Origin of the sequence: Nisaea sp. (assembly GCF_017640745.1) — a bacterium.
In the GTDB taxonomy this organism is placed as follows: domain Bacteria; phylum Pseudomonadota; class Alphaproteobacteria; order Thalassobaculales; family Thalassobaculaceae; genus Nisaea.
Map to the genome: position 1 here is coordinate 57,672 of NZ_JAEPQA010000008.1, position 57,671 is coordinate 115,342.

Below are 57,671 nucleotides of genomic sequence, written 5' to 3' on the forward strand. Positions count from 1 at the left end.
GCATCTGCTGCACCTTCGCTGGCAGCAGTATCATCCATAGCTACCGCGGAAGCCGAATAAGCGCCTGCTGCATAAACAGCTGCTTCTATAGCGATTCCTGCGTCGTCATTTGATCGATGGATGGCCCCTATATTAAGGACGCCTTCCGATGCATCCTCTATATAGTCAATAATGCTTCGCTCTTTATCAGGTCGAAGACCACCCAAATAGGGCGGCGCAAGTCCCCGAAAAATCGGCAACATAAACTTCGCTGAGCGTGATGGCGGATCATCACCGATATAAACAGCGAGGGCCGGAATAAGTCTAAGTGCAGATCGAGTAAGTACCGTCAACGTCGATTCAACTGGTTGCTCCTCAAACCAACGCTGTAAGCCTTTTCGATTTCGAAGCTTAACCAAATCGGATCTCGATTAATGGGACTTCTTGCGAATCTCTACAATTTAAACGCTTCTCGCAACCGAACTTTTTCCCTGAATGCAGAAAATCTGCGTCTGCTGTAAATCCCTTACAACTCCAACCATTAATTAGTCTGGTTACTCCGCCGAGATCGCCAGCCCCGCCGCCGCGCTGTCGGCGAACTGCAGGTCCGCGAGATGCCTGTAGAGCGGGCTCGTCTCCAGCAGCTCGGCATGTTTGCCCTCGGCCACCAGACGGCCTTCTTCCAGCACCAGGATTCGGTCCGCCTTGAGAACCGTCGCGAGGCGGTGCGCTATGACCAGGGTCGTGCGGCCGGGCATGATCGCTTCCAGCGCCTTCTGCACCGCGCGCTCGCTCTCGGCGTCGAGCGCGCTGGTCGCCTCGTCCAGCAGCAGGATGGCCGGATCGCGAAGGATGGCGCGGGCGATGGCGATGCGCTGGCGCTGGCCGCCGGAGAGGCGGACGCCCTTCTCGCCGAGATGGGTGGCGTATCCGTCCGGCAGGGCTTCGATGAAGGTCTTCGCGTTGGCCGCCTCGGCCGCCTTGCGGACCTCGTCGTCCGTCGCGTCCGGACGGCCGTAGCGGATGTTCTCCATCGCATTGTCGGAGAAGATCACCGGCTCCTGCGGGACAAGGCCGATCAGCGCGCGGAAGGCGGCCGGATCGGCCTCGCGCAGATCGACGCCGTCGATCGTCACCCGGCCGGACTGCGGATCGTAGAAGCGCAGCAGGAGCTGGAAGATGGTCGACTTGCCGGCGCCGGACGGGCCGACGATGGCGACCCTTTCCCCAGGAGAGACTTTCGCGCTGAAACCGCTGAGGGACGGAATTTCGGGACGCGCAGGATAGCGGAACTCGACATCCTCGAAGGTCACGACGCCTTTGGCCGGGCTCGGCAGTGCGACGGGCTTCGACGGTGCGGAAACCTCGCTTTCGGCCTTCAGCAGGTCCATCAACCGCTCCATCGCGCCGGCGGCCCGCTGCAGGTCGCCGATCACCTCGGAGAGCGCACCGGTCGAGCCGGCGACGACGGCGGCGTAAAAGACGAAGGCGGAGAGCTCGCCGCCGCTGATCCGGCCCGCGAGCACGTCCCGCCCGCCGATCCAGAGGATCACCGCGACCGAGCCGAAGACCAGCGTGATGACGATCGCCGTCAGCGCCGCGCGGGCACGGATGCGGCGCAGCGAGGTGAAGAGCGCGTCCTCGACCCGGGCGCCGAAATTGCTCCGGTCCACCGGTTCGTGCGCGAAGGCCTGCACGGCGCGGATGCCGTAGAGCGTCTCCTCCGCATAGGAGCCGAGATCGGCGACCCGGTCCTGGGTCTCGCGCGACAGCTTCCGCACCTTGCGGCCGAAGACGATGATCGGCACCACGACAATGGGCACGACGAGGAAGACGTAGCCGGTCAGCTTGGCGCTTGTGACCAGCAGCATCACCATGGCGCCGAGGAAGAGCAGCGTGTTGCGCAGCGCGATCGAGACCGAGGAGCCGACCACGGTCTGCACCAGCGTGGTGTCGGTGGCGATGCGGGAGAGCAGCTCGCCCGTGCGCATGGTCTCGAAATAGCCGGGGCTGAGGGAGATCACGTGGTTGAAGACCGCCTTGCGGATATCCGCCACCACCCGCTCGCCGATCCAGGAGACGAGATAGAAGCGCGCGTAGCTCGCGCCCGCCAGCAGGATGACGACGCCGAGCAGGACGATCACCGCTTGGTCGAGCAGGTCCGGATCGCCGGCGGAAAAGCCGTTATCGACCAGATGTCGCAGGCCATTGCCCATGGCGAGCACCGTCACCGCCGCGACCACCAGCGCCACCATCGCGCCCGCGATCTGCAGCTTGTAGGACCGCACGAAGGGCATCAGGGCCTTCAGGGGGCCGAGGTCGCGCCGACTGTTCTCTTCACTCATACCGGATTCCCGCAAAAACAGGCCCCTTCGCCCTTGCGTTCGGGCCCTGTCTCCTTTATATCGTCGCGCTCTTGATCAGGATTTATACCCGCGCCCATGAACGCTCGGGGGCAGGAGTACGAGAAATGAAGGCTGATATCCATCCCGATTATCACGAAATCACTGTCGTGATGACCGACGGCACCGAATACAAGACCCAGTCGACCTGGGGCAAAGAGGGTGACGTGCTGCGGCTCGAAATCGATCCGAAGACCCACCCGGCCTGGACCGGTCAGCACCGGATCGTCGACAGCGGCGGCCAGGTGGCGCGCTTCAACAAGCGCTTCGCCAACCTCGGCATCTAATACCGGGTTTTCCGCGGGCTCCGGCCCGGTGGAGACGGAAACGGGCGTCCTTCGGGGCGCCCGTTTTTCTTTGCGCATTTCCCTCTTGAATCCGTTTTTCCCGTTTCCCAAATCTTCAGTCAGGCGCCGTTGCCACATTCGGGACGGGGCCTTTGGACACGCCACCCGGCCGATCCAGGCGGGTGACAGTTTGACGACCATGTTGCTTTGAAAGGATATGGACCCAATGCGTACGATCGACTTTTCCCCGATGTTCCGCAATTCCGTCGGTTTCGACCGGATGGCCCAGCTTGCCGATGCGGCGCTGCGCAGCCCGACGGCGAGCAATGCCCCCGCCTACCCGCCCTACAATATCGAGAAGGTGAGCGAGGACGATTACCGCATCACCATGGCCGTTGCCGGTTTCGCCGAGAAGGACATCGATGTCACGGTGAACCAGAACTCGCTGATCGTCACCGGCAAGGTGGAGAAGACCGAAGAGAGCGAAGGCCGTCAGTTCCTGCATCGCGGCATCGCCGAGCGCGCCTTCGAGCGCCGCTTCGAACTCGCCGACTTCATCAAGGTAACCGGCGCGGATCTGGAGAATGGCCTGCTCCATATCTCCCTCGTCCGCGAGATTCCGGAAGAGGCGAAGCCGCGCAAGATCCAGGTCCGCTCCAGCGTTCCCGCGATCGAGGGCAAGAAAGCGGCGTAACGCCTGACTTGATCTGACCTTCGAATGAAAGACGCCCGGGCCGCTTGGCCCGGGCGTTTTGTTTTTCAGAGAAACAATGTCATCCCGGCCACAGAGCCGGGACCTTGTCGAACGCAGGAGCACGCTGGTTTGAAAGGTCCCGGATCAAGTCCAGGATGACGCTAGGGATCGATCCCCAGCGTCTCCTCGCAACGGGCAACCCAGGCGCTGAGGTTCGGACGGGCGGAGAGATCGAACCCACCCTCTCCGGCGAGCCGCGTATAGGCCAGGAGCGAAATATCCGCGATGGTCAGCCGCGTGCCGACGAGGAACGTCCTGCCCGCGAGCTGGCGCTCCATGTGATCGAGCGCCGCTTCCGCTTTCGTCACGCGCCAGCCTTCGCGCTGGTCCGCGGACTTGCCCTCATAGACCATCTGGAAGCGGCAGACCGCGACATAGGGCTCGTGGCTGTACTGCTCCCAGAACAGCCATTCGAGCACCTTGGCGCGCTGGAACGCGTCGGCCGGCAAGAGAGAGCTGCCTTCCGCCAGATAGACCAGGACGGCGTTCGACTGGGCGAGCGTGCGCCCGCCGCCGAAATCCACCGCCGGGACCTGCCCCGCCGGATTGACCGCCAGGAATTCCGGCGTGCGGCTCTCGCCCTTCATGATGTCGATATCGACGAATCGATAGTCGAGATCGAGAAGATCGGCCGCATAGACGATCTTCAGGCAGTTCCCCGAGCGCCGGTCCCCGTAGAGCGTGAAAGCCCCGTCACTCAAGCGCGTTTTTCCCGGCTCGAATAGCTGAGCGGCTGCTGCAGGCGCGCGACCATTTCCTTCGGCACGACCTGCCAGAAGGTGCCGACCTCCTGGCTCCAGTTGATCAGCAGGCGCTCGGCGAAGCGGGACTGGGTCTGCTCCACGTGCTCCTGCACCAGACGCTTCAGGGCCGCTTCCCAGTAATCGGTCTCGATCCGCTGCCAGAGCACCGTTTCCGGGTTCACGTTCCGCTCGAAGCTGCCGTCGCTGTCATAGACGAAGGCCATGCCCCCGGTCATGCCGGCACCGAAATTCTCGCCGACCGGACCGAGCAGGACGGCGGTGCCGCCCGTCATGTACTCGCAGCCGTTGGAGCCGCAGCCCTCGACCACCGCCTCGGCCCCGGAGTTCCGGACCGCGAAGCGTTCGCCCGCCTGGCCGGCCGCGAAGAGCTGACCCGCGGTCGCGCCGTAGAGCACTGTGTTGCCGACGATGGTGTTCTCGTTGGACGGGAACTGCGCCGCCGTCATCTGGCGGATGACGATGGTGCCGCCGGAGAGACCCTTGCCGACATAGTCGTTGGCATCGCCGAACACTTCCAGCTTCAGGCCCTGCACCGCGAAGGCGCCGAGCGACTGGCCGGCGGAGCCGCGCAGGCGGACCGTGATATGGCCCGGCTGCAACCCGGTCATGCCGTACTTCCGGGTGATCCGGGAGCTCAGCTTGGTGCCGATGGCGCGCAGCGTGTTGGCGATGTTGTAGGTGAGCTGCATCTTCTCGCCGCCCTCGAGCGCCGGCTGCGCGTCCTTGATCATCTGCGCGTCCAGAGTCTCCGGCACCTCGTTGCGGCCCTCGACCGCATTCATCACCGGCAGCCCGCCGCTATCGGCGCGCACCAGGATCGGGTTGAGGTCGAGATCGTCGAGCGAGGGGTCGCCGCGGCTGACCTGATGCAGCAGGTCGGTCCGGCCGATCACTTCCTCAAGGCTCCGCACGCCGAGTTCCGCCAGGATCTCGCGCACTTCCTCGGCAATGAAGGAGAACAGGTTCACCACCTTTTCCGGCGTGCCGTCGAACTTGGCGCGCAGGCTCTGGTCCTGGGTGCAGACCCCGACCGGGCAGGTGTTGCTGTGGCACTGCCGCACCATGATGCAGCCCATCGCCACCAGCGAGGCGGTGCCGATGCCGAACTCCTCGGCCCCGAGAATGGCCGCGATGACCACGTCCCGGCCGGTGCGGAAGCCGCCGTCGACGCGGAGCGCCACCTTGTGCCGGAGCCGGTTAAGGGTCAGCACCTGATGCACCTCGGAGAGGCCCATTTCCCACGGGATACCGGCATATTTGATGCTGGTCTGCGGGCTGGCGCCGGTCCCGCCGCCATGGCCGGAGATCAGGATCGTGTCGGCCTTCGCCTTGGCAACGCCGGCCGCGATCGTGCCGATGCCGGAGGAGGCGACGAGCTTCACGCAGACCCGGGCGTCCGGGTTGATCTGCTTCAGGTCGTAGATCAGCTGCGCCAGATCCTCGATCGAGTAGATGTCGTGGTGCGGCGGCGGCGAGATCAGCGTCACGCCCTCGGTCGAGTGCCGGAGCTTGGCGATCATGGCATTGACCTTGATGCCCGGAAGCTGACCACCCTCGCCGGGCTTCGCCCCCTGGGCGACCTTGATCTCGAGTTCGCGGCAGTTGTTGAGGTATTCCGCCGTCACGCCGAAGCGGCCGGAGGCGACCTGCTTGATCGCCGAGCTCGGATTGTCGCCGTTCGCCCGCGGCTTGAAGCGCGCCGGATCCTCGCCGCCCTCGCCGCTGTCGGACTTGGCGCCGATACGGTTCATGGCAATGGAGAGGGTCTCGTGCGCTTCGGGGCTGAGGGCACCGAGGGAGATGCCAGGCGCCACCAGACGCTTGCGGATCTCGGTGATGGAGGAGACGTCCTCCAGCGCCACTTCCTCGCCCGTCGGCTTGAAGCCGAGCAGGTCGCGGAGGTTGATCGGCTTCTGGGCGTAAATCTCCGCCGCGTACTTCTTGTAGAGGTGATAGCTGTCGGTCGCGACCGCATGCTGCAGGGTGTGCATCATCGGGCCGTCGAACGCGTGCCGCTCACCCTGGCGGCGGAAGCGGTAGAGACCGCCGACCGGAAGCGTGACGACGGTGTCGTCGAAGGCCTTGCGGTGCTGCTCCAGGGCTTTCTTCTGGATACCGGCGAGACCGAGGCCGGAGATCCGCGAGGACATGCCCGGGAAGAAGCGCGCGACGAGGGAGCGGGAGAGGCCGACAGCCTCGAAGTTGTAGCCTCCGCGATAGGATGAGAGCACGGAGATGCCCATCTTGGACATCACCTTCAGGATGCCGTCCTGGATCGCCTTGCGGTAGGAGGCGACGCACTCATCCAGCGTCTTGTCGCCGAACAGACCGCGCGCATGGCGGTCGGCGATGGCTTCCTGCGCCAGATAGGCGTTGACCGTGGTCGCGCCGACGCCGATCAGGACGCAGAAATAATGTACGTCGAGGCACTCGCCCGTCCGCACGTTGACCGAGGTGAAGGTCCGGAGCTGCTGGCGCACGAGATAGGAGTGCACCGCGCCGGTGGCGAGGATCATCGGGATCGCCGCGCGCTTCGCCGAAATCTCCTTGTCGGAGAGGATGACGTGGGTGCAGCCGCCGCGGACCGCGTCCTCGGCCTCGCGCTGGATCCGGCTGATCGCCTCCGCGAGAGCGGATTCACCACCGTCGACGTCGAAGGTGCAGTCGATCTCTTGCGCCGTGTCGCCCATATAGTCGCGCATCGCCTGGAATTCGGCGTTCGAGAGCACGGGGGATTCGAGCAGCAGATGCTCGCACTGCTCCTCGGTCTCTTCGAGGATGTTACCGAGGTTGCCGAGGCGGGTGCGCAGGGTCATCACCCGGCGCTCGCGCAGAGAGTCGATCGGCGGGTTGGTGACCTGGCTGAAGTTCTGCCGGAAGAAATGATGCAGCCCGCGGTATTTCTCGGACAGCACCGCGAGCGGCGTGTCGTCGCCCATCGAGCCGATGGCTTCCTTGCCGCCTTCCGCCATGGGCTGCAGGATCAGTTCCATGTCCTCGAGCGACCAGCCGGAGACCACCTGGCGGCGGCGCAGCTCGTCGCGCTCCAGCCCGGCCTTCTCCTCGTGGTGGCTCTTGATCAGACGGTCGATCTTGACGCTCTTCTTGATCCACTTGCCGAAGGGCCGGGACTTGGCCAGATGCTCCTTCAGCTCGGTATCGTGGTAGAGCTTGCCGTTGACCAGGTCGACCGCGATCATCTCGCCCGGATCGAGCCGGCCCTTCTCGATGATGTTCTTGTCCTTGATGCGGACCATGCCGGTCTCGGAACCGGCGATCAGCAGGCCGTTGTCGGTCACGCTGTAGCGCATCGGGCGCAGACCGTTGCGGTCCATACCGCCGAGCACCCAGTGTCCGCCGAAGGCGGCGATCGCCGCCGGACCGTCCCACGGCTCCATGACCGCGTTGCAATAGGCATAGAGGTCGCGGAGCTCCTGGCTGAGGCTGCCGCCGTCCGCCACCGCTTCCGGGATCATCATGGTCTTGACCATCGGAAGCGATCGGCCGGCGCGGACCATCAGCTCGAACACCGCGTCCAGCGCAGCGCTGTCGGAGCTGCCGTCCTGGATCACCGGCTTGATATCCTCAATCTCGTCGCCGAAGCGGTCCGCGGCCATCCGCGTCTCGTGGCTGCGCATCCAGTTCCAGCAGCCCTTCAGCGTGTTGATCTCGCCGTTATGAGCCAGCACGCGGAACGGCTGCGCCGCGCGCCAGGCCGGGAAGGTGTTGGTCGAATAGCGCTGGTGATAGATCGCGAAATTCGAGATGAAACGCTCGTCCAGCAGGTCCGGGAAGAAGGCCGTCACCTGCTCGGCGAGGAACATGCCCTTGTAGATGATGGAGCGGCAGGACAGCGAGCAGATGTAGAAGTCGGTAATGTTCTCCGCCAGAACCGCACGCTCGATCCGGCGGCGGATGAGATAGAGATCGCGCTCGAACAGGATCTCGTCCGCGCCGGGCTCGCCGGAGACCATGATCTGCTCGATTTCCGGACGGGTCGCGTTCGCCTTCTCGCCGATCACTTCGACATTCACCGGCACCTGGCGCCAGCCGAAGATCTTGTACCCGCGCGAGAGGATCTCCTCTTCGACGATGCAGCGGCAGCGCTCCTGCGCCGCGAGGTCGGTGCGCGGCAGGAACACCATGCCGACCGCGATCAGGCCGTCATTGACCGGCTGTCCGGCGCGTTCGACATGCTCGCGGAAGAAATCCTGCGGGATCTGCAGATGGATGCCGGCGCCGTCGCCGGTCTTGCCGTCGGCATCGACCGCGCCGCGGTGCCAGATCGCCTGCAGCGCCTGGATGCCGGCTTCCACGACGTCGCGCCGCGGCGTGCCGTCGATCGAGGCGACGAAGCCGACGCCGCAGTTCTCGTGCTCGTCCGCCGGGTTGTAGGCATGCGCCTCGGTCAGACGGGAGAGGTTCTCGCGGTATTCGGCGACGAAACGCTCGCCGTCATTCATCGGAAGGCTCTTGTCCTGCTTCATGTCGGTCATCCCCGGCTTCAGGAGGCGAGATCGAGCGCGGCCGTGGCCTTCCGCTCGATAAAGGCATGGATCTGGTCGGCAACGTCGCGGCCGTCGCGCACCGCCCAGACGACGAGCGAGGCGCCGCGGACGATATCGCCGGCGGCGAAGACGCCGTCGAGACTGGTCATCATGGTGGTGAAATCGACCGAGAGCGTGCCCCAGCGAGAGACCTTGAGCTCCTTCTCGCCGAACATCTCCGGCAGATCCTCCGGATCGAACCCGAGCGCCAGGATCGCCATGTCGGCCGGGATCGTGAAGCTGCTGTCCTCGACCACCTGCGGCGCCTGCCGTCCGGTCGCGTCCGGCACGCCGAGATGGATGCGGTGGCAGCGCACGCCGTCGATCACCCCGTCGCCTGTGAAGGCTTCGGGCGCGGCCAGCCAGATGAACTCGACGCCTTCTTCCTCGGCGTTCTGCACCTCGCGCTGCGAGCCCGGCATATTGGCCTTGTCGCGGCGATAGACGCATTTCACCGACTTCGCGCCCTGGCGGATCGCGGTCCGCACGCAGTCCATCGCGGTGTCGCCGCCGCCGATCACGACGACGTCCTTGCCTTTGGCGTCGAGGCTGCCGTCCTCGAAGGCGGGGACCTTGTCGCCGAGCCCGACACGGTTGGACGCGGTCAGATAGTCGAGCGCCGCGTTGACATTGCCAAGACCGATGCCGGGGCACTTCATCTCGCGCGCCTTGTAGACGCCGGTCGCGATCAGCACCGCGTCGTGCTTCTCGCGCAGTTCGGCGACGGTCACGTCCTTGCCGACATCGACGCCGGTGTGGAAAGTGATGCCGCTGTCCTCAAGCACCTTCGAGCGGCGCTGCACGACGTCCTTCTCCAGCTTGAAGTTCGGAATGCCGTAGATCATCAGGCCGCCGATACGGTCGTATCGATCATAGACATGGACTTGGTAGCCGCGCTTGCGGAGCTGCTCCGCCGCCGCAAGGCCACCCGGGCCGCCGCCGATGATGCCGACGCTTTCCTTGCGTTCCTGTGCCGGCTTGACCGGCTTGACCCAGCCCTGCTCGAAAGCGGTCTCGGTGATGTATTTCTCGACGGAGCCGATGGTGACCGAGTCAAAACCCTTCTCGATCACGCAATTGCCCTCGCAGAGACGGTCCTGCGGGCAGATGCGGCCGCAGATCTCCGGGAAATTGTTGGTCGCGCTGGAGATCTCGTAGGCCTCCTCCAGGCGCCCTTCCGCGGTCAGCATGAGCCAGTCGGGAATGTTGTTGGAGAGCGGGCAATGCACCTGGCAATAGGGCACGCCGCACTGCGAGCAGCGTCCGGCCTGTTCCCGCGCCTGCTCGGTGGCGAACTCGTTATAGATCTCGCCGAAATCCTGGCGCCGCTCCTCCGCCTTGCGTTTGGCGGGCATCCGCTTCGCAGTATGGACGAATTTCAGCATGCGATCGGTGGTCATTCCACTCTCTCCCTCGGCCTCTCTGGACCTGTTCCGCTTCGGGTTTCGTCGCCGCCCGACTTCTCGTTATGACGGCACTCTACCTCATCGGGGAGCGCTTATCTACGGAAAGGAAGCGAAAAGGTCAATAGATAGGACTAATTTTTTATCCGGACCTCGCGCCCATTGCGCCGCACAACAGCGTGCGCGAAACGAAATGAATAAATAGTCCCATATCGGACCTTTAACATTGATTCTTTCCCAAGGGCACCAATGCTATAGTCACGGCGGCCATGTCGGGGAGGTCGGGGGGCTCCCGCCACGGCCGCCAGACAGATTCCCGCCGACACGATCTGACCGGAGTCCACGCGTGCCGATCCTCCATCTGGCCATCCTCGCTCTCGTGCAGGGGATCACCGAGTTCCTGCCTATTTCCTCAAGCGGACATCTGGTCCTCGTGCCCTACGTCATGAACTGGACCGATCAGGGCCTGCTGCTCGACGTGGCGGTCCATGTCGGAACCCTGCTCGCGGTCATGCTCTATGCCTGGCGCGAGATCTGGATGATGCTGGGCGGCCTCTGGCGTCTCGTCCGCGGCCGGATCGACCAGGGAACCCGGCTGATGCTGCAGGTCATCCTCGGCTCGATCCCCGTTGTTATCGCCGGCTACGCGATCGCCAAACATGCGGGCGGCATGCTGCGCAGCGTCGAGATCATCGGCTGGACCACGCTCGGCTTCGGTATCCTGCTCGGGCTTGCCGACCGGGCGGGCATGACGGTCCGCCGGCTCGAGCACATGGGATACGGCAGCGCGCTGGCGATCGGGCTCGCCCAGGTGCTCGCGCTCATTCCGGGAACCAGCCGCTCGGGCATCACCATGACCATGGCGCGCTTCCTCGGGTTCGAACGGGCGGATGCGGCGCGCTTCTCGCTGCTGCTCGCGATCCCGGCCATCGCCGGCGCGGGAACGCTTTCGGGTATCGAGCTCTGGCAGAGCGGCGACGTCCAGCTCACGCGTGACGCCTTTACAGCGGCAGGCCTTGCTTTCGTCTCCGCCCTGATCGCGATCGTGCTGATGATGGCCTGGCTGCGCCGCGCCGGCTTCATGCCGTTCGTCGTCTACCGCATCCTGCTCGGCGGGGTTCTGCTCTATCTGGTTTATGCCGCCTGACGGACGGCTCTCGTGCCGGATCGGCCATCGACCGTGAGCATCCGGGTTCTTAAAGTTCCGCCACCAATCATGTGTAATGCCGAAGGAGAGGCCGCATGCGGTTCGCATCATTCACCCTGAACGGCAAGGCGACCTGGGGCCTGGCAACCGACAAGGGACTGCACCCGGTGACGGCCGGTCTCGCCGCGCGCTTCCCGACGCTGCGGGCCGCGATCGCCGCCGACGCGCTCGCGGAGGTGAGCAGCGCGCTCGCGGGAACCACAGCCGCGGTCTCGCTCGACGATGCGGATTACCTTCCGCTCATTCCCGATCCCGACAAGATCCTCTGCATCGGGCTCAATTACGAGGCGCACCGGATCGAGGGCGGCTGGCCCGTGGTCGAGCACCCGACCATCTTCCTGCGTCTGCCCAACTCGCAGATCGGCCACAATCAGCCGATGATCCGGCCGAAAGTCTCCGAGACGCTGGATTTCGAGGCCGAGCTCGCGGTCGTCATCGGCCAGGGCGGCCGCTATATTTCCGAGGCGGACGCAATGGCGCATGTCGCCGGCTATGCCTGCTACAACGAGGGCAGCGTCCGTGAGTGGCAGCGCCACACCCAGCAGTTCACGCCGGGCAAGAACTTCATCGGCACCGGCGCCTTCGGCCCCTGCCTCGTCACGCCGGACGAGATCGACAATCTCGGTGATCTGGTGATGGAAGCCCGCCTCAACGGCGAGGTCGTGCAGCATACCAAGTTCGACGACCTGATCTTCCCGATCCCGCGCCTGATCAACTACATCAGCACCTTCACCGAGCTGGTTCCGGGCGACGTCATCGTCACCGGCACGCCGGGCGGCGTAGGCGGACGGCGCCAGCCGCCGCTCTGGATGAAGCCGGGCGATGAGATCGTCATCGATATCGAAAAGATCGGAAAGCTCGTCAATCCGGTGGTCGCGGAGAGCTGAGCCTTGACCACCGTCATCCCCTTCGACCGGAGCTTCGATCCGCCCTATGGCGTGGTCGAACGGCTCGGTCCGGGGCTTCGGCGTATCGTGGCACGCAATCCCGGCCCCTTCACTTTCCGGGGCACGGCGACCTTCATCGTCGGCGAGGGCGAGGTCGCCGTGATCGACCCGGGGCCGGATCTCGCGGGGCACATCCCGGCGCTGCTGGAGGGACTGGGGAACGAGAGGGTCAGCCATATTCTGGTGACCCACACCCATCTCGACCACTCCCCGGCCGCGGCCGAACTGAAGGCGCGGACAGGAGCGCCGACTTACGGCTACGGCCCGCATGGCAGCGGCCCCGGAGGGATCGAGGCCGGGGGCGATCCGGATTTCACCCCGGACGTGCGGATCGGCGACGGACAATTGATCGAGGGACAGGGCTGGCGCCTGGAGGCGCTGCACACGCCCGGCCATACCTCGAACCATCTCGCCTTCGCCTGGCCGGAGCGTTCCATCCTCTTTCCGGGCGATCTGGTCATGGGCTGGTCGACCAGCGTGATCTCGCCGCCGGACGGGCATATGGGCGATTATCTCGACAGCCTGCGGAAAGTGCTGGGGCGGGACGAAGCAACCTACTGGCCGACCCATGGCGGGCCGATCCGCGATCCGAGGCCGTTCGTCGAGGCTTTCATCGCGCATCGCCGGGACCGCGAGGAGGAAATCCTCGCCTGCCTCCGGGACGGGATCGAGACGATTTCGGACATGGTGCCAGTCATCTATGCCGACGTGCCGCCGGCCGTGCACGGCGCCGCCGCACGCTCGCTGCTTGCGGCGCTGATCTATCTGGTCGAGACCGGGCGGGTAATGACCGATGGCGCGCCGGACGAGGAAAGCCTCTACAGGCTTCCCTGAGCGTTTGGCCTAACTGTAGCGGATATAGGGCGATTCTGTCCGGTAGCTGAAGAACGGGTAGGTCTCGCGTGGCGCAAGGTTTTCCTCCGCCCGGCGCTTGACCTCGAGCAACATGAACTCGGTCACGTCGACGAGCGGAAGTTTGAGGGCTTCGTCCAGCGGGAAGAAATCCAGGTCGGAGAGTTCTCCGCTGCCGCCGAGCGTGCCGGACATGTGCTCCTCCCAGGCAAAGAAGAAGCGGGCATTGAAGCGGAACTTGCGCTTGGACGGCGTGATGGCATGCCCGACATAGCCGAGCTTCCCGAGCTCCGGGGCAAGCCCCTTACCGCCGATCTCGGACCATGAGGGATGGGAGGTTGGACCGAGATCGCCCTGGCCGGCCAGCAGCAGTCCGGTTTCCTCGAAAGCCTCGCGCACAGCGGCCATCGGGAACCCGCGGGCACGGTTCTCGTCCTTGGAAATGCGTTTGAGATCGTGCGGCTGGAGATCGCTCGCGAAACCGACCTTGCGGTCTGCGGCATCGACCTTTCCGCCGGGGAAGACATAGACGCCGCCGAAGACGGCTTTCTTGCCGCGCCGCCCCATCAGCACGTCGAGCCCGTCACCATTGCGGCGCAGGACGATCAGGCTGGCGGAATCTTTTGGGCGGACAGGCTTTTGCCCGGGCTCGACCAGTCCGGGCAAGGTATTCGGCGGGGCGCGTCTCATGGTTTCTCAAAGACTTGGCGTGAGATGATCGAGCCAGTCTAGGACGGTTGGAGGCATTCCTCCAAGCCCGAACGCGCCCCCCCCGCAGAGAGGCATTCGCCTTAGAGGTTGTTCATCGCACCGTAATAGGCGACGTAGGCGATCAGACCCAGAACGCCGGCACAGGCGAGAATGGTCTGCGGAATGCTGATGCGGTTCATGTCAGTGCTCCTTCCAGGGCAAATAACGACTTTCGCCTATCCATATAGGGCACGCCCCGCAGCGCAACATGCAGAGATAGTGCAATGCACAATTGCAAATACGTCATAAGTATCCAAACAGAAATGCTATTGCTGCCTGATCGCGATTAATCCGGCAATCCATTTAAACCGCCCGCCTCGTCCAACAGGAGGGTCAGACGGCGTGCAGCCGTGCGGGCGAGCGTCAGGGTCAGGGACTTGCGGCGCGCCGCATTTAGCCGCGCTTCTTCCGCCTCCCGCGCGATCACCGCTTCGTACTGGTCGGCCAGAATCAGCCCGCAGAGCGGATCGCCCGGCAAAAGCTCGCGCGGGAAATCGGGCGTGACCGCAAAATAGAAGCGGTCGCAGAAATCGAGATATTCGTGCCATTTCCGGTCCGCGAGATAGTCCGCCATGTCGGACTTCACCTCGACCACGACGATCCCGCCCGAAGGATCGAGCGCCATGACGTCGACTCGCCGTCCCGAGCGCAGCGGCATCTCGGTGACATGGCTCCAGTTGAGTTCGGTAAAGAGCCGCGAAACGCCGCGGGTCACCTGCTGCGTGATTTCCGGACGCGCCGCCATGGCCTCGCCTCTAGTCGTCGAGGACCATATTCGTCGCGCCCCGCGTATCGGCGTCGGACAGGTCCGCTCCCCGCAAGTCGGCGCCGGAGAAATCGGCGTCGCGCAAAACCGCGCCGCGGAGGTTGCAGTCCCGGAGATCGGCGCCGGCGAAGACCGCACCGCTCATCTCCGCCTGATGAAAATCGCCGCCACGCAAGATCGCGCGATCGAATCTCGCCCGGTCGAAATGAGCCGGCCAGCGCTGCGTCTTGGCCCCGACGATCTGCACCGGTCCCGCCTGTACCCCGGTCAGCCGCGCTTCCATCAGATTGGCGCGCCGCATTGTCACGCCGCGCAGATCCGCGTTCGAAAGATCCGCCGAGCGCATGTCGGACAGCGCCAGATCCGCCATCAGCAGGTTGATGCCCGACAGATCGCAACTGGTCAGAACGCTGCACTCCATATTGGCGGCGGCCAGGTTCAACCTGCTCAGGCTCTGCTTGCTGATGTCCCTGCGCGCGAGCGGCGCCCGGACACCCTGCTTGCCGTTACTTTTGATCCAGAGATCGTGCTGGATCATGATCTCCCGCATCTCCGGCCCGAGCGCGTCCAGCGCGCGTGGCATGCGCGCCAGTCGGAATTGCGGGTCGTCCGGGTTCATGTTCGAGAACACGGCGCCGGCGAGATCGGCACCGGTCAGATCCGTGCCGCTGAAGATCACGTTGTAGAGGATCGTGCCGTGCAGGATCGCACCGGTCAGCGTGGCCTCGGTCAGGTCCGCGCCTTCCAGATCGGCGCCGGTCAGGTTCGAGTGGCTGAGATCGGCTCGCACGAAACGGGTGTTGCGGAGCTTCGCGTCGGTCAGATCGGTCTGCACGATGAAGGCATTGGACAGCCGGGCGCCGCTCATATCCGCGCGTGTCGCGTTGGCCACCGCAAGATCGGCATCGACCGTATTGTAGGTGACGGCGACGAGATTGCCCCGCGCGTCCGGCTTCAGCAGCACGCCGTCCCGCAGATCGGCCTCCTGCATCGTCACGTCGCAGAGGTCCGCGCCGCGCATGCAGGCTCCGCGGAGGTCGGAGCGGGAAAGATTGGCGCCCTTCAGACGGGCCTCACGCATGTCGCAGGCGAAAAGATTCGCCGTCTTCAGGTTACAGTTCTCAAGATTGGCATTGCGGAGCGAGGATCCCGAGAGCTCGGCACCGGAGAGCTCGCGACCGCTCAGATCCTTGAACTTGAGGTCATAGCCCTGAAGATTGGCTCGGGCGCCGCCGGTCTGCCCGCGCAAGAACATCCCGTGCCGCTCGATTACGTCCTCGAGCTCGGCGAGCGAAATCTGCCTTAGAGGGATATCGTCGGCAGCGGGAGTGCCGAGATCCAGTCTGGCTTCCGACGATGCCCAGGCGACTTCTGCCGGGATGCCGGGGACAGTGTCAGTGTCGTCTTTACGTCCGGACAAGTCCTAGGCCTGCTTCCCAAACTCTGCGCGGGAACGCTTTGTGCACCCCGCCATCGCTTAAGTAGATCGTGTTCCGGCGCCGGAATGCAAAAAAATATTCGGGGGAAGCCGGGATCACATCCAGTCCTGGGCCTGCGGGAAATTGTAGGCGACGAACCTGTAGGTTGACTGCACCGCCTCGCGAATCCCCTTGGACCGGGTTGAAAGATCGATGTTCCAGGTCTCGATGACCTCGTCCCAGATCATGATCTTCTTGTGCAGTTCGTCACGCATCTCGCGAATGAAGTTGATCTGCTTGTCGTAGCTCTTCAGGACCGTGAGGATCTCGCCGGTCTGCGCGTCGACCTGATCGAAGATGAAGCTGAAATCGCGAATCGGCGGCTCCATCAGGGTCCGTACCCGCTGCACTTCGGCCGTGAACTGACGGTCGCCGCGATGCAGCGCAATGACCTGCACGAGCTTGGTCTGGATCGCGCTGGCATATGTGAAGCGGTCGCGAAGCGCCTCGATATAGGCAAGCTCACGACCAACCCGGTCGATGAGATCGAGGACTTCCTGCTTGCGCTCCTCGCCGAGACCGAGCTTCTGAGCGATCTCGGAGATACCCTTCTGGATCCGCTCCTTGGTCTCCGGCTTGTTTAGCTCCGCCTGGATTTCGGACTCGTCCGGCGTGTAAACCGCCGATCCCGCAACCCACTGCGCGATCTGGACCATCAGCCGGTTCTTCGCCCGCTCCCGGTGCTTTTCCTCGATCGACCAGCTGGCGGAGCCGTCCAGCAGTTCGCGCGGAATGGTGTCGCCCGGGCGGATATCCTTGACGTAGTTCAAGCCCTTGCGAACGGTATCGAGCAGCTTGCCGTCCTGGGACTCCTCGTCGATGCCGAACTCGGTGCAGAGTGAATCAAGCGGGATCGAGGCTTCAAGATCGCCGACACGCACGCGCAGCGCAGGGGTCCGGTCCTGCCCGGACAGCCGGAAATGCGCGCCGTTCACCTTGAAGATCTTGTGTTCAAATGCGAAGTGCGTCGACGGATCCAGAGACTCGTCTTTTTCTTGTTCAGCAGCGGTCATTCTCGCTCCACATTCGCAGGTTCGAAAACCTGCCTCCCCAACGTCTCGAGCTTTCTTACTTCAAGAGACTGAATGAATAGCTAACGCCGGCCTGGAAACCGAGGGTACCTCTTCACGCCACTCTTTGTAGAGAAAATTGATTAACGGAAAATTAGGACGGCGCCTCTATAGTGCCTTGAAGCGGGAACGCAAGACTCGGGTACAGTCCCATGTCGGCCCGCGAGCGTAACTATTGCCGAGGTCGCGTCGTGGGTGATGTAAAGGGAAGAATTTTCTCGGTCGAGCGCCGTGCGCAGCAGCGCAGCGGGTCCGGCGGGGCGACGCCCCCGAAAGCCATTGCTCCCGGCCTCTCCTCCAGCGCCTTCGAGGAAGCGCTGCTGGCGGAAATCTCGAGCCTGAGGACGGAGCTCTCCGAGATTCGCAAGGCCGTTGGAATGACCGGCATAGCGGCGCCGGTGGCCGAGGTTGCGGAAGACGCCGACATCAGCGAACACGACATCGACCACGATCTCAGGATCGAGATCGCCCAGATGGTCCGCTCAATCGGCCGTGCGAAGAGCCAGATTGCGGCGATCAAGCATCCGATGTCGACCGAAGACCAGATGCAGACTGCATCCCTGCAGCTCGACACGATCGTGCAGACGACCGAGACCGCGACCAACGAGATCATGTCCTCCGTCGATTCCATCGAGGGCACCCTGAAGCAGATTCACGGCTTTACGCTCGACGATCCCGAGGTGCAGCAGCTCATCGATCAGGCGTCCAACCAGCTGATCTCCATTATCGAGGCCTGCAGCTTCCAGGATCTCACCGGTCAGCGGATCAACCAGGTGGTCAAGACGCTCCGCTTCATCGAGAGCCGCATCCTCGCGATGATCGATATCTGGGGCGGCCTCGAGGCCTTCAAGGACCTGCCGATCCCGAAGGACGAGAGCGATGAAGGCGCCTCCGAAGAGGACGATCTGCTGAATGGCCCCGCGCTCGGCAGCGCCGGGCTCAGCCAGGACGATATCGACGCCCTGTTCGACTGATCCCACGGCAAGAGCCCCGGGCGGACCGACTTGCGAAGCTCGCGGCCGGTGACTTGATCCCGGCCGCCCGATCACCTACATGAGATAAGCGCGCGATCAATGAGGATGCGCGTATTGGGTGCCGCAAACGCGGGCTCGAAGATCGTCTCGCTCATGTATGAGGGGTTGGTCCCATGTCACGCATGTCCGTTTTCAATTCGCCGCTCCTGCTCGGATTCGACCACTTCGAACGGGCGCTGGACCGGATCTCGAAAACCACCTCCGACGGTTATCCGCCGTACAACATCGAGCAGACCGGCAAGGATGGTCTGCGCATCACGCTTGCCGTGGCGGGCTTCGCCTCCGAGGACCTCAGCGTTCAGATCGAGGATAACCAGCTGGTGATCCGCGGCCGCCAGAGCGACGATGACGACCGGATCTATCTGCACCGCGGTATTGCCGCGCGCCAGTTCCAGCGGACCTTTGTCCTCGCGGAGGGAATTGAAGTCGTCGCCGCGGATCTAGATAACGGCCTGCTTCACATCGAGCTTCACAGACCGTTGCCCGAAGTGAAGGTACAGACGATCGAGATCAACGGCGGCCGGAAGACCCCGAGGGTCACTTCCGAGAAGCTCGATATCGAGCACGCCGACTGATACCGCCCGACGGACGGATTCTATCAACCAGACGGACGCATCAGCCGGAAAGGAGATGCGTATGGATACGGATATGCCAGAACCAATCGATGTGCGCCGCATGAGCGCCAAGGATTTCGCAGCCCTGGGGCTGTTTGACATCGCGTTCGTGAAACCGGTGACGAGCGGCGGAGAGGCGAACTACGAAATTCACACCGCGGACGGGCAACTCGTCGCCGATGCGCCGAGCTGGGACGCGGCCGTTTCGCTGATCCAGGAAAACGAGATGGAGGCGGCTCGGATTCACTGATCCGGCCCCAGCCATTTCAAGCTTAGAGATCGCAGGCCGGCCACCGGCCTGCGTCATCGAGAAAACTCAGGCCGCGTTGCTGGCCGTCGCTTCCGTGAGCAGTGCGTAGATCGCGTCGACACTGTCAGCGCCGCGGATCTTGTCGCAGGTTCCCTTGTCGCGCAGCAGACGCGAGACGCGAGCAAGCGCCTTCAGATGGTCCGCTCCGGCGGACTCGGGCGCAAGCAGCAGGAAAATGATGTCGACCGGCTTGTCGTCGATGGCATCGAATTCGACGGCCCTGTCGGCACGCGCAAAGATACCGTACAGCCGGTCGAGTTCAGGCAGCTTGCCATGCGGAATCGCAATGCCTTCGCCCATCCCGGTCGTACCGAGACGCTCCCGCTCCAGCAACACGTCGAAGATCTCTCTTTGCCCGAGACCAGTCACGTCGGCGGCACGGCGGGACAGCTCCTGCAGCGCCTGTTTCTTCGACGTAACTTTCAGATGAGGAATGACGCCCTCGGGAATTAGGATTTCCGCGATTTCCATCGTGTCTACCCTGCTCTCGCTTCAAATAGGCACCGTGCGGGCCATCTCTGTCAAGCGAGCAGCCCTTTGACGATGCCGGTCCCGTTGCGGCCGGCTCAGCCTTGAGCCAGGCCCTTTGGATCGATCCAACCGATGTTCCCGTCGCCGCGGCGGTAGATCACGTTCAGTTCACCGTGCGACCGGTTCCGGAACATCACCACCGGAAGGTCGCCCAATTCCAGACGCATGACGGCCTCCTCCACCGAGAGATCCTCGATCGTGGTGGTCATCTCCGCGACAACCACGGCCTGCCACTCCTCCTCCGGAGAAGGTTGGGCCTCGGCATGATCGGCCGCGAGCACATACTGCTGAGCTGCAATATTTGCGCCACCGTTCCCGCGATGATGGTCACGGACCCGGCGCTTGAACCGGCGCAGGCGCTTGTCGATATGCTCGCCCGCCTTGTCGGCGGACTTGTAGGCATCGCCGTCGCTTCCCTGTCCGCGGACAAACATGTCCCGCCCGACATGAACCGCGATATCGGTCCGGAAATCGTTCCCCTCCTTGGAAACCGTCACGGTCCCTTCGAGCGGATCGCCAAAGTACTTCTCGGAAATGTCCGTCACCAGTCGCTCAACATGTTCCTTGAGCGCGTCGCTGATCTGGACCTGCTTACCGTTGATTGCTAGCTGCATGCGTCTTTCGCGGTCGATGACATTTTGGCCTTTCGGCGTCGGGACCCGGCTTTGAACTATCCGGAGAAAGTCTGCCCGCAACGTCGCCTCGGCGACGAAGGCGCGGAACTTATGCGCGCCTCATAGGAGAGTCAAGCGCTGCGGTTATGAGTTTTCTAAGTCCCCGGCATAAAGGTCAAATTCCCATCGATTTTTCGCGTCTCCTCTGTACGGACGACGGAATTCTCATCGCTTCGCGGTATTTCGCGATGGTCCGCCGTGCAATATCGACGCCCTCGCCCCGGAGGATTTCAACGATGCGGTCATCCGACAGCACCTTGTTCGGCGGCTCCTCATCGATCAGCTTCTTGATCTTAAACCGGACCGCCTCGGCGGAGAGGGCGTCACCACCCGCCGAGGATGCGATGGCACTCGTGAAGAAGTACTTAAGCTCGTAAATACCGCGCGGCGTCGCCATGAACTTGTTCGAGGTGACGCGGCTGACCGTACTTTCGTGCATCTCGATCGCCTCGGCGATATCGCGCAGAACCAGCGGGCGCAGATACTGGATGCCGTGCTGGAAGAAGGCGTCCTGCTGGCGGACGATCTCGCCCGAGACCTTGAGGATCGTCGTTGCGCGCTGATGAAGCGAGCGGACCAGCCAGTTGGCCGACTGGTGGCATTCGCTGAGATATTCCCGGTCGGCCTTGTTCTTCGGGGTTCGGCTGATCTGCGAGAGATAGGCGTTGTTCACCAGCACCCGGGGCAAGGTATCCGGATTGAGTTCGACCACCCAGCTGCCGTCGGGCGCGGCGCGCACCAGCACGTCCGGCACCACGGGCTCGCTGGTGTCCGGCTCGAAGGCGAGCCCCGGCTTCGGATTCAGCGACCGGATTTCCTCCACCATCTCGGTGAGATCCTCGGCATCCACGCCGCAGACCTTCAGCAGCGCCGGCATGTCGCGCTTGGCGAGCAGCGGCAGATTGTCGAGCAGGGCCTGGATCGCCGGATCGAGCCGGTTGCGGTCCTTCAGCTGCAGGGCGAGACATTCGGAGAGGCTGCGGGCGAAGATCCCCGGCGGGTCGAGCGCCTGGAGCTTGCCGAGGACCGTCTCGACCGCCTCGAGTTCCGCCCCGAGCCGGTCGGCAACCTCTTCCAGATCGCCGGTCAGGTAGCCGGCATCGTCGAGCTGGTCGAGCAGATCCGCGGCGATGATCCGCTCGTCGGGCCGGCTGATGTCGAGCGCGATCTGTTCCAGCAGATGCTCGCGCAACGTCTTCAGACCGCCGACGCTCTCCTCGATGCCCGGAAGATCGTCGCCGCCGCGGCCGGAGCCGGAACCGGCCGCTGCCTCCCAACTCCCGAGCGTGGGCGTCACGGACGGATCGGTTTCCTCGACGCCCGCGCTGCCCCAGTTGTTGTCGTAGTCGGAGTCGCCCGGATCCTCGGCGCCCGCGGGAAGCGATTCGGACGTCGTCCGGTCGACGATATCGGGGCCGTCCGGCGCATCGTCCCAGCCGCTGTCGCCCGCGCCTTCCGGCGCCGCGCCTTCTCCCTCGACAGCCTTGTCATAGGCCGCGAGATTGTCCGCTTCGAGCGCTTCCAGGGTCGCGGGCCCGTCGCCGTCGTCGCGCTCCAGCAGGGGATTCTGCTCAAGCTCGGCCTCGACGAATTCCGTCAGCTCAAGATTGTTGAACTGCAGCAGCTTGATGGCCTGCTGCAGCTGCGGCGTCATTACCAGGTTCTGGGACTGTCTGAGGTCCAGTCTGGCCGAAAGCGCCAAGGCCGGTCTCCCTAGAGCCTGAAGCGGTCGCCGAGATAAACCCGACGCACATCGGTATTGGCGACGATCTCGTCCGGCGCACCGTCCATGAGAACCATGCCGTCATGCAGGATGAAGGCGCGGTCGACAATATCCAGCGTCTCACGGACATTATGGTCCGTGATCAGCACGCCGATGCCGCGGTCTTTCAGATGCGAGATCAGATCGCGGATCTCCCCGACCGCGATCGGATCGATCCCCGCCAGTGGCTCGTCGAGCAGGATGAAGGCCGGATGCGAGGCAAGCGCACGGGCGATCTCGACCCGCCGGCGCTCTCCGCCCGAAAGCGCGATGGACGGCGTTCGGCGTAGATGGCTGATGGAGAACTCCGCCAGCAGGTCTTCCAGCAGCGCGTCGCGCCGTGCCGGGTTATCCTCGACCACTTCCAGCACCGCCCGGATATTCTGCTCGACCGTCAAACCGCGGAAAATGGACGCTTCCTGCGGCAGATAGCCGATGCCGAGGCGCGCCCGCCGGTACATCGGCAGTTCGGTGATGTCCGCCCCGTCCAGGTGGATCGAGCCATAGTCCGCCGAGATCAGTCCGGTGATGACGTAGAAGCAGGTCGTCTTGCCGGCGCCGTTGGGGCCAAGCAATCCCACCGCCTCGCCGCGCTGGACAGAAATGCTGACGTCGCGCAGAACCGGCCGCGACTTGTAGCGCTTGCCGAGATTGCGCGCGACCAGTCCGCGGTTGCTGGTGACCAGACGCGGTCCGTCCCCGCTTTTGGCAGAGGCGCCCGCCGCACCAAGACTAGTATCGTTCATCCCTTGCCTTTGCCCCGCTTCGCGGTCTGCCGTTTCCGTGCCGGTTCATTTGTTGTCCGACTTCGGATTGAACAATCCTCTGACCCGTTGTTTCGCTCCATCCGGTCCCGACAGCAGCTTGCTGATGCCGGTCTTGAGATTCACCTCGGCGCGCTCGCCGTTCAACTGGTTCTCACCCCGCGTGATCCGCACATTGCCCTGAAGGATCGCGGTCTCCGAATCGACATTGTAGATGCCTTCGTCGCCGCGCGCGACATCCTCGGCCGTGGTGATGACGACATTGCCGACCGCGTCCATCCGCGTGGCGACCAGCTTGCCCGCGCGATCCTCCTCGAAACGGGCGATCAGGGTATCGGCGCGGATCGTCCGGTCGTCCTTCTTCGCGACCGCGTTTCCGCGGGCGACCGCGATCTTGCGCTGCTCCCAGTATTCCAGGCTGTCCCGCGCCGTGATCGTCTCGGTCCCCGTCTCGAGCCGGGGCGGCGCCTGCTTGCCAAGCAGCACCGCGACCGCTTCGTCCAGATCGTAGACCGCGCGCTCGCCATAGCCGGTCTGCTTGTCTGAAGAGATTACGACCTTGCCGACCGCTTCCAGCCGGTAGATGTCGGTCGCGCCGTTTGCGTCCCGGTAGAGCGCCGTCAGGGTGTCGGCCCGCACCGTCACGCCGCCGCGCGAGGCCTTGGCGTTTCCGCGGGCGACATACATGCGCTGGTCGCGAACCCACTCGATTCCGTCATCGGCCTCGACGGTCACCGGACCTTCGTCGCCGGCCTGGCCCGGGACGCTCTGGGCCCGCACCTCCGCAATCGCCATCGTCCAGAAAAAGGCCGCCAGCAAAATGGCCCAACCGAAAACTGTCCGACGGCCGGGTCGGTCTACATGCATCACTTCGCTCTCCGGGTCTCGAGCCCACCGAGCTGAGCCGGATAAAGCACCACCTTGCTCTTGCCAACGAAAACGATGCGCTCGCCCCGGTCATAGATCCGGAATCCCTCACCGGTCGCGATGCCGCTCTGGCCGTGGGCGCTTACCGGATCGTCGCTGGTCGCCATGCCCTCGTCCAGCAGGACGCGGGCGCTTTCCGAGGTCACCGTGTAGCCACGGTCGTGAAACACCGTGACGCCGCCGCTGAGGTCGATCGTCTTCTGTTTCCGGTCGTAGATGCCGGCCGCTGCGGAAAGCGCGAGCCACTCCTCCTCGTTGACCGCGAGGTCGGCCTGCGGCGCGACGAGATCGAGACGGTCCGACTCGTGACTGTCCTGGCTCGCGCGCTCCGCGGTGATCTCATAGGGGCGCTGGGCGTCGTCCACCCCGACATAGCGCGGCTGGTCCATGCTCAGCCCGTCTGTCGCGACGGCAAGCAGGTTCTTCGCCTTGTCTCCGAGGCGGAATTTGGTGTGATCCGGAATCAGCTGCGGCCAGCTCACGATCAGCGCCACGATGGCAAGCGCCAGCGCCGGCAGGATCAGCTTCATCAGCACGACCATGCGGCTGGCGCGGAAATGCGCCGCCTCGCGCTTTCGAGGGGCGTCCGGCATGAACCGGCGCCCGCCGAAATCACCTCCGATGTTTGACGCTGTCTGTTCGGACATCCGTTCCTCTTAAGGTCCGCCAACAGTGCGGAATCACGAAACAGACCGCTTCGCCTCGGAGCGGGCCTCGTTCTGCGGACCAAATCTGGCCCGACAATTGCTTGTCATCTTGTCCGAAGTATGGCGAAGGACCGCCAAAGGGTCAATAAATCCCGATATTTCCGGCCTTAATGGGAGAAAATATCCTGGTCGTCATAGCCGATCAGGTCGAGCGATGCCCTGACAGGCAGATAGGCGAAGCTCGCCGCGGCATAGCCGTCGCGGCCCTCTCTCACGAGCCGCCGGTCCAGCTCTTCCTTCAGACGATGCAGGTAGAGCACATCGGATGCCGCGTAGTGCATCTGCTCCTCGGTCAGCGTATCGGCACCCCAGTCCGAGGATTGCTGCTGCTTCGAAAGCTCGACCCCGAGCAGTTCGCGGCAGAGATCCTTCAGACCATGCTTGTCGGTATAGGTGCGCACCAGCTTCGAGGCGATCTTCGTGCAATAGATCGGGGAGGTCACCACGCCGAGATAGGCCTGCATGATCGCCACATCGAAGCGGGCGAAGTGGAACAGCTTCAGCACTTTCGGATCGGTCAGCAGCCGGACGAGGTTCGGCGCGTTGTAGACCCCTTTGGCAAACTGCACGAGATGCGCGGTTCCGTCGCCGGAAGAGAGCTGCACCACGCAGAGCCGGTCGCGCTCGGGGCGCAGCCCCATGGTCTCGCTATCGATCGCGACCACCGGTCCGAGATCGAGCCCGTCGGGCAGATCGCCCTTGTGCAAGGTAATGGTCATCTGAGCCTCCCGCCCCGTCTCTTTCGGCAGCCGGACGGCCGCACCTCGTCGCCGGCCCGTCGCGAATTCGCAAGGGCAGACAAACACTTCCGGTCTCTTTTAAAGGAGGTTGGTGCCCAGGAGAAGACTCGAACTTCCACGGCCTTGCGGCCACTGGCACCTGAAGCCAGCGCGTCTACCAATTCCGCCACCTGGGCACAGCGGGCAGCACCAGTCCGCCGCTGAGGCCGCCGTAAATGCCAGCACGCGAAGCGTCTGTCAAAGGCTTTTTGCGGCCGGACGAAGTTCATGTGCGCTCCCGGATCGCCGCCGGGGATTTTTGATCGCCGCGGCTGCGCCGCTATATTATAAGCGCCCGTGAGGTAAAGGACTGCGCCGCCGGCTTGCTGGGCCCGGAAAGGCGCGCTGGGGAAGGACAATATCCATGTTCCAAGGCAAGCAGATCACCATTTTCGGAGGCTCCGGCTTCATCGGTCGGAACATCGTGCGCGAACTCGCGCAGAAGGGTGCCCGTATCGCGGTAGCCTGCCGGGATGTCGAAGCCGCGAAATTCCTCAAGGTCCAGGGCGTCGTCGGCCAGGTGACGCCGGTCCATGTCGACGTGACCGAGGGCCTGAGCGCGATCGCGCCCGCCGTCGAGGGCGCCGACATGGTGATCAATCTCTGCGGCATCCTTTTCGAGAGCGGCCGCAACCGTTTCGACGCGGTGCAGGGCACAGCGCCGGGCCTGATCGCGAGCGCGGCGGCGAAAGCGGGCGCCGGAAAGTTCCTTCATGTTTCGGCAATCGGTGCAGATGCGAATTCGGCCTCGCGCTATGCCCGCAGCAAGGCCGCCGGCGAGGATGCCGTGCGCGCCGCCTTCCCGTCCGCAACGATCCTCCGCCCGAGCGTCGTGTTCGGCCCGGACGACGATTTCTTCAACCGTTTCGGCGCGATGGCGGAGAGCTTCCCGTTCCTGCCGCTGATCGGCGGCGGCACGACCAAATTCCAGCCGGTCTATGTCGACGATGTCGCTGACGCCGCGCTCAAGGCCCTCGCAACGGACGAGGCCGCTGGCAAGACCTATGAACTCGGCGGTCCGAAGATCTACACCTTCCGGGAGCTGATGGAGATGGTCAACGCGCAGACCGGACGGGCGCGGCGGCTGGTCGATATCCCGTTCTGGGCCGCCTCCATCGAGGCGGCATTCCTGGAGTGGCTGCCGACGCCGCCGCTGACCCGCGATCAGGTGACGCTGCTGAAGAGCGACAATGTGGTCTCCGAAGGCGCGCTGACCCTCACGGATCTCGGCGTCACGCCGACGGCCTGCGAGGCGATCCTGCCGACCTATCTCGACCGTTTTCGCACCGGCGGCCGATACAACCGCTTTCGCGCGGCCTAGAACGAAGAGCCCTCGGGCGGCAGCAATCTGAGGCTCTCAGGCAGATACTGTTCGATCTGCGGAACGAAACGGCGCACTTCGATGGGCTTCGTGATATAGCCGTCGAATCCGGATCTCTCCACCTGCTCGGCGACGCCGTCTGCGACCAGTGCCGTGACGGCGACGAGCGGGATGTCCTTCAGGGACTCGTCCCCGCGTATCGCTTCGGCAACGCCGAAACCGTCGAGACCGTCCATCTGCAGATCGCACAGAACCATGTCCGGCCGCGTCTGACGGAGCGCGTTCAGTCCTGCCAACCCGTCGTGCGCTCCGTCGACTTTGTGGCCGAATGCCTCAAGTACGGCTCGAAGCAACTCCAGGTTCGCCGGAAGATCTTCGATGACCAGGATTCGCGCCGCCATATTCCGCTCCTTTCTGGTGCAGGGACAAAGTGAAAACGCTTCCCTTGCCGGGCTCCGACACAAAGCTGATCCGCCCGCCGAGACGCCCGGCCAGCTGCTGGCTTATGAAAAGTCCCAGCCCCGTTCCCTCGCGCTCCCGGTTCGAGCGATAGAACATCTCGAAAAGGCGCTTCTGAGCCTCGTGCGGAATGCCGATCCCGGTATCCCTCACCGTGAACTCGATCGTCGGCCCCCGGTTCGACTCCTGCCGCGAGACCGAAACCGTGACACCGCCTTTGTCGGTGTATTTCACGGCATTGCCGATCAGGTTGATGAGGATCTGGGTCAGGATACGGCGGTTGGTCAGCAGGACCGGAGCTTCGGCCTCGCAACGGAAAGAGAGAGCGAGCCCTTTCGCTGCGGCTTCCGGTTCGACCATCTTGCAGACAGAGACCGCGATCTCGCATCCGTCGGTCCGCTCGAGATTCCCGCTATCGGCGGCGAAATCAGGATTCTGCAGCGACAGGAGTTGATTGATCAGCGCAAGGAGGTGAGCCGCGCTTTCCTCGACGGTCGAAAGCTGGGTCCGCTGCTTCTCGTTGATCGGTCCCGCCAACTCCATCAGCAACGTGGCGGTGAACCCGCAGATCGCGTTCAACGGCGTCCGCAATTCGTGCGACAGGCTGAACAGAAACCGGTTCATGTTCTCGAGCTTTTCCAGCTCGACTTCCCGGACCCTGGCCTTGCGTTCGCGCTCAAGGCGATCCGTCACGTCGCGGATCGCACTCGATATGAGGATACCGTTCGAAGAGGGTATGGGGCTGAGGCTTATCTCGACCGGAAACTGCTCGCCGGATCGGCGTACCCCCTTGAGCTCGAGATTCGCCGCCATGTCGCGCGCCCGCGGTTCGCGGACATATCCTTCGCGAAACGCAATATGCCGCTTGCGATGCGCTTCCGGCATGAGCATCTCGACGGGCTGGCCCGCGAGTTCGGCCCGCGAATATCCGAAAAGCTCCTCCATCCTGCCATTGGCGAGAACGATCATCCCTTCGGCATCCACGATCAGCATCGCGTCCGGCACCGACTCCAGAAACAGCTCCAGGTTTTCAGACAGAGGCATGCGCAGACCATCCCCACCTATTCCGGTGCTGGTGACAGACAGCCGGTCCCGACACGTCCTTGGTCGGGATGAGTGTAATCAGCTATTTTGATTAAAATCAAATTTTAGCGGTTGCATTGATTGAACCGCCACCAATCGTAAGCTGCAGAGCGCCGGCGACAGGCCCGGAAGGACAGATACGATGGGAAACGACGCCTCAAATGGGAGCCCGAAAATGGACGAAGCCCGCAGGTTTCCCTGCGGGCTTCGGTGGTGGAGCCAAGGAGGATCGAACTCCTGACCTCTACAATGCCATTGTAGCGCTCTCCCAGCTGAGCTATGGCCCCTTAACGCTCCCGACCGGTTGGGTTCCGGCGCGGTGGGCCGCCTATGTAGCGACCCCGGCGCCCCGGATCAAGAGCTTTTTGTCATCCGTTCGAAACGGATGACAGCCTAGCGATCGTCTTCGTCGTCATCGTCTCCGATCACGCCGACATCGTCGTCGTCATCCAGGTCGTCTGTGTCTTCGAGCAGCGCATCGTCATCGTCGCTGTCGTCGTCGTCCGTGTCGAGATCGGGGATCAGCTCGTCATCGTCATCACTGTCGTCGTCGGCATCGGCGTCATCGTCGTCGTCGAGCACGTCATCGTCGTCGTCGGACTCGAGCTCGTCGATCTCGTCTTCCTCGTCCTCGATCTCGTTGTCCGCGTCCTCGGCCTCTTTCGGCTTTTTCTTCTTTTCGTCCGCCAGAGGCACAGCCCGCGCGCGCCGGCTCTTCAACACCGCTTCCGGATCGAATTCGGTCTCGCACTTCGGACAAACGATTGGAGACTTCATCAGGTCGTAGAAGCGCGTGCCACAAGATTGGCAGGTACGCTTGATGCCCCATTCCGGCTTTGCCACGTCATTCCTCCGAGAACAGCCCACTTCGGATCGCAATCCAACGAGGCGCCGAATAGCGATCATATTTCCGTCTGTCAAAGCGAAAATGCGCATTGCGGAAGCCGGATTCCGGCGGGCGCCGCGGATTTCCTCCAGACAGTGTGCAAGCCTCTGTGATAGAGAGCCTGCGGTCAACGCGAATTCGCCCTCAGAGAAGCCCAATGACATCCCTCAGCGCATCGAAGAGCTCCGCCCTGACCGGGACCCTGAAAGTGCCCGGCGACAAGTCGATTTCCCATCGCTCCCTGATCCTCGGCGGTCTCGCGGTCGGACGCACGACGGTCTCCGGTCTGCTGGAGGGCGAGGATGTGCTCGCGACCGCCGCCGCCATGCGGGCGCTGGGCGCCACGGTAAAGCGGCACGAGGACGGAACCTGGGAAATCCACGGACGCGGCATCGGCACGCTCGACGAGCCCGACGACGTGCTCGATCTCGGCAATTCCGGTACCGCGGCGCGGTTGCTGATGGGGCTTGTCGCCGGGCATCCGATCTCGGCCATCTTCACCGGCGATGCCTCGCTCCGCCGCCGCCCCATGGCCCGGGTGATCACGCCGCTGAGCCGGATCGGCGCCGCCTTCCACGGCCGCGCCGGCGGAAAGCTGCCGCTCTGCGTCGAAGGCGCGCGCGACCCGCTGCCGATCCGCTATACGCTACCCGTCGCCTCCGCCCAGGTGAAATCCGCGATCCTGCTCGCCGGCCTCAACACGCCGGGCGAGACCACGGTGATCGAACCGGAAAAGACCCGCGATCACACCGAGACCATGTTCCGCCATTTCGGCGCCGAGGTCCGCGTCGAGGACCTGCCGGAGGGCCGCGTGATTACCCTCACCGGCCAGCCCGAATTCCATGGTCGAGACATCGTCGTCCCTGCCGATCCCTCCTCCGCCGCCTTTCCCGCTGTCGCCGCCCTGATCACCCCGGGCTCCGACATCACACTGCCTGCGGTCGGCCTCAATCCGCTGCGCTTCGGCGTTTTCGAGACGCTGCTCGAGATGGGTGCCGATATCGAGATCACCAACCGGCGCGAGGAAGCAGGCGAGCCGGTCGGCGACATCAGGGTGCGCCACAGCGAGCTGAAGGGCATCGAGGTTCCGGCCGAACGGGCGCCGAGCATGATCGACGAATATCCGATCCTTTCCGTCGCCGCCGCGTTCGCCGAGGGCGCAACCGTGATGCGCGGCGTCGGCGAGCTCCGGGTCAAGGAAAGCGACCGCCTCGGCGCCATGGCGCGCGGCCTCGCCAAGGCCGGCGTCCGGGTCGAGGAAGGCGAGGATACGCTCGCGGTCAGCGGCTCCTCGAACGGCGTCGCTGGAAACGCGCTGATCGAGGCCGATCTCGACCACCGCATCGCGATGTCCTTCCTGGTGCTCGGCATGGGCGCCGAGAGCCCGGTCGCGATCGACGACGCGCGCACCATCGACACCAGCTTCCCCGGCTTCGCCGATCTGATGCGCGGCGCAGGCGCGAAGATCCAGAACAAGGCCTGACCCATGATCATCGCCATCGACGGACCGGCTGCCGCGGGCAAGGGAACCCTCGCGCGCCGTCTCGCGGACGAGCTCGGCTTCGCCTATCTCGATACAGGATCTCTCTACCGCGCCGTCGGGGTGATGGTGCTGCGCGCGGGCGACGATCCCGAGGACAAGGCGGCCGCGGCGGACGCGGCGCGCAATCTCGACCGGAGCATTCTCGGCAGCCCCGAGCTGCGGACCGGCGAGGCCGGCGCCGCCGCCTCGAAAGTCGCAGCCGTCCCGGAGGTCCGGGCCGCGCTGAAGGACTTCCAGCGCAACTTCGCGACCAATCCGCCGGGCGGCGCGAAAGGCGCGATCCTGGACGGGCGGGACATCGGCACGGTCATCTGCCCCGACGCCGACCGCAAGCTCTTCGTCACCGCCTCGGTCGAAGCCCGGGCCGAGCGGCGATTCAAAGAGTTGCAGGAGCGGGGCGAGGCCGCTATATATGCGCGCGTTTTGCAGGACATGCGGGAACGCGATGCCCGTGACGCCGGCCGGAGCGACGCTCCGATGGTGCAGGCGGACGACGCGGTTCTGATCGACACATCGTCGATGACCCCGGATGAGGCCTTCGCGGCCGCCCTCGAGGTGATCAAAGGCACGGACTGATCGCCGCGTCCTGGAAAACGAACTGAGAGATGCCGGTCACACAGGTCCGATGACCGGCTTTGGCAACCCAACGGTGGCTGACAGGCTCAGCCGCGTTCCAACCCACGGACCGGGTGGAACGGCCCCGCGGAGCGGGGTGCAGATACTCAATTTGCACAGCCACCAAGACACTGCTGCCGGTGAACCGCGGTTCTCCGGCAAGACCCTTTGAGGAGCTTACATGGCTAATTCAGCCGCTGCGGTTCAAGAACCGGATTTCAATGAGAATTTTGCTGCCCTGCTCGACGAGTCGTTCGGCGACGTCACGAGCATCGAAGGCAGCGTGGTCAAGGGCACGGTCGTTTCCATCGAAGGCGACAGCGCCCTGATCGATGTCGGCCTCAAGTCCGAAGGCCGGGTGGCGCTGAAGGAATTCGCGGGCCCGGGCCAGAAGGCCGACCTGAAGCCCGGCGACACCGTCGAGGTGTATGTCGAGCGCATGGAAGACCGTAACGGCGAAGCCATGCTGAGCCGCGAGAAGGCCCGCCGCGAGGAAGCCTGGGCAGTTCTCGAAGGCGCCTTCGAAAAGAGCGAGCGCGTCACCGGCACCATCTTCGGCCGGGTCAAGGGCGGCTTCACCGTCGATCTCTCCGGCGCCGTGGCATTCCTGCCGGGCAGCCAGGTCGACATCCGTCCGGTCCGCGACATCGGCCCGCTTCTGGGCACGCCGCAGCCGTTCCAGATCCTGAAAATGGACCGCCGCCGGGGCAACATCGTCGTTTCCCGCCGTGCCGTTCTTGAAGAGTCCCGCGCCGAAGCCCGTTCCGAGCTGGTCGCGAACCTCCAGGAAGGCCAGGTCCTGCAGGGTGTGGTCAAGAACATCACCGACTACGGCGCGTTCGTGGATCTCGGCGGTGTCGACGGCCTGCTGCACGTCACCGACATCGCGTGGCGCCGCATCAACCACCCGAGCGAAGCGCTGCAGATCGGCTCCACCGTCAAGGTGCAGGTCATCCGCTTCAACCCGGAAACCCAGCGTATCTCCCTCGGCATGAAGCAGCTCGAGGCGGATCCGTGGGAAGGTGTCGAGCTGAAGTACCCGGTCGGCACCAAGTTCACCGGCCGCGTCACGAACATCACCGACTACGGTGCGTTCGTCGAGCTGGAGCCGGGCATCGAAGGTCTGGTCCACGTCTCCGAAATGAGCTGGACCAAGAAGAACGTGCATCCGGGCAAGATCGTCTCCACCAGCCAGGAAGTCGAGGTCATGGTCCTCGACGTCGATCCGAGCAAGCGGCGCATCTCCCTTGGCCTCAAGCAGTGCATGGCCAATCCGTGGGACGATTTCGTCACCAGCTACCCGGTCGGCACCGAGATCGAGGGCGAGGTCAAGAACATCACCGAATTCGGTCTGTTCGTCGGCCTTTCCGGCGAGATCGACGGCATGGTGCACCTCTCCGACCTCTCCTGGGAGCAGTCGGGCGAAGAGGCCATCAAGGAGTACAAGAAGGGCGACATGGTCAAGGCGAAGGTCCTTGACGTCGATACCGAGAAGGAGCGCATCTCCCTCGGCATCAAGCAGCTCTCCGAGGATCCGTTCGAGTCCGGCGCGTCCGACCTGCGCAAGGGTGCGGTTGTCACCTGCACGGTCACCACGCTCACCGACAACGGCCTCGAGGTCTCCGTCGGCGACGGCCTGAACGGCTTCATCCGCAAGTCCGATCTCTCCCGCGACCGTTCCGAGCAGCGCCCGGACCGTTTCGCCGTGGGCGAGAAGGTCGATGCCAAGATCACCCAGATCGACAACAAGACGCGCAAGCTAACCCTGTCGATCAAGGCCCGCGAAATCGAGGAAGAGAAGAAGGCCATGGCCGACTACGGCTCCTCCGACAGCGGCGCCAGCCTGGGCGACATCCTCGGCGCGGCCCTGAAGCAGAAAGAAGAAGAGAACCAGGGCTGAGGCTGACGCCTTACCCGACCGTCTCGCGAGCAGCGGCGCCGCCCCTTCGGGCGGCGCCGTTCTCATTTCAGGCCGCCTAAGACGCACTTCCAATTTGGTGAAGTGCATTTTTATTATGCAATAGAGAGACTTAAACTTGACGAGAGGCGTCAAAATTCGGTTTTATTGTCGCCGTGACCCAACCGGCTACCGATTGGACGGGCCGACGGGTTGATTGGGGGGAGCGTGGCAAACATGACCAAATCAGAGTTGATCATGCGTCTTGCCGAGGCGAACCCTCACCTCTACCAGCGAGATGTGGAGCGGATCGTTTCCGCAATCTTCGACGAAATCTCCGACGCCCTCGCACGCGGAGACCGGGTGGAGCTGCGTGGTTTCGGCGCCTTTTCCGTGAAGAAGCGCGATGCCCGCGTGGGCCGCAATCCGCGCACCGGCGACTCCGTCCCGGTGCAGGAAAAGTTCGTTCCCTTCTTCAAGACCGGCAAGCAGCTGCGCGACCGGATCAACGAAGGCTAGACGCCAAGGGCGCTCGGTCTCTCTTCTCCAGTTTTCATGATCGTCATACCGGCGAAGGCCGGTACCTAGAGGAGCGCGTGCAGCCCTTCGATCTGCTGGGCCCCGGTCTTCACCGGGGTGACGAAGTATGAAATCGGGCATTTAGATTTTCCGCGCCGCGCACTAGATTAGGAGCGCTAGCAAAACGGAAACGCCATGGCCCGCAGATCATTCATCGCTAAGACCTTCGGCATGCTAATCGGATTGCCGGTCGCAATCGTGATCATCCTGTTCGCCGTCTCGAACCGGCACGCGGTCGAGGTCGGCTTCTGGCCGCTGCCGATCACCGTCGAGGTCCCGGCCTATATCCTCGGTCTCTGCACCATGCTGTTCGGCTTCATCCTCGGCACCGTCGCCGCCTGGTTCAGCGGCGGCAGCACTCGACGCCGGGCGCGGGTCGCGGAAGGCAAGGCGCGGCGCCTCGAACATGATCTCGAGGACCGCAAACACGAGGTCGAGGACCTGCGCAAAGCCATCCCGGCTCCGAACCCGCGGTAGAAACATGCTCGTCAAGATCTGCGGCCTGAAGACGCCGGCCACTGTAGAAGCGGCGGCGGCGGCCGGCGCCACTCATATCGGATTCAATTTCTTCGCGCCCTCTCCGCGTTCCGTGACGCCGGAGCAGGCGAAGGAGCTGGCGCGCCATCTCCCCGAGGGCGTGAAAACCGTCGCCCTCGTGGTCGATGCCGACGATGCGCTGCTCGACGCGATCTGGGAAAATCTCCATCCGGACATCTTCCAGCTTCACGGCAAGGAAACACCGGACCGCGTCCGTGAGATCAAGGCACGCTACGGCGTGGCCGTCATGAAGGCGGTGCGGGTCGCCGAGCCGGAGGACGCGCGCGCCGCGGAAGCCTACGACGGCGCCGCCGACATGATCCTCTTCGACGCCAAACCGCCCAAGGAGCTGGACAAGCTTCCCGGCGGAAACGGCCTTCTGTTCGACTGGAAAGCTCTCCGGGCCTACCGGGGCGACACGCCCTGGATGCTCGCGGGCGGCCTCGACGCCGAGAACGTCGCCGAGGCGATCCGGGTGACCGGCACGGACGCGGTCGACACCGCCTCCGGCGCGGAGGATGCGCCGGGCGTTAAGAACCCGGAAAAGATCGCGAAATTCGTCGCCGCGGCACTCCGCGCCGAGTGACAATTTTTGCCCGCCCGGAGCCTTGCTTTGGCCGGGCGCCCCGCGCATTATGCCGCCTTTCGCAAGCCTCCCCGAAAGATGAGGAAGTCTGACCATGGCCAGCGCCACGCCAGCCCCGAATTCATTCCGAACCGGACCCGACGAGAACGGTCATTTCGGAATTTTCGGCGGCCGTTATGTCGCCGAAACCCTGATGCCGCTGATTCTCGAAGTCGAGAAAGCCTATCTCACGGCCAAGGGCGACCCAGACTTCTGGGCGGAGATGGAATATTACCGCAAGCACTATATCGGCCGCCCGAGCGCACTCTATTTCGCGCCGCGGCTGACGGAGCATTTCGGCGGCGCCAAGCTCTACTTCAAGCGTGACGAGCTGAACCATACCGGCGCGCACAAGATCAACAACGTGATGGGCCAGGCCCTGCTCGCCAAGCGCATGGGCAAGACCAAGATCATCGCCGAGACCGGCGCCGGCCAGCACGGCGTCGCCACCGCGACCGCCTGCGCCCTCTTCGGCATGGAGTGCGAGGTCTTCATGGGCGCCGAGGACGTGAAGCGGCAGAAGCCGAACGTCGACCGCATGCGCCTGCTCGGCGCCAAGGTCGTGCCAGTGACCTCCGGCTCCTCGACCCTGAAGGACGCCATGAACGAGGCCCTGCGCTACTGGGTCTCCAAGGCGGACACGCATTTCTACATCATCGGCACCGCCGCCGGCCCGCACCCCTATCCGGCCATGGTGCGCGACTTCCAGTGCATCATCGGCGAGGAAACCCGCTGGCAGCTCGAAGAGGCCGAGGGCAAGCTGCCCGACGCGCTGGTCGCCTGCATCGGCGGCGGCTCCAACGCCATCGGCCTGTTCCACCCCTTCCTCGATGACCCGAGCGTCGAGATCTTCGGCGTCGAGGCGGCCGGACACGGCATTCCGAGCGGCGAGCACGCGGCCTCGCTGACCGGCGGGAACCCGGGCGTGCTGCATGGCAACCGCACCTATCTCCTGCAGGACGATGACGGGCAGATCACCGAGGCGCACTCGATTTCGGCCGGCCTCGACTATCCGGGCATCGGTCCGGAGCATTCCTGGCTGCACGAGAGCGGCCGGGTGAAATATGTCAGCGCCACCGACACTGAAGCGCTCGAGGCCTTCGCGCTCTGCGCCAAGCTGGAGGGCATCATCCCAGCGCTGGAGCCGAGCCATGCGCTCGCCTATGTCTCGACGATGATCGGCGACATGGACAAGGACAAGATCGTGGTCATGAACCTCTGCGGCCGCGGCGACAAGGATCTGGATGCGGTGATTCCGCGGCTCGAAAAGATGGGCAAACTCTGATGGACTACACCGCTTCGCGCCTCGACAAGTGCTTCGCCGCCCTGAAGGCGGAGAACCGGCCCGGCCTCGGCATCTTCGTGACCGCCGGCGACCCGGACCAGGAGACCTCGCTTGCCATCCTGAAGGCCCTGCCCGGCGCCGGCGCCGACATGATCGAGTTCGGCATGCCTTTCTCCGACCCGATGGCCGACGGCCCGTCGATCCAGGCTTCGAGCCTGCGCGCCCTGAAAGCCGGCGCCTCGCTCGCCAAGACCATCGATCTGGTGCGCAAGTTCCGCGAGGAGGACCAGACGACGCCGGTCGTCCTCATGGGCTACTACAACCCGATCTATATCTACGGGGTGGAGCGCTTCCTGACCGACGCCATCTCGGCCGGCGCCGACGGGCTCATCGTCGTCGACCTGCCGCCGGAAGAGGATGACGAGCTCTGCGTCCCGGCGGTGAAGCGCGGCCTGCCCTTCGTCCGGCTGGCGACGCCGACCACCGACGATGCGCGGCTGCCGAAGGTGCTGACCAATACCAGCGGCTTCATCTATTATGTCTCCATCACCGGGATCACCGGGACCGCCGAGGTGCCGATCGACATGGTCCGCGCGGCGGTCGGCCGGCTGCGGACCCATACCGACCTGCCGATCGGCGTCGGTTTCGGGATCAAGACGCGCGAACACGCGGCCGCGATCGGCTCCGTCGCCGATGCCTGCATCGTCGGCACCGCGGTGGTGAACGCGCTTGCCGGCTCGCTCGACAGCAACGACAAGGCCGGACCGGATACCGTCAAGGCCGTGACCGATCTGGTATCGGAACTGGCCAAGGGCGTGCGCGAGGCACGCGGCTGAGATTTGAACCCGCGGATTGCGGAGTGAGATGAGATGAACTGGATCACCAACTCTGTCCTGCCGAAGATCAAGGCGCTCGTGCAGCCGCACGACGTGCCGGAGAATCTCTGGATCAAGTGCGGCGGCTGCGGGGAGATGATCTTCCACCGCAATCTCGAAGAGAACCAGCAGGTCTGCCCGAACTGCGAGCATCACATGCGTCTCAGCGCGGAAAAGCGCCTTGAGATGCTGTTCGACGGCGAGAAACACGACCGGATCGAGCTGCCGAAGCCGGTCCTCGACCCGCTGAAGTTCCGCGACCGCAAGCGCTATACCGACCGGCTGAAGGAAGCGCAGTCGAAGACCGGCGCCGAGGATGCAATCATCGTCGCGCATGGCAAGATGGGCGGCGCGCCGGTCGTGCTCGCCCTCTTCCGCTTCGACTTCATGGGCGGCTCCATGGGCATTGCGGTCGGCGACGCGCTGGTCCGCGCGGCCGAACTCGCCAAGGCGCAGAAGGCACCGCTGGTGGTCTTCCCGGCCTCGGGCGGCGCCCGCATGCAGGAAGGCATCCTCTCGCTGATGCAGATGCCGCGCACGGTCATCGCTCGCGAGATCGTCAAGGAAGCGGGCCTGCCCTTCGTTGTCGTGCTGACCGACCCGACCACGGGCGGCGTCACCGCCTCCTTCGCCATGCTGGGCGACATTCATATCGCCGAGCCGGGCGCCATCATCGGTTTCGCCGGCCAGCGGGTGATCCAGGAGACCATCCGCGAGCAGCTGCCCGACGGCTTCCAGCGCTCGGAATACCTGCTCGAGCACGGCATGGTCGACATGGTCGTGCACCGCAAGGATCTCCGGAACACCCTGATCCGGATCTTCGCCATGATCCGCTCGCCCCTGCCGGAGGCCGAGGTGGTCAAGCTGCCGAAAGCGAGCGCGCAAGCGGCAGAAAGCACGGACGAGGACGACGAGACCTAGGTCCCGTCCGCCGGAGGATCCCGACATTCCCGCCTCGACGCCCTCGCCGCAGCCGATCCTGGAGAGGTTGCAGCGCCTGCACCCGAAACTGATCGACCTGACGCTCGACCGGCTCGAGCGGCTGCTGGAAGGGCTCGGCCATCCGGAGCGGAAGCTGCCGCCGGTGATCCATGTCGCCGGCACCAACGGCAAGGGCTCGACGGTCGCCATGCTGCGCGCGATCTACGAGGCGGCGGGGCGCACGGTCCATGCCGACACCTCGCCGCATCTGGTGCGCTACAACGAGCGCTTCTACATCGCCGGCAGAGAGATCGACGACGCGGCCCTTACGGAAATCCTCGAGGAATGCGAACGCGTCAACGCGGGCGTGCCGATCACCCTCTTCGAGATCACCACCGCGGCGGCGTTCCTCGCCTTCTCCCGCACTGCGGCGGACGTGCTCTTGCTTGAGGTCGGGCTCGGCGGCCGGTTCGACGCGACCAACGTCGTCGAGAAGCCCGCGGTCTCTGTGATCACGCCGGTCTCGATGGACCACATGAGCTTCCTCGGCGACACGATCGAGAAGATCGCCTTCGAGAAAGCCGGGATCCTGAAGCCGGGCGTACCGGCGGTGATCGGACCGCAGGATCCGGCGGCGCTCGCCGTGATCGAGGCGCGGGCGGCGGAGGTCGGCGCACCGCTCTACCGGCATGGAAGGGAATGGACCATCGCGGAAGGCGGCGACGGCATGCTTTTCAGCACCGGCGGCACCACGCGGCGCTATCCGAAACCGGGCCTGCTCGGCGCGCACCAGATCGCCAATGCGGGGCAGGCGCTGATGGCGGCCGATCTCGCGGAAAAACTGGTCCCGACGACCGAAGGCGCTCGCGCCAAGGGCATCGCCGAGGCAAGCTGGCCGGCCCGCATGCAGCATCTTGAAACAGGCGCGCTGACAGAGTATCTCGCGCCGGGCTCAATGCTCTGGGTCGATGGCGGACATAACGAAAGCGCGGGGGCGGCGGTCGCCGCGATCCTTGACGGCTGGGCGAAGGAAAAGGGCGCGCTGCCCGTGCATATGCTCTTCAGCTCGCTGAACACCCGCGACCCGGCGGCCTTCCTGAAGCACCTGAAGGGCCGGGCGAAACGCCTCTATGTCATGCCCATTCCGGGCGAGCCGAACACGCTGACCGAGGACGAGCTGATGGACGGGGCCAAACGCGCCGCGATGCCGGCCGTTCCGGTGAAAACCGTGAAGCAGGCACTCCGCGACAGCCAGAAGAAGGGCACGCCCGTGCGCTTCCTGATCTGCGGCTCGCTGTATCTCGCCGGGCATGCGCTCGGCCTCAATTCCGGCGGCTGAACGCTTCAGCCCACCGCTTAACCGTCATACCGGCGAAAGCCGGTACCCAGGGATCGAGTTCACAGTCCCATGTTCTCTTGGGCCCCGGCCTGCGCCGGGGTGACGTTCATTCATCAGTTGGGGAGCACACACATGGATCTCGGTCTCAAGGGCAAGAACATCATCGTCACCGGCGGCACCCGCGGCATCGGCCTCGCGATCGCCGAGGCCTGCGCCGCCGAAGGCGCGGCCATCTCGGTCTGCAGCCGCACCGAAACCAGCGTCGCCTCGGCGGCGGAGAAGCTTGCGACATACGGCGGCACGGTCCATACCGCGATTTGCGACGTCGCCGACGCCGACGCGCTGAAGGCCTATATCGAAGCGGCGGCGGACGCGCTCGGCGGGATCGACGGGCTGGTGAACAATCCCTCCGGCTTCGGCGCGACAGACGACGAGGACGGCTGGAAGAAGAGCGTCGACGTGGACCTGATGGGCGTCGTCCGCGCCACCTGGGCGGCCTACCCGTACCTGACGAAAAGCCAGGGCGCGATCCTGACGATCTCCTCGGTCTCCGGCATCGGCGCAACCACCAATCTGCCGTACGGCGCGGTGAAGGCCGCAGTGATCCAGCTGACCCAGAGTCACGCCAAGAAATTCGCCGCCGACCGGGTCCGGGTGAACTGCATCGCCCCAGGCTCGATCCTGTTTCCCGGCGGCAGCTGGGAGCGGCGCGAGACGGAGAATCCGGACCTCTACAACAGCACCCTCGCCCGTATCCCCTTCGGCCGCTTCGGCAAGCCGGAGGAGATCGGCACCGTCGCAGCCTTTCTGCTCTCGCCCGCCGCGAGCTGGGTCACCGGCCAGACCGTCGCGGTCGACGGCGCGCAGAATCTTTAGTCCGCTTCCAGACGGCCAACCGCCCCGTCATCCCGACATGCGTCGGGATGACGAAAACCAAGGAAGAGGCACATCTGATGCTGATCGAGAAGTCCGGCACGCCGAACACCGGCGACAAAGCGACGGCGGCGAAGATCACCGAAATCTGAGGCGTTTCGCCGTTACCCGGAACAGGGCCGGTCGTTCAGGAGATGCTTCTCCCTCAGACGCTGCAGGATTTCGCAGTCCGAGCATTCGTATTTTCCCGAATCCTCAAGCATCGCCACAAGGCGGTCCTCAAGGGATCTAGCGACCTCCGGATCGCTGATTTTCGAAATCGCGTCCGCAAGCGCAAGCGCGATGTTCGCGAGGCACCATGCGGCGGCCCCGTCGTGAGTGCTGTTCAAGATGGTATCGGCGGATAAACCGCTCCGGTCGTGATAACGACGCCGTTTCGGCTCGCTAGTTCGAGCGGCGGCTTTCAGAAAAGCTAACGATAGATGGGCGCGGTACGCCCTCGGCCCGCATGCTTTTAAGGCATGCCCGGAGGCTGGCCCATGCATGGCCGAAGCGGTCTTTCGCCTTGAAAGCACCGCGCCGCGGACAGGCGGGGCCGTCGCCCCGCTCCGGACGTCATCCCGGCCGAAGAGCCGGGATGACGAACTTGGGGTGATAACAGGGGTTAGTAAACCACCACACTGCGGATGCTCTTGCCCGCATGCATCAGGTCGAAGCCCTTGTTGATGTCCTGGAGCGGCATGGTGTGGGTGATCAGGCTGTCGATGTCGATCTTGCCGTCCATGTACCAGTCGACGATCTTCGGCACGTCGGTGCGGCCCCTCGCCCCGCCGAAGGCGGTGCCGCGCCAGGAGCGGCCCGTGACGAGCTGGAAGGGGCGGGTGGAGATCTCCTGCCCGGCGCCGGCGACGCCGATGATGATGCTCTCGCCCCAGCCCTTGTGGGCGCATTCCAGCGCCTGGCGCATCGTCGTGGTGTTGCCGATGCACTCGAAGCTGTAATCGGCGCCGCCCTTGGTGAGGTCCACCAGGTAGGGTACCAGATCGCCCTCGACCTCCTTCGGGTTGACGAAGTGAGTCATGCCGAACTTCTCGGCGATTTCCTTGCGCGCCGGGTTGAGATCGACGCCGACGATCATGTTGGCGCCGACCATGCGGGCGCCCTGGATCACGTTGAGGCCGATGCCGCCGAGACCGAAGACGACGACGTTGGAGCCGGGCTCCACCTTGGCCGTGTTCACCACCGCGCCGATGCCCGTGGTCACGCCGCAACCGATGTAGCAGATCTTGTCGAACGGCGCGTCCTCGCGCACCTTCGCCAGCGCGATCTCCGGCATCACCGTGTGGTTGGCGAAGGTCGAGCAGCCCATGTAGTGGAAGATCTTCTCGCCGTTGATCGAGAACCGGCTGGTGCCGTCCGGCATCAGGCCCGCGCCCTGGGTGGTGCGGATCTTCTGGCAGAGATTGGTCTTCGGGTTGAGGCAGTACTCGCACTCCCGGCATTCAGGCGTGTAGAGCGGGATCACGTGGTCGCCCTTTTTCAGGCTGGTCACGCCCGGGCCCACATCGACCACCACGCCCGCGCCCTCATGGCCGAGGATCGCCGGGAAAATGCCTTCCGGATCGTCGCCGGACCGGGTGAATTCGTCAGTATGGCAGATCCCGGTCGCCTTGATTTCGACCAGCACCTCACCCGCGCGCGGCCCGTCCAGGGTGACGGTCTCGATCTGCAGCGGCTTGCCGGCCTTGAATGCGACGGCGGCTCTCGTTTCCATGGCGTTCTCCCTCACGTGCCCTGATCTGATTCGAGGCTAACAGTCTTTCATCGACGGCACTTTTGCAATGCACGTCTCGGAACGTTCCCCGTGCGCCATTCTCCTCGACCGGGGGCGGAAAGCGCGAAAGAATGACCGCAACCAGAGGGAGGAAAAACAATGGCCGACAAGGTTGTGATCACCGGCGGAGCCTCGGGCATCGGATACGCCGTCGCCGAGAAACTGCTCGCAGAAGGCGGCAGCGTCTGCCTGCTCGACATGAACGGAGACACTCTCGCCGCCGCGCGGGACAAGCTCGGCGGGGAGAGGATCACGACCGGCGTCGTCGACGTCCGCAACGAGGCCGCGCTCGATACGCAAATCCGGAACGGCGCCGAAGCGATGGGCGGGCTCACCGGCTGCGTCGCCAGCGCCGGGATCGGGCACCGTAAGACCATCCTCGACGGCGACGCGGAGGATTTCGCGCGGATCATCGCGATCAACCTGACCGGGGTCTACGCGACCCTGCGCGCGGCGGCGAAAGTGATGATCGAGCAGGGCACCGGCGGCGCCCTCGTCTCGCTTGCCAGCGCGACCGGAGTTAGGGGCTGCGCCGAACGGGCCGCCTACGGCGCCTCGAAGGCCGGCGTGATCAACCTGACCGAGGTCGCCGCGCTCGAATTCGCCAAGCACGGGATCCGGGTCAACGCGCTCTGCCCGGCGCCGATCAACACGCCGCTGATCGCGGGGGTGCAGGACGCCAATGTCCGTGCCGAGTGGATGCAGGGCATCCCGATGAACCGCTATGGCGAGCCCGCGGAGGTCGCCGAGCTCGCCGCCTTCCTGCTGAGCGACAAGGCCTCCTACATCACCGGGCAGGCGGTGAATATCGACGGCGGCTGGTCGGCGGCGGGCGTACAGACCGCGGCGACGCGGATCGCGAAAGGAGCGGGCCGATGAGTGGAACCCAGGACATAAAAATCGGCAGCTTCCGGGTCCGCACCGTCACCGCGCCGCTGCCGCAGCCGCACAAGACCGCGTCCGGCACCCTGCATGCCGCCCCGCTGGTGCTGCTTGATGTCGGCACCGACACGGGCGTGGTCGGCTCGGCCTATCTCTTCCCCTACGCCGCCCATTTCCTCCGCCCGCTCGCCCTGCTGGTCGCCGAACTGGAGGATCTGGTGAAGGGTCAGCCGCTGATGCCGCGCGACATCTGGCAGATGTTCCGGACCAAGAGCCGCCTCGCCGGCTGGCCCGGCCTGATGGCGTCCGCGGTCGGCGGCATCGACATGGCGCTCTGGGACGCGCTGGCGAAAGCGCACGAGCTGCCGCTCGCCGCCCTGCTCGGCACCGCGCCGCGCCCGATCTGGGTCTATGACAGCCTCGGCCAGATGGGCCCGGAGGAGACCGCGCGCGATATCGGGCGCTCGCTGAAGGACGGCTTCCGGGCGTTCAAGGTGAAGTCGGGCGCGCCGGACCCGCGCGAGGATGTCGCGGTGGCCCGGGCGATCAAGTCCGTCGCGGGCGAGGATGCCTGGGTGGCGATGGATTTCAACCAGGCCTTCAGCGCCGACGAGGCAGTGAAGCGGATGCATCTGCTTGATCATGAGGGCCTCGCCTGGATCGAGGAGCCGGTCGCCTGGGACGACGTCACCGGCCATGCCCATGTCCGCGCCTCGATCGCGACACCGGTGCAGAGCGGTGAGAACTGGTACGGCGCGCGCGACATGGCGCGGATGCTGGAGGCTGGCGCGATAGATCATGCGATGCCGGACGCAATGCGGATCGGCGGCGTCACCGGCTGGATGGAGGTCGCGGGCCTCGCCGCCGCGCACAATATTCCGGTCTCCAGCCACCTCTTCCCTGATCATTCGGTCCATCTGCTCGCCGCGACGCCGACCGGCCATATCCTCGAATGGTTCGATCTCGCCGCCGGCATCCTCGCCGAGCGGCCGAAGATCGAGAACGGCATGGTGGTGCCTCCAGACCTGCCCGGCGCCGGGATCATCTGGGACGAGAAGGCGATAGACGAATTCGCAGCGTAGGCCCGGCTCAGCCGATCGACATCAGGCTCGCATTGCCGCCGGCCGCCGCCGTATTGACGCTGATGGACTGCTCCTCGACCAGCCAGTCGAGACAGTAATCCTCGCGGCCCGCCGCGAGCCCGGCCGGCGAGACACCCTGCACAGCGACCAGCGGGCCGTCCCGCTCCGCCGCCTGCGTCTGGATCCCGATCAGCGCGTCCGCATCGCCCTCGAACAGCACGCCGGCGATATCCGGCTCGGCCGCCCAGTCCTTCGCCAGCGCCACCCGCTCACGGAGATCCTTCGGCAGCTCCGACACCAGCTTTGTCGCGGCCGCGTTCTCCTGCAGGACCGCCTGGTTGCCCGCCGCGAGGATCGCTGCGACCTGGCGCAGCAAACCGGTCTCACCTGAAGCGAGGGCGGCGATCCGTCCCTTCGGATGGACGATATAGCGGTTCCGCTCCCCGACCGGGCCCGGCAGGTCGAGATCGGTGCCGAGGGGCGAGCGGGCGATATAGGTCCGGGCGAGATCGGCGTCCGCCGCACGCCCCGTTTCCCGCAGCCAGGCCTCGAACTGGTGCGCCGGTTGCGGGCCGACCTCGGGGGCGCTCTCGCGGAGCGCGGAAGCGAAAGGCCGCCGCGCGAGCAGGCGGTTGAGGTAGAGCGGTCCGCCCGCCTTCGGACCGGTGCCGGAAAGCCCGCGCCCGCCAAAGGGCTGCACGCCGACAATGGCGCCGATGATGTTGCGGTTCACATAGACATTGCCGACGCCGATCCGCCGGGCCACCCGGTCGATGGTCTCGTCGATCCGCGAATGTACCCCGAAGGTCAGGCCGTAGCCGGTCGCGTTGATAGCGTCGACAAGCTGGTCGAGACGGCTTCGCTTGAAGCGGATGACGTGCAGCACAGGCCCGAAGACCTCGCGTTCCAGCTCCGACATCTCCCCGATCTCGATCAGGGTCGGGGCGACGAAAGTGCCGTGCCGCGTCTCTGTCGTCAGGGGGAGGGATTCGACCTGATTGCCCTTGTCGCGCATGGCGTCGATATGGGCCTGGATGTTGCTCCGCGCCTCACCGGTGATGACCGGACCGACATCCACCGAGAGCCGGTCCGGATTGCCTACCGCGAGCTCGCGGAGCGCGCCCTTCAGCATGGTCAGCATGCGGTCCGCCACGTCTTCCTGCAGGCAGAGCACGCGGAGCGCCGAGCAGCGCTGTCCCGCACTGTCGAAGGCCGACATGATGACGTCGGCGACGACCTGCTCCGGCAGGGCCGAACTGTCCACGATAAGCGCGTTCTGCCCGCCGGTCTCCGCGATCAGCGGGATCTGCGTGCCGTCCGGCGCGAGCCGCCCGGCGAGGCCTGCCTGGATCAGCCGCGCGACCTCGGTCGAGCCGGTGAACATGACGCCGCGGACCCGTTTGTCGGCGACCAGCGCCGCGCCGACATCGCCGGCGCCGGGCAGAAGCTGCAGCACATCCGCCGGAATGCCCGCCTCGTGCAGCAGGCGCACCGCCTCGCCGGCGATCAGCGGGGTTTCCTCGGCCGGTTTCGCCAGCACCGGGTTGCCGGCGGCTAGCGCGGCCGAGACCTGCCCGGTGAAGATCGCGAGCGGAAAGTTCCAGGGGCTGATGCAGACCACCGGACCGAGCGGCCGATGCGTGTCCATGTCGAACTTGGTTTCGACCTCGGTCGCGTAGTAGCGGAGGAAGTCCACCGCCTCGCGCACCTCGGCAATGGCGTTCGCCATGGTCTTGCCGGCCTCGCGCACGCAGATCCCCATCAGCACCGGCATGCGCGCTTCCATCAGGTCGGCGGCCCGCAGCAGCAGGGCGGCGCGCTCCGCCGGCTCCGTCGCCGCCCAGACGGGAGCAGCAGCCTCTGCGGTCTCGAAGGCCTTCGAGATCGTTTCCGGATCGGCGTCCCTCACCGTACCGACGAGATCGCGCCGGTCGGACGGGTTGCGCACCTCGCGTACGGGCCCGGAGGGCTCGGCGCCGTGAACTGTCGGCACCGTGGTCCAGAAGGTCTCCGCACTGGAGAGCAGGGCCGCGGAAAGCGAGGCGAGGCGCTGTTCGTTGGAAAGGTCGAGCCCTTCGGCGTTCGGACGGACTTCACCGTAGAGGTTGCGCGGCAGGCGGATCTGCGGATGCGGCGCGCCGACCGGCTCGATGGCCTGCGCGGCGGCAACAGGATCGGCGATCAGGTCGTCGACCGAGAAGGCCGGGTCGGCGATGCGGTTGACGAAGGAGGTGTTGGCGCCGTTCTCCAGCAGCCGGCGGACGAGATAGGCGAGCAGGGTCTCGTGGCTGCCGACCGGGGCATAGACCCGGCAGGGCCGGTTCAGCTTGTCCTTGCCGACGACCTCCTCGTAGAGCGGCTCGCCCATGCCATGCAGGCACTGGAACTCGTACTGCCCGGCATAATAGTTCGGCCCGGCCATCTGCATGATCGCGGCGAGGCTCTGGGCATTGTGGGTGGCGAACTGGGGATAGACCGCGTCCGGGGCCGCCAGCAGCTTCTTCGCGCAGGCGAGGTAGGAGACGTCGGTGTGGATCTTCCGGGTGAAGACCGGGAAATCCTCCAGCCCGTCGACCTGCGCGCGCTTGATCTCGCTGTCCCAATAGGCGCCCTTCACCAGCCGGATCATCAGCCGGTGACGGCTCCGCCGGGCGAGGTCGATCAGGTAGTCGATGACGAAGGGACAGCGCTTGGAATAGGCCTGCACCACGAAGCCGATGCCGTTCCAGTCGGAGAGGTCCACGTCGAAGCAGAGCGCCTCCAGCAGGTCGAGCGAGAGCTCCAGCCGGTCCATCTCCTCGGCGTCGATATTGAGGCCGATATCGTAGGAGCGGGCGAGCAGCGCGAGCTTCTTCAGGATCGGCAGCAGCTCCTCCATCACCCGGTCGAGCTTCTGGCGCTGGTAGCGCGGATGCAGGGCGGAGAGCTTGATCGAGATCCCCGGCCCCTCGTAGATGCCGCGGTTCTTCGCCGCCTTGCCGATGGCATGGATCGCCTGTTCGTAATCCTTCAGGTAGCGCGCCGCGTCCTCCGCCGTCGTCGCCGCCTCGCCGAGCATGTCGTAGGAATAGCGAAAGCCCTTCTTCTCCATCGCCCGGCTGTTGGCGAGCGCCTCGGAGATGGTCTGGCCGGTGACGAACTGCTCGCCCATCATCCGCATCGCGACATCGACGCCGCTGCGGATCAGCGGCTCGCCGCCGCGCCCGATCAGCTTGGTCAGCGCCGCGCCCATGCTCTCCTCGCTCTGGGTCGAGGTCAGCCGTCCGGTGACGACGAGGCCCCAGGTCGCGGCATTGACGAAGAGCGAGGGGGAATGGCCGAGATGGGATTTCCAGTCGCCGCCGGAGATCTTGTCGCGGATCAGCGCATCGCGGGTCTGCCGGTCGGGGATGCGGAGCAGCGCCTCGGCAAGGCACATCAGCGCGACGCCTTCCTGGCTGGAAAGATCGTATTCGTGGATCAGCCCCTCGACCCCGCCGCCGATACTCTTCTCGCGCAGCGCCTCGACCAGCTTGCGGGCGAGATCGGAGGCCGCTTTCAACTTCGCCGGCGACAGCGAGGCCTCGGAAATCAGATAGGGCAGGCACTCGGTCTCGGGCTTGCGGTAGGCGGCGGTGATGCGGGCGCGCAGGACGCTCTGGGCCTGAACACCCTGGGCGAAATCGAGGAACGGACGCGGGCCCGGATCGGAGGCTGCCGGCCCGTCTTCGAGATCGACCCCGGCCTCGGCGGCGAGATAGCCGTCCAGCGGTTCGCCCCGCTCGATCCGTTCGATGGCGCCGAGCAGCGACTGCTTGACCAGCCAGTGCGGCGTGCGCCCGACCTTCTCCGCCGCATCGCGCAGCCGTGCCCGCAATTCCTCGCTGACTTTCACCCCGATGGTCTGCGCCGCCATGACCGCCTCCGATGAGCAGAACCCGAATGCGGCAAGGTTACACCACTAGCGCCTCATGGGTGCAACCTCATTTTCGAAAAGGACAACCCGATCATTCCGCGGGCTCCAGCCGGAGCAACTGTCCGTCGTAGCTGTCGGTCAGGACGTAGATCAGCCCGTCCGGACCCGACTTGACTGCGCGGATCCGCTCGCCGAGATCCTCCAGCAGAACCTCCTGCCCGGTCACCTTGTCGCCATCCAGCGTAAGGCGGCGGAGATGCGAGCCCGCCAGCGCCCCGACGAAGAGATCCCCGCGCCAGTTCGGAAATCTGTCCCCGTCGTAGAAGTCCATCCCGCTCGGCGCGATCGACGGCACCCAATAGACAACCGGCTGCTCCATGCCCGGCGCGCCGGTCTTGTCCGAAATCACAGCCCCGCTGTAATCGATCCCGTAAGTGATCGCGGGCCAGCCGTAGTTCCGGCCGGGGCGGAGGATGTTCACTTCGTCGCCGCCGCGCGGTCCGTGCTCGTGCGCCCAGATCACGTCCGTTCCCGGGCGGAGCGCCATGCCCTGCACGTTGCGGTGCCCGTAGGAATAGATCTCCGGCCGCACGCCCGGCCGCCCGACGAAAGGATTGTCGGCAGGAACCGAGCCATCGTCATTAAGCCGGACCACGGTGCCGATATGGTTTTCCGGGTTCTGCGCTTCCCGCATATATCCGCCCCGGTCGCCCAGACTGACAAACAGCGTTCCATCCGGCGCAAAGGCAAGACGGGAGCCGAAATGCCGGCCGCCGGATACTTTCGGCTGCTGGCGGAAAATAACCTTAAGTTCTGTCAGCGTATTGCCGGTCAAGCGCGCCCGGGCCACTTCGGTCCCCACGCCCCCGGCACCGCGCCCGGCATAGGAGAGATAGATCAGCCCATTCGAGGCAAAATCCGGATGCAGTGCGACGTCCAGCAGACCTCCCTGACCGGAGGCATAAAACTCCGGAATACCGGAGACCTCATCCCCTCCGGCGCCAGACGCCTCGAACAGACGAAGCCCGCCTTCGCGTTCCGTCACCAGGATCCGCCGGTCGGGAAGAAAGGCGAGCCCCCAAGGGTGCGCCAGCCCGTCCGCGAGCTGAACGACCCGGAAGGCATGACGCTCGGAACGCTGGACGGGAAGATCGGTCGCCGAAACACAGCCCGCAGCCGAAACAAGCGCGACGAAGGCAGCGCAGACCACTCTCGGGAATGACTTTAATCGCATGAATTGCTGCAGCATATCCGTCCATCCGCAAATTGCATACAATTGGTAAATGGCGCGTGGACAGCATTGGGCAAGTCAAAGCGCGCCTGAACACTATGTTAAGACAGATTATTTTTACGAGATTGGATTCCGCTTCGAATTTCAACCAAATATCCAGAATATTATTGTATTATTAACCAGACGCACCGCAGAATAACGAAAACGAATGCGGAAACTGATCGCGAAAACGTGATCACAATAAAAATTGGGGTGGGGACAGCGCTATGACCGATGCTGCGCAGACTTCAAGACTGGCATTTGCGGGACTGGACAAGAATACTCTTGCGGACATGAAGGCCATCTGGCCGGTGATCGAGGCCGGATTGCCGTCGGTGCTCGATGCTTTCTATACCCATGTCGCCGCCGCCCCTGAAACGGCCGCCATCCTCGAAAAGGGTCCCGGCATCGACGCCCTCAAAAAGGCCCAGACGGCGCATTGGCGCACCGTCTTCAATGATGGCTTCAGCGCCGAACACCTTGAGCGCGCAATCCGGATCGGCAGGATTCACGCCAAGATCGGGCTCACGCCGCGCTGGTATATCGGCGCTTACACATTCATCCAGCCGCTCCTCTTCAAGTTGATCGCAAAGAAATACAAGCGGACCGAGGACGCCCTGCGCTACTGCAACGCCGTCGCAAGGGCCGTCGCGATCGACATGGATCTTGCGCTCGAGGCCTATAGCAGCTCGGACGAAGCGGAAAAGCTGCACAGCCAGATCCTGAACATGGCAGATACACTGGAACGGGAGATCGACCAGACTGTCGAAGAGGTCACGCTCCAGGCCAATCGCGTCGCCGACCTGACCAACGGCCTTGCGCTCGCTGCAAATGAAATGGCCGCATTGGTTAACGAAGTCCGGCAGGCGACGGATGTGACCGCGAACAACGTCAATTCGGTCGCCGCGGCGACGGAGGAACTCAGCGCGTCGAGTCAGGAGATCGCCACCCAGGTCTCGGAATCCGCTGCCCTCACGAACCAGGCGACCGCTTCCGCGGACGATGCCCGCAGTCAGGTTGCGGCGCTTGAAGAAGCAACGACCAACATCAGCTCGGTGGTCGATCTCATCAACTCGATCGCCGCGCAGACCAAGCTGCTGGCACTGAACGCGACCATCGAGGCGGCACGCGCGGGCGAAGCCGGCAAGGGCTTTGCCGTCGTCGCCTCCGAAGTGAAATCGCTGGCGCAGCAGACCGAGAATGCGATCCAGGATGTCAGCCAGCACACCGCGAACGTGCAGACCGCAACCCGCTCCTCGGTCGACGCCATCACAGGGATCGCCTCCAAGATCGGCGAGGTCAACGGGATCGCTTCCGGCGTCGCCACGGCGGTCGAAGAGCAACAGGCCGCCACCAGCGAAATCGGCCGCTCCTCGAACGAAGCCTCGGAAATGACCGCCCAGGTCGCCGATGCGATCGGACGTGTCGCCGAGCATGCGGACCGGACGAGCAAGTCGGTCGTTGCGATCGAGACTCTGGCAAAGAACGTCAGCGTGAACCTCAGCGACATGAAACGCCGACTCTCGGTCGTGGTGCGCTCAAGCGGCCAAGCCGACCGGCGCGGAACCGATCGCGTGCCGACCGTCATCGAGGCCGGCATCGAATTCGGGAACATCAAGGAAAAGGGCTTCATAGCCGATCTCTCGCCGCGCGGCGCTCTTCTGCTTTGCGACAAGCAAGAGACCGCGATGCCCCAGACGCAGGGGCATATCGTGCTCGCCAACGGCGTAAGGATCCCCGCCCGTGTGGTGGCGGCTACATCGCTCGGGCTGCATGTCGGATTCGACAATCTCGTCTCAAGCGCCGCCGAAGCTGTCGCGACGATGATCGAGCAGGCCATGGGCGAAAACGATACCTTCCGCGAGATCTGCGAGGCGGCGGCAAAAGAGGCAACAGAAGCGCTTGCCGGCAAGATCTCCGAGGGCCGTATCTCGGTCGAGGATATGTTCGACAGCCATTACACGGTTATTCAGGGAACAAACCCGGTCCAGTTCTCGACCAAGTTCGTCGACCTGACGGATCAGGTTCTGACCCCGATCCAGGAGCGCTACAAAGCCAAGGATGAGCGGATCCGCTTCATCGCGGCAACGGACCGCAACGGCTATATCGGCACGCACAACAAAGCCGTCTCGCAGCCCCAGCGCCCGGACGATCCGGTCTGGAACGCGGCCAATTGCCGGAACCGCCGGATCTTCGACGACCGCGCCGGCCTGCTGGCAGCCGGAAACAAGGAACCTTTCCAGCTGCAGACCTATATCCGCGACATGGGCGGCGGGCAGAAGGTGCTGCTGAAGGAAATCGACTGTCCGATCACGCTCTCGGGCCAGCACTGGGGCAACATGCGCTGCGCCTTCGTGCCGTAAGCGCACTTAAGAGGCCGGCGGCTCGAACTTGCAGTAGATGCGTCGGACGACGCCCCGGCGCTCGAGCTCGGCGAAACTCGGCGGCCGGTGCTCGAACCGCGGAGCGGGAAGGCTGGCCGTCGCCGGTACTGTCTTCAGAATAGAGCTGACAGTGCGGGGCGCGGCAGTGATCACCCGGCCCCGGCGCGGTGCTTCCGCGACGGTGACGCCGACCAGTTCGCCCTGTGCGTTCAATGTCGGCCCCCCGCTCATGCCACCGAGACTGCCTGACGGAATTCCATCGCGCCGGACCTCGGCCCAGACCAGGACCGGCTCGTCGGTGTTCCTGTGGCCCCGCGTCGCCATCCAGGACCCGCCGATCAGCGTCGACTCCACCCTTCCGCGGCCGTCGCCGGGAAAACCGTAATGAAACCCGGACTCTCCGGGCAGAGGCTGCGCCACATGCACGGCGATCGGCTCCGCCCCGAACGAACGGGAGTTCCGGGGCACGGTAATGAGCGCAAGGTCGGCGTGGCCGTCGATCTCCACCGATCCGTCTAGCCAGAAGCCCGAGCGCCCGCCGGTCAGAAACGCGAGCCGCCCGCACTCGTCGACGACATGGCGGGCGGTCACCCAGGCTCCGGGCCGGGCGACGAAAGCCGTTCCGGTTCCACTGGCGAGCCGCGGCGTCGACCGGATATTGACCTCTCCCAGCGCACGCTGCTCATGCTGACCCGGAGGTGGCCGGCGCACCGTCCGGGGCTCGACGGACGCCTCTCGCGGCAGCGGGCGATCCGGCACAGGCCGCTCTGGGGCCGGGTCGCGCCAGGTATCCGGATGCAGGGCGAAACCGAGAAATATCGCCAGGAAGGCCCCGAGCAGCCCGATCTTGTCCGAGCCCGGTTTGCGGAACACCGGAGCTATCCCGAAACGGCCGCCGCACTCACGGCGGCAACCGACAGTTTGACGGCGACGAGGAGGATCGCCGGACCGATCTCCCCCTCCTCGATGCGGCGCGACAGGTTGCGCACCGTCCGGTCCATCGCCCAGAAGACAAGCAGCTGAAGCAAGAGCGTGATGACGCCCCATACCAAGATATCCAGAAGGCTGACGCTGGCGGCGAGACAGGACGCCAGCGGAATGGCGAGCCCGAGAATCGCGCCCGCGAGCGATAGCGCCGCCGCGTTGTTGCCGTCCCGAACAAGCTGCAGCTCGTCATGCGCGGTGATCCGGATATAGACCATGACGGCCAGCACCAGCAGCCCGATCGTCAGCAGAAAATGCGCGATCAGGATCGGGAACCCTGCCGTAAGACTGCTCAGAATACCGGCCATCACCTCACCCATCTCCAAGTTCCCTAATACCGCACGGAGGCACGGCAGATCGCGTCCTTCATACCTCTTGCGGCACCGCGAGCCTACCGGAAGACGGCCGCCGGACCGCACCCACAAGAAAATTGGAGGAAACGGGAGACAGCAGTGACGGTTTGCCTCTATAATCGATCAAATTGAATCTTTTCCCGCCGCGCGCTCTATCTTCAAAGCAAAACATGGGATATAATTTCAGTACTTTTAGAGTTCTGAAAATGAACTTTCTGAATTGAAAGTGATTTAGCCGATGAGCCGTTACCTGGTACTGGACGAAAGGGCCGAACGCGAAGCGCGTGTCATGCACCGCTACCGTACGGAAATCGCGTCCTATTGGGCAAAATGGCATCTCGGTGTCGCGCTGATCTCGTCCCTCGGCATGATCTTCCTGACCGGGCTGATGGTCGCGCTCTGGAATGCCGCGATCCTCGGCATCGGGCCGACGATCAACGACTGGGGCGACTTTTCCTTCGTGCTCGACATCCGGCTGTTCAACTGGCGCGTCGATCCGGATTACTACCAGCGTCTCGTGACTTATCCGCTGACCCCGGTGACCCTGGACCACATGCCGTGGGCGCATCTCTTCGGCTTCGTCACCTTCGGCACCTGCCTGATCACGGCGATGATGAGCATCCTGCATTTCGAGCCGCTCATCAGCCACGACCCGAACCGCTACATCCGGATCGAGCCGGTGCGGCTCTCGCCCGCGATCGAGGTCTATTTCGAGAGCGACCGGGGGCGCGACCAAAAATGCGTCATAGACGTGATGTTCACCGCGCCGGGCCCCGCCAGCGCCCAGGTCATCCGGGAGAAGTGCAAGGCGATCTCGCTGCATTGCCAGACCGAGCTGCAGCGTCTCGTCGACAACGCCGTCTGGCAGATCAAGGTGCCGCAGCTGCGCCGCAAGCTTGCCCAGATCGCCGTCGAATACGTCCCGCGGGACGCGATCCACGATCTGCAGATCCGCTCCATCAAGATGCATGACGTCATCCGGCCGATGACGATGCAGGTTGCAGTCTCCGAACTGCCGGCCGACATCGTTCCGGTGCCCGTCGCAGGCACCGAGATTCCGGAAACCGAGCCGGCCTAGAACAGAGCCGTCAGATCGCTCGCGCCGACCCAGAGCAGACGCACCGCCAGCAGGGTCAGCACCGTCTTGAAGCCGATCGCGAAGACCCGCTCGGGCAACCTCTCCAGAACCTTCTTCCCGGTCGCGGTACCGAGGAAGCCCGTCGCGATCATCGCGGCGATCAGGGGCACCCATTCCGTGAAGGCGAAGCCGAGGATCCCGAAGGCGACGATCTTCACCCCATGCTGCATGGTCATGCAGGCGCTGTGGGTGGCAACCGTCGCCATCTTGCCGTAGCGGTCCGGCGGCAGGAAAGCCGCCAGCAAGGGGCCGGTGGCGCCGACGAACATGGTGGCGAAGGTGGTCGCCAGACCGACGGCGGCGAAACCCGGCGCCGGCACCTTGTGCTTGCCAAGCTTCGGCCCCCAGACCGTATAGAGAATGAAGAGCGCCAGCACCGCCTGCAACGCCGCCTGAGGCACCGAAATCACGAGCTGCGCCGCGATCGCCGCGCCGACGATGGCACCCAGCACGAAGAATCCGAAGACCCGGCGCTCCAGATGTTGGCGCATCAGATAGGCGCGGCCGGCATTGGAGCCGAGCTGCACCACCCCATGCACGGGAATCACCGCGAGCGGCGGCAATACGGAGCCGATGGCGACCAGCATCATGACCCCGCCCCCCAGCCCGAAGGCGACGGTGACAGCGGACGTAAAGTAGCTGAAGACAACGAGCGCGACAGCGCCCCAGAGCGGTACGGCATCGGGTAACAGGATTTCGAGCACGGTCGGATTTTCCGGAATGGGTTTTGCCAGTTGCGGCGGCAGCTTAGCCGATCCTGCGCGCCCCGCCACCCTGCCGATGAGGTGACTTGTGCCCCGGCCCGCGCCATATAGAGTGAACACCCAAATGCGGCCATATTGATGCCGCACTCTACCGGACCACGGATGGCGCCGTGCGTGCGGCATCGAATGGAGGCAATGGTGAAGAAACTGGTTCTCGCGATCCTGGCGCTGGTGATCGTTCTCGGCGCCGTCATTCTCGTCGGGCCGAGTTTCGTCGACTGGAACAGCTACAAGACGGAGATCACCAAGGCGGTCGAGGACCAGACCGGCCGCAAGCTTGAGATCGACGGCGATATCGGATTCCAGGTTCTGCCGGCACCGCGCCTTTCGGTGGAGAAGCTGCGCCTCGCGAATGCGGAGGGCGGGACCGGAGACACCTTTGTCTCGGTCGGCGCGCTACAGATCCATGTGGCGCTGGCGCCGCTGCTCAGCGGCAAGATCAAGGTCGCCTCGGTCACACTGAAGGACCCGGTGATCCGGCTCGAGAAGTTCGCCGGCGGCGGCAACAACTGGACGTTCGCGGCCGCGACGGAAACGGCGCCCCAGGCGGATGCGGGAACGGCTGGCACCGGCGGCGGCGATCTGGACTTCACCCTCGACGGTGCCGAAATCGTCAACGGGCAGGTGAGCTTTCTCGATCACGCGAGCGGCCAGGAGCACACGGTCACCGGCATCGATGCGACGCTCAGTGCCGAGAGCCTGGACGGTCCCTTCAAGCTCAAGGCCGGCCTTGCCTATCAGGGGCTTCCCCTCTCCATATCCGCCGCCACCGGCCGGATCGATGCCGGGCGGGCGACGGTACTGGAAACCGTGCTCTCGATCGGCGAGAAAGCCGCGGAAGTCTCCTTCGGCGGCACAATCGTGCTCGGCGACAATCCGCGCCTCGCCGGTACGGTCACGGCGTCCGGCGCCGATCTGACAGGCGCGGTCGACGCGCTCGCGCCGCTTGGCATTGCAAAGGGGTCGGTTCCCCCGGCCCTCAAGGGCCCGTTCAAGCTTGCGGCGAAACTGGAGGGAGACCAGACGCGGGTTGCCGCCAGCGACCTCACTCTCACGGCTGCGGGCCTCACCGCCAAGGGCAAGGTCACGGCCGAGCTGGGCAGCCCGCTCGCCGTCGATGCCGCGCTCGCGCTCGACCGCTTCTCGCTCGATCAGCTGATCGCCGCCTTCGGCGGCGCTGCAGCTCCCTCTCCCGCTCCGGCAGCACCCGCGGCACCGGCCGCCGCTGCCGCTTCGTTCGCCCTTCCGGAGGGGATTGAAGCCGATCTCACGCTCTCCGCCGACGCCATGGATTTCCGCGGCGGCGTCGTCCGGCAGCCCAGGATAGAAGTCGCGCTGGCGAACCAGACGCTCGTCCTGAAAGTCCTGAGCGCGCAGATGCCCGGCGGCTCGGATCTGACGGTATCCGGCACGCTCGAGAGCGTCGGAGGAAAACCGCAATTCGCCGGGCGGGCGGATTTCGTTTCCGACAATCTGCGCGGCGCCCTCGCATGGCTCGGGACGGAGCTCGACGCCGTTGCCCCCGATCGCCTCCGCAAGGGCAGTCTCGGCGCCGACATCACCGCGACGCCGGAACAGGTCCAGCTCACCAACTGGATCATGGATCTCGACACCACCCAGATCCGCGGCGGCCTGACCCTGCTGCTGCGCGAGCGCCCGGCCTTCGGCCTCGCGCTCAATCTCGGCAAGCTCAATCTCGACGCCTATCTGCCGCCGGAAGCTTCCGGGAACAGCGCTCCGGCGGACGGCAGCGCCAAGCCCGCCCCCGCCGGCCCGACCCCGATGCAGCAGATCGCCGTCGCCCTCAATACCTTCGATGCCAATATCGTCGTGAATTTCGACGAGCTTCTGGTGCGCCAGACCGCCATCGTGAACGGCAAGGTCGACGCCACGATCCAGAACGGCGCACTGAACCTGCGCAACCTGTCGATCGCAGATCTCGGAGGAGCGCGGGTCAAGCTGAGCGGCTCGCTCGCCGGGTCCGTCGCGGATCCCAACACCAAGCTCGACTTCGAGATCGATGCGAAATCCGCCGCCCGCCTCGCGCGGCTCGGCGGGGTCGAGCCGACCGAAACCCTCCAGCGCGTCGGCGCGGTGCGGCTGGCCGGGAGCATTCTCGGCGATCTCTCCGCCCTGACGGTCGACGCAACGGCAAGTGCCGTTGGCGGAAGCGCCTCGGTGAAGGGCGTACTGCAGCCGCTGGCCCGGCCGCTCGGCCTCGATCTCGCCCTCAAATTGCAGCATCCGGACGTGAAACGGATGGCGGAGACCCTGTCTCCGGGCGCCTTGCCCGCGGACATGTCGCTCGGAGCCGTTGCACTCGCCGCCACCCTGGCCAGCGCCCAGAACGGCGCCCTCGCCGTCGATGCGACGATGGACCTCGACGGCGGTCAGCTCGGCGTCAAAGGCACTGTCGATACCAGCGGTACCAAGCCGGTCCTCGCGCTCGACACACGCTATGCGCATCCCGACGTGGTCGCCCTGATCCGGAGCTTCGCTCCCGGCTACACGCCGGAGAAAAGGGATCTCGGCCCGGTCAAAGTGGAAACCCGGCTCGAAGGCGCCGCCGACAACCTCGCCATCAACGGCCTGAAGCTCGGCGCCGGCCCGCTGTCGCTCACCGGCAAGGCTTCGCTGGCATTGCGAGATCCCCGCCCGAAACTGACGCTTGCCGCGGAAACCGGCACTGTCGCCATCGATCCCTGGCTGCCGAAGGGCAGCGCACGCCCGGGCGGCGGTGTCGCTCCGGCCGTCCCGGTAAAGAGCGGCGCCCGCGCCTGGTCCCGCGAGACGATCGACACCTCCGGTCTGCTGGCCGCGGACGCGGACGTCTCGCTGAAGGCGAAGCAGGTCCAGTACGGCGCCTATGTCTTCGACAATCTCGATCTCGCCGCCATCCTCGACAACGGCGCCCTTACCGTCTCGCGTCTGACCTCCGG

The 57,671-nt window shown here is 64.7% G+C and carries 51 protein-coding genes and 2 tRNA genes (2 of these 53 cut by a window edge); 25 read left to right on the forward strand and 28 right to left on the reverse strand.

All coding sequences use genetic code 11. The features are described from left to right. Both JJ959_RS07740 and JJ959_RS07745 read right to left on the reverse strand, forming a co-directional pair. Positions 1–398 carry the beginning of a hypothetical protein gene (locus JJ959_RS07740; protein ID WP_292881714.1) on the reverse strand. 1,192 nt of this gene lie to the left of the window's left edge, so the window shows 398 of its 1,590 coding nt (coding positions 1–398); the start codon lies at positions 396–398; its stop codon lies beyond the left edge, outside the window. A 135-nt stretch (positions 399–533) separates the two neighbouring features. Beyond that, a complete protein-coding gene (locus tag JJ959_RS07745; protein ID WP_292881716.1) occupies positions 534–2,324 on the reverse strand; it encodes an ABC transporter transmembrane domain-containing protein in 1,791 nt (596 codons plus the stop codon). Between the two features lie 125 nt (positions 2,325–2,449). On the opposite strand from JJ959_RS07745, the gene rpmE reads away from it, so the two are divergent. Then, positions 2,450–2,668: a 50S ribosomal protein L31 gene (gene rpmE, locus JJ959_RS07750; RefSeq protein ID WP_193184011.1), complete on the forward strand. Its 219-nt coding sequence runs from the start codon at positions 2,450–2,452 to the stop codon at positions 2,666–2,668. 226 nt (positions 2,669–2,894) lie between these two features. Next, on the forward strand, positions 2,895–3,362 hold the full coding sequence (locus JJ959_RS07755) for an Hsp20 family protein (protein WP_292881721.1): 468 nt from the start codon (positions 2,895–2,897) through the stop codon (positions 3,360–3,362). A gap of 161 nt (positions 3,363–3,523) precedes the next feature. Here the strand turns inward: JJ959_RS07755 and JJ959_RS07760 are convergent, their stop codons facing one another. The 3 genes from JJ959_RS07760 to JJ959_RS07770 are packed head-to-tail and all read right to left on the reverse strand — an operon-like array spanning position 3,524 to position 10,133. Further along, the gene (locus JJ959_RS07760; RefSeq protein ID WP_292881724.1) at positions 3,524–4,123 is read right to left on the reverse strand and encodes a glutathione S-transferase family protein; all 600 of its coding nucleotides are present in this window, start codon (positions 4,121–4,123) and stop codon (positions 3,524–3,526) included. Beyond that, complete coding sequence (gene gltB, locus JJ959_RS07765) at positions 4,120–8,682, reverse strand: glutamate synthase large subunit (protein WP_292881726.1); 4,563 nt, start codon at positions 8,680–8,682, stop codon at positions 4,120–4,122. The genes JJ959_RS07760 and gltB overlap by 4 nt, the downstream gene beginning before the upstream one ends. An 8-nt stretch (positions 8,683–8,690) precedes the next feature. Further along, positions 8,691–10,133: an NAD(P)-dependent oxidoreductase gene (locus tag JJ959_RS07770; protein ID WP_292881729.1), complete on the reverse strand. Its 1,443-nt coding sequence runs from the start codon at positions 10,131–10,133 to the stop codon at positions 8,691–8,693. A 349-nt stretch (positions 10,134–10,482) separates the two neighbouring features. Between JJ959_RS07770 and JJ959_RS07775 the strand changes: the two genes are divergently transcribed. From JJ959_RS07775 to JJ959_RS07785, 3 genes are all read left to right on the forward strand, one after another. Next, positions 10,483–11,283 carry an undecaprenyl-diphosphate phosphatase gene (locus JJ959_RS07775; RefSeq protein WP_292881732.1) on the forward strand — a complete coding sequence of 267 codons (801 nt, stop codon included), beginning with the start codon at positions 10,483–10,485 and terminating at the stop codon, positions 11,281–11,283. Between the two features lie 95 nt (positions 11,284–11,378). Further along, positions 11,379–12,230 (forward strand): fumarylacetoacetate hydrolase family protein, encoded by an 852-nt coding sequence (locus JJ959_RS07780; RefSeq protein WP_292881735.1) that lies wholly within the window; start codon positions 11,379–11,381, stop codon positions 12,228–12,230. A gap of 3 nt (positions 12,231–12,233) precedes the next feature. Continuing rightward, positions 12,234–13,124, forward strand: a complete 891-nt coding sequence (locus JJ959_RS07785; RefSeq protein ID WP_292881738.1) for an MBL fold metallo-hydrolase — start codon at positions 12,234–12,236, stop codon at positions 13,122–13,124. 9 nt (positions 13,125–13,133) lie between these two features. On the opposite strand, the gene JJ959_RS07790 is transcribed toward JJ959_RS07785, so the two are convergent. The 4 genes from JJ959_RS07790 to JJ959_RS07805 form a co-directional block, all read right to left on the reverse strand. Then, positions 13,134–13,832 (reverse strand): NUDIX domain-containing protein, encoded by a 699-nt coding sequence (locus tag JJ959_RS07790; RefSeq protein ID WP_292881741.1) that lies wholly within the window; start codon positions 13,830–13,832, stop codon positions 13,134–13,136. 346 nt (positions 13,833–14,178) lie between these two features. Further along, positions 14,179–14,637 carry an MmcB family DNA repair protein gene (locus JJ959_RS07795; protein ID WP_292881744.1) on the reverse strand — a complete coding sequence of 153 codons (459 nt, stop codon included), beginning with the start codon at positions 14,635–14,637 and terminating at the stop codon, positions 14,179–14,181. Positions 14,638–14,647: 10 nt separating this feature from the next. Beyond that, positions 14,648–16,078 (reverse strand): pentapeptide repeat-containing protein, encoded by a 1,431-nt coding sequence (locus JJ959_RS07800; protein ID WP_292881747.1) that lies wholly within the window; start codon positions 16,076–16,078, stop codon positions 14,648–14,650. 114 nt (positions 16,079–16,192) lie between these two features. Next, positions 16,193–17,149, reverse strand: coding sequence for a hypothetical protein (locus JJ959_RS07805; RefSeq protein WP_292881749.1), 957 nt, complete (start codon positions 17,147–17,149; stop codon positions 16,193–16,195). A 248-nt stretch (positions 17,150–17,397) separates the two neighbouring features. Here JJ959_RS07805 and JJ959_RS07810 point away from each other — a divergent pair, with 248 nt between their 5' ends. From JJ959_RS07810 to JJ959_RS07820, 3 genes are all read left to right on the forward strand, one after another. Then, the gene (locus JJ959_RS07810) at positions 17,398–18,180 is read left to right on the forward strand and encodes a protein phosphatase CheZ (protein ID WP_292881752.1); all 783 of its coding nucleotides are present in this window, start codon (positions 17,398–17,400) and stop codon (positions 18,178–18,180) included. Between the two features lie 173 nt (positions 18,181–18,353). Next, a complete protein-coding gene (locus JJ959_RS07815) occupies positions 18,354–18,815 on the forward strand; it encodes an Hsp20 family protein (RefSeq protein ID WP_292881755.1) in 462 nt (153 codons plus the stop codon). A 73-nt stretch (positions 18,816–18,888) separates the two neighbouring features. Then, a complete protein-coding gene (locus tag JJ959_RS07820; protein ID WP_292881758.1) occupies positions 18,889–19,104 on the forward strand; it encodes a hypothetical protein in 216 nt (71 codons plus the stop codon). A gap of 66 nt (positions 19,105–19,170) precedes the next feature. Here JJ959_RS07820 and ptsN read toward each other — a convergent pair whose 3' ends face one another. The 8 genes from ptsN to JJ959_RS07860 form a co-directional block, all read right to left on the reverse strand. After that, positions 19,171–19,635 carry a PTS IIA-like nitrogen regulatory protein PtsN gene (gene ptsN / locus JJ959_RS07825; RefSeq protein ID WP_292881760.1) on the reverse strand — a complete coding sequence of 155 codons (465 nt, stop codon included), beginning with the start codon at positions 19,633–19,635 and terminating at the stop codon, positions 19,171–19,173. A gap of 95 nt (positions 19,636–19,730) precedes the next feature. After that, a complete protein-coding gene (raiA, locus tag JJ959_RS07830; protein WP_292881763.1) occupies positions 19,731–20,309 on the reverse strand; it encodes a ribosome-associated translation inhibitor RaiA in 579 nt (192 codons plus the stop codon). 175 nt (positions 20,310–20,484) lie between these two features. Then, positions 20,485–22,071, reverse strand: a complete 1,587-nt coding sequence (gene rpoN, locus JJ959_RS07835) for an RNA polymerase factor sigma-54 (protein ID WP_292881765.1) — start codon at positions 22,069–22,071, stop codon at positions 20,485–20,487. An 11-nt stretch (positions 22,072–22,082) separates the two neighbouring features. Next, positions 22,083–22,877: an LPS export ABC transporter ATP-binding protein gene (gene lptB / locus JJ959_RS07840; RefSeq protein ID WP_292881768.1), complete on the reverse strand. Its 795-nt coding sequence runs from the start codon at positions 22,875–22,877 to the stop codon at positions 22,083–22,085. A gap of 45 nt (positions 22,878–22,922) precedes the next feature. Beyond that, the gene (locus tag JJ959_RS07845; protein WP_292881771.1) at positions 22,923–23,762 is read right to left on the reverse strand and encodes an LptA/OstA family protein; all 840 of its coding nucleotides are present in this window, start codon (positions 23,760–23,762) and stop codon (positions 22,923–22,925) included. Further along, positions 23,762–24,469: an LPS export ABC transporter periplasmic protein LptC gene (gene lptC, locus JJ959_RS07850; protein ID WP_292881773.1), complete on the reverse strand. Its 708-nt coding sequence runs from the start codon at positions 24,467–24,469 to the stop codon at positions 23,762–23,764. Before lptC ends, JJ959_RS07845 begins: the two co-directional genes overlap by 1 nt. 167 nt (positions 24,470–24,636) lie before the next feature. Continuing rightward, the gene (locus tag JJ959_RS07855) at positions 24,637–25,248 is read right to left on the reverse strand and encodes a ribonuclease H-like domain-containing protein (protein WP_292881775.1); all 612 of its coding nucleotides are present in this window, start codon (positions 25,246–25,248) and stop codon (positions 24,637–24,639) included. A 110-nt stretch (positions 25,249–25,358) separates the two neighbouring features. Next, positions 25,359–25,445: transfer RNA gene (locus tag JJ959_RS07860), tRNA-Leu, on the reverse strand. Between the two features lie 227 nt (positions 25,446–25,672). On the opposite strand from JJ959_RS07860, the gene JJ959_RS07865 reads away from it, so the two are divergent. Continuing rightward, positions 25,673–26,629, forward strand: a complete 957-nt coding sequence (locus JJ959_RS07865) for a complex I NDUFA9 subunit family protein (RefSeq protein ID WP_292881777.1) — start codon at positions 25,673–25,675, stop codon at positions 26,627–26,629. Here JJ959_RS07865 and JJ959_RS07870 read toward each other — a convergent pair. The 4 genes from JJ959_RS07870 to JJ959_RS07885 all read right to left on the reverse strand — a co-directional run bounded on the left by JJ959_RS07870 (position 26,626) and on the right by JJ959_RS07885 (position 29,014). Beyond that, positions 26,626–27,030: a response regulator gene (locus JJ959_RS07870; RefSeq protein ID WP_292881780.1), complete on the reverse strand. Its 405-nt coding sequence runs from the start codon at positions 27,028–27,030 to the stop codon at positions 26,626–26,628. The two genes, JJ959_RS07865 and JJ959_RS07870, sit on opposite strands and share 4 nt — an antisense overlap. Beyond that, on the reverse strand, positions 26,963–28,132 hold the full coding sequence (locus tag JJ959_RS07875) for a PAS domain-containing sensor histidine kinase (protein WP_292881782.1): 1,170 nt from the start codon (positions 28,130–28,132) through the stop codon (positions 26,963–26,965). Before JJ959_RS07875 ends, JJ959_RS07870 begins: the two co-directional genes overlap by 68 nt. 250 nt (positions 28,133–28,382) lie before the next feature. Next, positions 28,383–28,458, reverse strand: a tRNA-Ala gene (locus tag JJ959_RS07880). A 106-nt stretch (positions 28,459–28,564) separates the two neighbouring features. Next, on the reverse strand, positions 28,565–29,014 hold the full coding sequence (locus JJ959_RS07885; protein WP_292881784.1) for a TIGR02300 family protein: 450 nt from the start codon (positions 29,012–29,014) through the stop codon (positions 28,565–28,567). Between the two features lie 200 nt (positions 29,015–29,214). On the opposite strand from JJ959_RS07885, the gene aroA reads away from it, so the two are divergent. The 11 genes from aroA (at position 29,215) to JJ959_RS07940 (ending at position 40,149) form a co-directional block, all read left to right on the forward strand. Continuing rightward, the gene (aroA, locus tag JJ959_RS07890) at positions 29,215–30,540 is read left to right on the forward strand and encodes a 3-phosphoshikimate 1-carboxyvinyltransferase (protein WP_292881786.1); all 1,326 of its coding nucleotides are present in this window, start codon (positions 29,215–29,217) and stop codon (positions 30,538–30,540) included. A 3-nt stretch (positions 30,541–30,543) separates the two neighbouring features. Continuing rightward, positions 30,544–31,176: a (d)CMP kinase gene (gene cmk, locus JJ959_RS07895; RefSeq protein ID WP_292881788.1), complete on the forward strand. Its 633-nt coding sequence runs from the start codon at positions 30,544–30,546 to the stop codon at positions 31,174–31,176. Positions 31,177–31,396: 220 nt separating this feature from the next. After that, the gene (rpsA, locus tag JJ959_RS07900) at positions 31,397–33,115 is read left to right on the forward strand and encodes a 30S ribosomal protein S1 (protein ID WP_292881790.1); all 1,719 of its coding nucleotides are present in this window, start codon (positions 31,397–31,399) and stop codon (positions 33,113–33,115) included. Between the two features lie 234 nt (positions 33,116–33,349). Beyond that, positions 33,350–33,631 carry an integration host factor subunit beta gene (gene ihfB, locus JJ959_RS07905; protein ID WP_193184070.1) on the forward strand — a complete coding sequence of 94 codons (282 nt, stop codon included), beginning with the start codon at positions 33,350–33,352 and terminating at the stop codon, positions 33,629–33,631. A 195-nt stretch (positions 33,632–33,826) separates the two neighbouring features. Further along, positions 33,827–34,168, forward strand: coding sequence for a LapA family protein (locus JJ959_RS07910; protein ID WP_292881793.1), 342 nt, complete (start codon positions 33,827–33,829; stop codon positions 34,166–34,168). A gap of 4 nt (positions 34,169–34,172) precedes the next feature. Beyond that, positions 34,173–34,814, forward strand: coding sequence for a phosphoribosylanthranilate isomerase (locus JJ959_RS07915; RefSeq protein WP_292881796.1), 642 nt, complete (start codon positions 34,173–34,175; stop codon positions 34,812–34,814). A 94-nt stretch (positions 34,815–34,908) separates the two neighbouring features. Continuing rightward, entirely contained in the window at positions 34,909–36,138 is a 1,230-nt protein-coding gene (gene trpB / locus JJ959_RS07920; RefSeq protein WP_292881799.1) for a tryptophan synthase subunit beta, read from the forward strand. Beyond that, positions 36,138–36,974, forward strand: coding sequence for a tryptophan synthase subunit alpha (gene trpA, locus JJ959_RS07925; protein ID WP_292881800.1), 837 nt, complete (start codon positions 36,138–36,140; stop codon positions 36,972–36,974). Before trpB ends, trpA begins: the two co-directional genes overlap by 1 nt. A 33-nt stretch (positions 36,975–37,007) precedes the next feature. After that, positions 37,008–37,934, forward strand: coding sequence for an acetyl-CoA carboxylase, carboxyltransferase subunit beta (gene accD, locus JJ959_RS07930; RefSeq protein ID WP_292881801.1), 927 nt, complete (start codon positions 37,008–37,010; stop codon positions 37,932–37,934). Between the two features lie 67 nt (positions 37,935–38,001). Next, positions 38,002–39,273, forward strand: a complete 1,272-nt coding sequence (locus JJ959_RS07935; protein WP_292881803.1) for a folylpolyglutamate synthase/dihydrofolate synthase family protein — start codon at positions 38,002–38,004, stop codon at positions 39,271–39,273. Between the two features lie 132 nt (positions 39,274–39,405). Then, a complete protein-coding gene (locus tag JJ959_RS07940) occupies positions 39,406–40,149 on the forward strand; it encodes an SDR family NAD(P)-dependent oxidoreductase (protein ID WP_292881805.1) in 744 nt (247 codons plus the stop codon). 161 nt (positions 40,150–40,310) lie between these two features. Here JJ959_RS07940 and JJ959_RS07945 read toward each other — a convergent pair whose 3' ends face one another. Continuing rightward, positions 40,311–40,535, reverse strand: a complete 225-nt coding sequence (locus JJ959_RS07945; protein ID WP_292881807.1) for a hypothetical protein — start codon at positions 40,533–40,535, stop codon at positions 40,311–40,313. Positions 40,536–40,810: 275 nt separating this feature from the next. After that, a complete protein-coding gene (locus tag JJ959_RS07950) occupies positions 40,811–41,920 on the reverse strand; it encodes an S-(hydroxymethyl)glutathione dehydrogenase/class III alcohol dehydrogenase (protein ID WP_292881810.1) in 1,110 nt (369 codons plus the stop codon). A 159-nt stretch (positions 41,921–42,079) separates the two neighbouring features. On the opposite strand from JJ959_RS07950, the gene JJ959_RS07955 reads away from it, so the two are divergent. After that, positions 42,080–42,859, forward strand: a complete 780-nt coding sequence (locus JJ959_RS07955) for an SDR family NAD(P)-dependent oxidoreductase (RefSeq protein WP_292881813.1) — start codon at positions 42,080–42,082, stop codon at positions 42,857–42,859. Beyond that, entirely contained in the window at positions 42,856–43,944 is a 1,089-nt protein-coding gene (locus JJ959_RS07960) for an enolase C-terminal domain-like protein (protein ID WP_292881816.1), read from the forward strand. Before JJ959_RS07955 ends, JJ959_RS07960 begins: the two co-directional genes overlap by 4 nt. Before the next feature lie 7 nt (positions 43,945–43,951). Here JJ959_RS07960 and putA read toward each other — a convergent pair whose 3' ends face one another. Further along, on the reverse strand, positions 43,952–47,839 hold the full coding sequence (gene putA / locus JJ959_RS07965) for a trifunctional transcriptional regulator/proline dehydrogenase/L-glutamate gamma-semialdehyde dehydrogenase (RefSeq protein WP_292881819.1): 3,888 nt from the start codon (positions 47,837–47,839) through the stop codon (positions 43,952–43,954). A 91-nt stretch (positions 47,840–47,930) separates the two neighbouring features. Further along, positions 47,931–49,073, reverse strand: a complete 1,143-nt coding sequence (locus tag JJ959_RS07970; RefSeq protein ID WP_292881822.1) for a PQQ-dependent sugar dehydrogenase — start codon at positions 49,071–49,073, stop codon at positions 47,931–47,933. Positions 49,074–49,336: 263 nt separating this feature from the next. Here JJ959_RS07970 and JJ959_RS07975 point away from each other — a divergent pair, with 263 nt between their 5' ends. Then, a complete protein-coding gene (locus JJ959_RS07975) occupies positions 49,337–51,472 on the forward strand; it encodes a protoglobin domain-containing protein (protein WP_292881823.1) in 2,136 nt (711 codons plus the stop codon). A 6-nt stretch (positions 51,473–51,478) separates the two neighbouring features. Here JJ959_RS07975 and JJ959_RS07980 read toward each other — a convergent pair whose 3' ends face one another. Next, complete coding sequence (locus JJ959_RS07980; RefSeq protein WP_292881825.1) at positions 51,479–52,366, reverse strand: trypsin-like peptidase domain-containing protein; 888 nt, start codon at positions 52,364–52,366, stop codon at positions 51,479–51,481. Between the two features lie 5 nt (positions 52,367–52,371). Continuing rightward, a complete protein-coding gene (locus JJ959_RS07985; protein WP_292881828.1) occupies positions 52,372–52,785 on the reverse strand; it encodes a DUF350 domain-containing protein in 414 nt (137 codons plus the stop codon). 283 nt (positions 52,786–53,068) lie between these two features. On the opposite strand from JJ959_RS07985, the gene JJ959_RS07990 reads away from it, so the two are divergent. Further along, positions 53,069–53,908, forward strand: a complete 840-nt coding sequence (locus JJ959_RS07990; protein ID WP_292881829.1) for a hypothetical protein — start codon at positions 53,069–53,071, stop codon at positions 53,906–53,908. Here JJ959_RS07990 and JJ959_RS07995 read toward each other — a convergent pair. Further along, positions 53,905–54,672 (reverse strand): sulfite exporter TauE/SafE family protein, encoded by a 768-nt coding sequence (locus JJ959_RS07995; RefSeq protein WP_292881832.1) that lies wholly within the window; start codon positions 54,670–54,672, stop codon positions 53,905–53,907. The two genes, JJ959_RS07990 and JJ959_RS07995, sit on opposite strands and share 4 nt — an antisense overlap. Positions 54,673–54,870: 198 nt before the next feature. Here JJ959_RS07995 and JJ959_RS08000 point away from each other — a divergent pair, with 198 nt between their 5' ends. Next, positions 54,871–57,671: the 5' portion of an AsmA family protein gene (locus JJ959_RS08000; protein WP_292881835.1), read on the forward strand. Its footprint extends 778 nt past the window's final position; the window shows 2,801 of its 3,579 coding nt (coding positions 1–2,801); the start codon lies at positions 54,871–54,873; its stop codon lies beyond the right edge, outside the window.

Bases quoted from the DNA above. Each gene is read 5' to 3' on its own strand.
- JJ959_RS07745 (WP_292881716.1), bottom strand. From the start codon at position 2,324: ATGAGTGAAGAGAACAGTCGGCGCGACCTCGGCCCCCTGAAGGCCCTG.
- rpmE (WP_193184011.1), top strand. From the start codon at position 2,450: ATGAAGGCTGATATCCATCCCGATTATCACGAAATCACTGTCGTGATG.
- JJ959_RS07755 (WP_292881721.1), top strand. From the start codon at position 2,895: ATGCGTACGATCGACTTTTCCCCGATGTTCCGCAATTCCGTCGGTTTC.
- gltB (WP_292881726.1), bottom strand. From the start codon at position 8,682: ATGACCGACATGAAGCAGGACAAGAGCCTTCCGATGAATGACGGCGAG.
- JJ959_RS07770 (WP_292881729.1), bottom strand. From the start codon at position 10,133: ATGACCACCGATCGCATGCTGAAATTCGTCCATACTGCGAAGCGGATG.
- JJ959_RS07780 (WP_292881735.1), top strand. From the start codon at position 11,379: ATGCGGTTCGCATCATTCACCCTGAACGGCAAGGCGACCTGGGGCCTG.
- JJ959_RS07790 (WP_292881741.1), bottom strand. From the start codon at position 13,832: ATGAGACGCGCCCCGCCGAATACCTTGCCCGGACTGGTCGAGCCCGGG.
- JJ959_RS07795 (WP_292881744.1), bottom strand. From the start codon at position 14,637: ATGGCGGCGCGTCCGGAAATCACGCAGCAGGTGACCCGCGGCGTTTCG.
- JJ959_RS07805 (WP_292881749.1), bottom strand. From the start codon at position 17,149: ATGACCGCTGCTGAACAAGAAAAAGACGAGTCTCTGGATCCGTCGACG.
- JJ959_RS07815 (WP_292881755.1), top strand. From the start codon at position 18,354: ATGTCACGCATGTCCGTTTTCAATTCGCCGCTCCTGCTCGGATTCGAC.
- JJ959_RS07820 (WP_292881758.1), top strand. From the start codon at position 18,889: ATGCCAGAACCAATCGATGTGCGCCGCATGAGCGCCAAGGATTTCGCA.
- ptsN (WP_292881760.1), bottom strand. From the start codon at position 19,635: ATGGAAATCGCGGAAATCCTAATTCCCGAGGGCGTCATTCCTCATCTG.
- raiA (WP_292881763.1), bottom strand. From the start codon at position 20,309: ATGCAGCTAGCAATCAACGGTAAGCAGGTCCAGATCAGCGACGCGCTC.
- lptB (WP_292881768.1), bottom strand. From the start codon at position 22,877: ATGAACGATACTAGTCTTGGTGCGGCGGGCGCCTCTGCCAAAAGCGGG.
- JJ959_RS07845 (WP_292881771.1), bottom strand. From the start codon at position 23,762: ATGCATGTAGACCGACCCGGCCGTCGGACAGTTTTCGGTTGGGCCATT.
- lptC (WP_292881773.1), bottom strand. From the start codon at position 24,469: ATGTCCGAACAGACAGCGTCAAACATCGGAGGTGATTTCGGCGGGCGC.
- JJ959_RS07855 (WP_292881775.1), bottom strand. From the start codon at position 25,248: ATGACCATTACCTTGCACAAGGGCGATCTGCCCGACGGGCTCGATCTC.
- JJ959_RS07865 (WP_292881777.1), top strand. From the start codon at position 25,673: ATGTTCCAAGGCAAGCAGATCACCATTTTCGGAGGCTCCGGCTTCATC.
- JJ959_RS07870 (WP_292881780.1), bottom strand. From the start codon at position 27,030: ATGGCGGCGCGAATCCTGGTCATCGAAGATCTTCCGGCGAACCTGGAG.
- JJ959_RS07875 (WP_292881782.1), bottom strand. From the start codon at position 28,132: ATGCCTCTGTCTGAAAACCTGGAGCTGTTTCTGGAGTCGGTGCCGGAC.
- aroA (WP_292881786.1), top strand. From the start codon at position 29,215: ATGACATCCCTCAGCGCATCGAAGAGCTCCGCCCTGACCGGGACCCTG.
- cmk (WP_292881788.1), top strand. From the start codon at position 30,544: ATGATCATCGCCATCGACGGACCGGCTGCCGCGGGCAAGGGAACCCTC.
- rpsA (WP_292881790.1), top strand. From the start codon at position 31,397: ATGGCTAATTCAGCCGCTGCGGTTCAAGAACCGGATTTCAATGAGAAT.
- ihfB (WP_193184070.1), top strand. From the start codon at position 33,350: ATGACCAAATCAGAGTTGATCATGCGTCTTGCCGAGGCGAACCCTCAC.
- JJ959_RS07910 (WP_292881793.1), top strand. From the start codon at position 33,827: ATGGCCCGCAGATCATTCATCGCTAAGACCTTCGGCATGCTAATCGGA.
- JJ959_RS07915 (WP_292881796.1), top strand. From the start codon at position 34,173: ATGCTCGTCAAGATCTGCGGCCTGAAGACGCCGGCCACTGTAGAAGCG.
- trpB (WP_292881799.1), top strand. From the start codon at position 34,909: ATGGCCAGCGCCACGCCAGCCCCGAATTCATTCCGAACCGGACCCGAC.
- trpA (WP_292881800.1), top strand. From the start codon at position 36,138: ATGGACTACACCGCTTCGCGCCTCGACAAGTGCTTCGCCGCCCTGAAG.
- accD (WP_292881801.1), top strand. From the start codon at position 37,008: ATGAACTGGATCACCAACTCTGTCCTGCCGAAGATCAAGGCGCTCGTG.
- JJ959_RS07940 (WP_292881805.1), top strand. From the start codon at position 39,406: ATGGATCTCGGTCTCAAGGGCAAGAACATCATCGTCACCGGCGGCACC.
- JJ959_RS07950 (WP_292881810.1), bottom strand. From the start codon at position 41,920: ATGGAAACGAGAGCCGCCGTCGCATTCAAGGCCGGCAAGCCGCTGCAG.
- JJ959_RS07955 (WP_292881813.1), top strand. From the start codon at position 42,080: ATGGCCGACAAGGTTGTGATCACCGGCGGAGCCTCGGGCATCGGATAC.
- JJ959_RS07960 (WP_292881816.1), top strand. From the start codon at position 42,856: ATGAGTGGAACCCAGGACATAAAAATCGGCAGCTTCCGGGTCCGCACC.
- putA (WP_292881819.1), bottom strand. From the start codon at position 47,839: ATGGCGGCGCAGACCATCGGGGTGAAAGTCAGCGAGGAATTGCGGGCA.
- JJ959_RS07970 (WP_292881822.1), bottom strand. From the start codon at position 49,073: ATGCGATTAAAGTCATTCCCGAGAGTGGTCTGCGCTGCCTTCGTCGCG.
- JJ959_RS07975 (WP_292881823.1), top strand. From the start codon at position 49,337: ATGACCGATGCTGCGCAGACTTCAAGACTGGCATTTGCGGGACTGGAC.
- JJ959_RS07985 (WP_292881828.1), bottom strand. From the start codon at position 52,785: ATGGCCGGTATTCTGAGCAGTCTTACGGCAGGGTTCCCGATCCTGATC.
- JJ959_RS07990 (WP_292881829.1), top strand. From the start codon at position 53,069: ATGAGCCGTTACCTGGTACTGGACGAAAGGGCCGAACGCGAAGCGCGT.